At 68.5% G+C, this 55,437-nt stretch carries 57 protein-coding genes (2 of these 57 running past the window's edge); 28 read left to right on the forward strand and 29 right to left on the reverse strand.

Annotated features, from left to right (window positions below):
• On the reverse strand, positions 1-228 hold the 5' portion of the coding sequence (locus tag GGR43_RS13525) for a PepSY domain-containing protein (protein WP_223177449.1). The gene continues 156 nt to the left of window position 1, outside the view; the window shows 228 of its 384 coding nt (coding positions 1-228); it begins with the start codon at positions 226-228; its stop codon lies off the left edge, out of view.
• Positions 229-354: 126 nt separating this feature from the next.
• Between GGR43_RS13525 and GGR43_RS13530 the strand changes: the two genes are divergently transcribed.
• Positions 355-702 carry a hypothetical protein gene (locus tag GGR43_RS13530; protein ID WP_188072509.1) on the forward strand — a complete coding sequence of 116 codons (348 nt, stop codon included), beginning with the start codon at positions 355-357 and terminating at the stop codon, positions 700-702.
• A gap of 337 nt (positions 703-1,039) precedes the next feature.
• On the opposite strand, the gene GGR43_RS23890 is transcribed toward GGR43_RS13530, so the two are convergent.
• Positions 1,040-2,254, reverse strand: coding sequence for an EAL domain-containing protein (locus GGR43_RS23890; protein ID WP_188072510.1), 1,215 nt, complete (start codon positions 2,252-2,254; stop codon positions 1,040-1,042).
• 393 nt (positions 2,255-2,647) lie between these two features.
• Here GGR43_RS23890 and GGR43_RS13540 point away from each other — a divergent pair, with 393 nt between their 5' ends.
• The 9 genes from GGR43_RS13540 to GGR43_RS13580 all read left to right on the forward strand — a co-directional run bounded on the left by GGR43_RS13540 (position 2,648) and on the right by GGR43_RS13580 (position 12,213).
• The gene (locus tag GGR43_RS13540; protein WP_188072511.1) at positions 2,648-4,324 is read left to right on the forward strand and encodes a ShlB/FhaC/HecB family hemolysin secretion/activation protein; all 1,677 of its coding nucleotides are present in this window, start codon (positions 2,648-2,650) and stop codon (positions 4,322-4,324) included.
• A 65-nt stretch (positions 4,325-4,389) separates the two neighbouring features.
• On the forward strand, positions 4,390-4,950 hold the full coding sequence (locus tag GGR43_RS13545) for a 2OG-Fe(II) oxygenase (RefSeq protein WP_188072512.1): 561 nt from the start codon (positions 4,390-4,392) through the stop codon (positions 4,948-4,950).
• 41 nt (positions 4,951-4,991) lie between these two features.
• Positions 4,992-5,495: an A24 family peptidase gene (locus GGR43_RS13550; protein ID WP_188072513.1), complete on the forward strand. Its 504-nt coding sequence runs from the start codon at positions 4,992-4,994 to the stop codon at positions 5,493-5,495.
• Positions 5,496-6,467: 972 nt separating this feature from the next.
• Positions 6,468-7,721 carry a hypothetical protein gene (locus GGR43_RS13555; protein WP_343054491.1) on the forward strand — a complete coding sequence of 418 codons (1,254 nt, stop codon included), beginning with the start codon at positions 6,468-6,470 and terminating at the stop codon, positions 7,719-7,721.
• A gap of 106 nt (positions 7,722-7,827) precedes the next feature.
• The gene (locus GGR43_RS13560; protein WP_188072514.1) at positions 7,828-9,138 is read left to right on the forward strand and encodes an EAL domain-containing protein; all 1,311 of its coding nucleotides are present in this window, start codon (positions 7,828-7,830) and stop codon (positions 9,136-9,138) included.
• Between the two features lie 129 nt (positions 9,139-9,267).
• Positions 9,268-10,491, forward strand: a complete 1,224-nt coding sequence (locus tag GGR43_RS13565; protein ID WP_188072515.1) for an autotransporter outer membrane beta-barrel domain-containing protein — start codon at positions 9,268-9,270, stop codon at positions 10,489-10,491.
• 168 nt (positions 10,492-10,659) lie between these two features.
• The gene (locus tag GGR43_RS13570) at positions 10,660-10,905 is read left to right on the forward strand and encodes a hypothetical protein (protein ID WP_188072516.1); all 246 of its coding nucleotides are present in this window, start codon (positions 10,660-10,662) and stop codon (positions 10,903-10,905) included.
• Between the two features lie 25 nt (positions 10,906-10,930).
• Positions 10,931-11,566, forward strand: a complete 636-nt coding sequence (locus tag GGR43_RS13575; protein WP_188072517.1) for a hypothetical protein — start codon at positions 10,931-10,933, stop codon at positions 11,564-11,566.
• Positions 11,563-12,213, forward strand: a complete 651-nt coding sequence (locus GGR43_RS13580; RefSeq protein ID WP_188072518.1) for a fused MFS/spermidine synthase — start codon at positions 11,563-11,565, stop codon at positions 12,211-12,213. Before GGR43_RS13575 ends, GGR43_RS13580 begins: the two co-directional genes overlap by 4 nt.
• On the opposite strand, the gene GGR43_RS13585 is transcribed toward GGR43_RS13580, so the two are convergent.
• On the reverse strand, positions 12,210-12,347 hold the full coding sequence (locus GGR43_RS13585) for a hypothetical protein (RefSeq protein WP_188072519.1): 138 nt from the start codon (positions 12,345-12,347) through the stop codon (positions 12,210-12,212). The two genes, GGR43_RS13580 and GGR43_RS13585, sit on opposite strands and share 4 nt — an antisense overlap.
• On the opposite strand from GGR43_RS13585, the gene GGR43_RS13590 reads away from it, so the two are divergent.
• On the forward strand, positions 12,346-13,326 hold the full coding sequence (locus GGR43_RS13590) for a ParB/RepB/Spo0J family partition protein (protein WP_246343738.1): 981 nt from the start codon (positions 12,346-12,348) through the stop codon (positions 13,324-13,326). The genes GGR43_RS13585 and GGR43_RS13590 overlap by 2 nt on opposite strands.
• 179 nt (positions 13,327-13,505) lie before the next feature.
• On the opposite strand, the gene GGR43_RS13595 is transcribed toward GGR43_RS13590, so the two are convergent.
• The 13 genes from GGR43_RS13595 to cpaB form a co-directional block, all read right to left on the reverse strand.
• On the reverse strand, positions 13,506-14,360 hold the full coding sequence (locus GGR43_RS13595) for a response regulator (protein ID WP_188072521.1): 855 nt from the start codon (positions 14,358-14,360) through the stop codon (positions 13,506-13,508).
• Positions 14,361-14,486: 126 nt separating this feature from the next.
• Positions 14,487-14,957: a hypothetical protein gene (locus tag GGR43_RS13600; protein WP_188072522.1), complete on the reverse strand. Its 471-nt coding sequence runs from the start codon at positions 14,955-14,957 to the stop codon at positions 14,487-14,489.
• On the reverse strand, positions 14,957-15,397 hold the full coding sequence (locus tag GGR43_RS13605; RefSeq protein WP_188072523.1) for a TadE/TadG family type IV pilus assembly protein: 441 nt from the start codon (positions 15,395-15,397) through the stop codon (positions 14,957-14,959). Before GGR43_RS13605 ends, GGR43_RS13600 begins: the two co-directional genes overlap by 1 nt.
• 10 nt (positions 15,398-15,407) lie before the next feature.
• Positions 15,408-15,596: a Flp family type IVb pilin gene (locus tag GGR43_RS13610; protein ID WP_246343739.1), complete on the reverse strand. Its 189-nt coding sequence runs from the start codon at positions 15,594-15,596 to the stop codon at positions 15,408-15,410.
• Positions 15,597-15,670: 74 nt separating this feature from the next.
• Entirely contained in the window at positions 15,671-17,446 is a 1,776-nt protein-coding gene (locus GGR43_RS13615) for a TadG family pilus assembly protein (protein WP_188072524.1), read from the reverse strand.
• Positions 17,443-17,670: a hypothetical protein gene (locus GGR43_RS13620; RefSeq protein WP_188072525.1), complete on the reverse strand. Its 228-nt coding sequence runs from the start codon at positions 17,668-17,670 to the stop codon at positions 17,443-17,445. The genes GGR43_RS13615 and GGR43_RS13620 overlap by 4 nt, the downstream gene beginning before the upstream one ends.
• Positions 17,667-18,368 carry a tetratricopeptide repeat protein gene (locus tag GGR43_RS13625; protein ID WP_188072526.1) on the reverse strand — a complete coding sequence of 234 codons (702 nt, stop codon included), beginning with the start codon at positions 18,366-18,368 and terminating at the stop codon, positions 17,667-17,669. Before GGR43_RS13625 ends, GGR43_RS13620 begins: the two co-directional genes overlap by 4 nt.
• Positions 18,365-19,264: a type II secretion system F family protein gene (locus tag GGR43_RS13630; RefSeq protein ID WP_188072527.1), complete on the reverse strand. Its 900-nt coding sequence runs from the start codon at positions 19,262-19,264 to the stop codon at positions 18,365-18,367. The genes GGR43_RS13625 and GGR43_RS13630 overlap by 4 nt, the downstream gene beginning before the upstream one ends.
• Positions 19,264-20,172: a type II secretion system F family protein gene (locus GGR43_RS13635; RefSeq protein WP_246343740.1), complete on the reverse strand. Its 909-nt coding sequence runs from the start codon at positions 20,170-20,172 to the stop codon at positions 19,264-19,266. The genes GGR43_RS13630 and GGR43_RS13635 overlap by 1 nt, the downstream gene beginning before the upstream one ends.
• A complete protein-coding gene (locus GGR43_RS13640) occupies positions 20,169-21,524 on the reverse strand; it encodes a TadA family conjugal transfer-associated ATPase (RefSeq protein WP_188072528.1) in 1,356 nt (451 codons plus the stop codon). The genes GGR43_RS13635 and GGR43_RS13640 overlap by 4 nt, the downstream gene beginning before the upstream one ends.
• Positions 21,521-22,696: a CpaE/TadZ family protein gene (locus tag GGR43_RS13645; RefSeq protein ID WP_188072529.1), complete on the reverse strand. Its 1,176-nt coding sequence runs from the start codon at positions 22,694-22,696 to the stop codon at positions 21,521-21,523. The genes GGR43_RS13640 and GGR43_RS13645 overlap by 4 nt, the downstream gene beginning before the upstream one ends.
• 1 nt (position 22,697) lies before the next feature.
• The gene (locus GGR43_RS13650; protein ID WP_425502222.1) at positions 22,698-24,059 is read right to left on the reverse strand and encodes a type II and III secretion system protein family protein; all 1,362 of its coding nucleotides are present in this window, start codon (positions 24,057-24,059) and stop codon (positions 22,698-22,700) included.
• A complete protein-coding gene (cpaB, locus tag GGR43_RS13655) occupies positions 24,056-24,973 on the reverse strand; it encodes a Flp pilus assembly protein CpaB (RefSeq protein WP_188072530.1) in 918 nt (305 codons plus the stop codon). The genes GGR43_RS13650 and cpaB overlap by 4 nt, the downstream gene beginning before the upstream one ends.
• A gap of 455 nt (positions 24,974-25,428) precedes the next feature.
• On the opposite strand from cpaB, the gene GGR43_RS13660 reads away from it, so the two are divergent.
• Positions 25,429-26,466 carry an EAL domain-containing response regulator gene (locus GGR43_RS13660; RefSeq protein ID WP_188072531.1) on the forward strand — a complete coding sequence of 346 codons (1,038 nt, stop codon included), beginning with the start codon at positions 25,429-25,431 and terminating at the stop codon, positions 26,464-26,466.
• Positions 26,463-27,683, forward strand: a complete 1,221-nt coding sequence (locus GGR43_RS13665) for a sensor histidine kinase (RefSeq protein WP_188072532.1) — start codon at positions 26,463-26,465, stop codon at positions 27,681-27,683. The genes GGR43_RS13660 and GGR43_RS13665 overlap by 4 nt, the downstream gene beginning before the upstream one ends.
• A gap of 23 nt (positions 27,684-27,706) precedes the next feature.
• Here the strand turns inward: GGR43_RS13665 and GGR43_RS13670 are convergent, their stop codons facing one another.
• Together GGR43_RS13670 and GGR43_RS13675 are read right to left on the reverse strand one after the other, a co-directional pair.
• The gene (locus GGR43_RS13670; protein WP_188072533.1) at positions 27,707-28,882 is read right to left on the reverse strand and encodes a sensor histidine kinase; all 1,176 of its coding nucleotides are present in this window, start codon (positions 28,880-28,882) and stop codon (positions 27,707-27,709) included.
• Positions 28,883-29,081: 199 nt separating this feature from the next.
• On the reverse strand, positions 29,082-29,483 hold the full coding sequence (locus GGR43_RS13675; RefSeq protein WP_284278972.1) for a response regulator: 402 nt from the start codon (positions 29,481-29,483) through the stop codon (positions 29,082-29,084).
• 270 nt (positions 29,484-29,753) lie between these two features.
• Here GGR43_RS13675 and GGR43_RS13680 point away from each other — a divergent pair, with 270 nt between their 5' ends.
• Positions 29,754-32,060 carry a heavy metal translocating P-type ATPase gene (locus tag GGR43_RS13680; protein ID WP_281392498.1) on the forward strand — a complete coding sequence of 769 codons (2,307 nt, stop codon included), beginning with the start codon at positions 29,754-29,756 and terminating at the stop codon, positions 32,058-32,060.
• Between the two features lie 162 nt (positions 32,061-32,222).
• Here GGR43_RS13680 and GGR43_RS13685 read toward each other — a convergent pair whose 3' ends face one another.
• Positions 32,223-33,128 (reverse strand): LysR family transcriptional regulator, encoded by a 906-nt coding sequence (locus tag GGR43_RS13685; RefSeq protein ID WP_188072535.1) that lies wholly within the window; start codon positions 33,126-33,128, stop codon positions 32,223-32,225.
• A 102-nt stretch (positions 33,129-33,230) separates the two neighbouring features.
• Here GGR43_RS13685 and GGR43_RS13690 point away from each other — a divergent pair, with 102 nt between their 5' ends.
• From GGR43_RS13690 to GGR43_RS13715, 6 genes are all read left to right on the forward strand, one after another.
• A complete protein-coding gene (locus GGR43_RS13690) occupies positions 33,231-34,727 on the forward strand; it encodes a CoA-acylating methylmalonate-semialdehyde dehydrogenase (RefSeq protein ID WP_188072536.1) in 1,497 nt (498 codons plus the stop codon).
• A gap of 34 nt (positions 34,728-34,761) precedes the next feature.
• Positions 34,762-35,904, forward strand: a complete 1,143-nt coding sequence (locus GGR43_RS13695) for an acyl-CoA dehydrogenase family protein (protein ID WP_188072537.1) — start codon at positions 34,762-34,764, stop codon at positions 35,902-35,904.
• A complete protein-coding gene (locus tag GGR43_RS13700; protein ID WP_188072538.1) occupies positions 35,901-36,989 on the forward strand; it encodes an enoyl-CoA hydratase/isomerase family protein in 1,089 nt (362 codons plus the stop codon). The genes GGR43_RS13695 and GGR43_RS13700 overlap by 4 nt, the downstream gene beginning before the upstream one ends.
• Positions 36,986-37,765 (forward strand): enoyl-CoA hydratase-related protein, encoded by a 780-nt coding sequence (locus tag GGR43_RS13705; protein ID WP_188072539.1) that lies wholly within the window; start codon positions 36,986-36,988, stop codon positions 37,763-37,765. Before GGR43_RS13700 ends, GGR43_RS13705 begins: the two co-directional genes overlap by 4 nt.
• Before the next feature lie 38 nt (positions 37,766-37,803).
• On the forward strand, positions 37,804-38,685 hold the full coding sequence (gene mmsB / locus GGR43_RS13710) for a 3-hydroxyisobutyrate dehydrogenase (protein ID WP_484592891.1): 882 nt from the start codon (positions 37,804-37,806) through the stop codon (positions 38,683-38,685).
• Between the two features lie 69 nt (positions 38,686-38,754).
• Positions 38,755-38,991 (forward strand): hypothetical protein, encoded by a 237-nt coding sequence (locus GGR43_RS13715; RefSeq protein ID WP_188072541.1) that lies wholly within the window; start codon positions 38,755-38,757, stop codon positions 38,989-38,991.
• Between the two features lie 122 nt (positions 38,992-39,113).
• Here GGR43_RS13715 and GGR43_RS13720 read toward each other — a convergent pair whose 3' ends face one another.
• Both GGR43_RS13720 and GGR43_RS13725 read right to left on the reverse strand, forming a co-directional pair.
• A complete protein-coding gene (locus tag GGR43_RS13720) occupies positions 39,114-39,794 on the reverse strand; it encodes a hypothetical protein (RefSeq protein WP_246343741.1) in 681 nt (226 codons plus the stop codon).
• A 37-nt stretch (positions 39,795-39,831) separates the two neighbouring features.
• Positions 39,832-41,043: a toxic anion resistance protein gene (locus GGR43_RS13725; protein ID WP_188072542.1), complete on the reverse strand. Its 1,212-nt coding sequence runs from the start codon at positions 41,041-41,043 to the stop codon at positions 39,832-39,834.
• A 264-nt stretch (positions 41,044-41,307) separates the two neighbouring features.
• Here GGR43_RS13725 and GGR43_RS13730 point away from each other — a divergent pair, with 264 nt between their 5' ends.
• Complete coding sequence (locus GGR43_RS13730; protein WP_188072543.1) at positions 41,308-42,042, forward strand: SDR family NAD(P)-dependent oxidoreductase; 735 nt, start codon at positions 41,308-41,310, stop codon at positions 42,040-42,042.
• A gap of 51 nt (positions 42,043-42,093) precedes the next feature.
• Positions 42,094-43,269: a cytochrome P450 gene (locus GGR43_RS13735; protein WP_188072544.1), complete on the forward strand. Its 1,176-nt coding sequence runs from the start codon at positions 42,094-42,096 to the stop codon at positions 43,267-43,269.
• Between the two features lie 46 nt (positions 43,270-43,315).
• Here GGR43_RS13735 and GGR43_RS13740 read toward each other — a convergent pair whose 3' ends face one another.
• A complete protein-coding gene (locus GGR43_RS13740) occupies positions 43,316-43,825 on the reverse strand; it encodes a flavin reductase family protein (RefSeq protein WP_188072545.1) in 510 nt (169 codons plus the stop codon).
• Positions 43,826-43,846: 21 nt separating this feature from the next.
• Positions 43,847-44,824, reverse strand: coding sequence for a PDR/VanB family oxidoreductase (locus GGR43_RS13745; RefSeq protein ID WP_188072546.1), 978 nt, complete (start codon positions 44,822-44,824; stop codon positions 43,847-43,849).
• A 443-nt stretch (positions 44,825-45,267) separates the two neighbouring features.
• On the opposite strand from GGR43_RS13745, the gene GGR43_RS13755 reads away from it, so the two are divergent.
• The 5 genes from GGR43_RS13755 to GGR43_RS13775 are packed head-to-tail and all read left to right on the forward strand — an operon-like array spanning position 45,268 to position 50,256.
• Positions 45,268-46,455, forward strand: coding sequence for an acyl-CoA dehydrogenase family protein (locus GGR43_RS13755; RefSeq protein ID WP_188072548.1), 1,188 nt, complete (start codon positions 45,268-45,270; stop codon positions 46,453-46,455).
• 40 nt (positions 46,456-46,495) lie between these two features.
• Complete coding sequence (locus tag GGR43_RS13760; protein WP_188072549.1) at positions 46,496-47,605, forward strand: WD40/YVTN/BNR-like repeat-containing protein; 1,110 nt, start codon at positions 46,496-46,498, stop codon at positions 47,603-47,605.
• A 55-nt stretch (positions 47,606-47,660) separates the two neighbouring features.
• Positions 47,661-49,223 carry a 4-hydroxyphenylacetate 3-hydroxylase N-terminal domain-containing protein gene (locus GGR43_RS13765; protein WP_188072550.1) on the forward strand — a complete coding sequence of 521 codons (1,563 nt, stop codon included), beginning with the start codon at positions 47,661-47,663 and terminating at the stop codon, positions 49,221-49,223.
• Between the two features lie 59 nt (positions 49,224-49,282).
• Positions 49,283-49,786 carry a hypothetical protein gene (locus GGR43_RS13770; protein ID WP_223177451.1) on the forward strand — a complete coding sequence of 168 codons (504 nt, stop codon included), beginning with the start codon at positions 49,283-49,285 and terminating at the stop codon, positions 49,784-49,786.
• A gap of 23 nt (positions 49,787-49,809) precedes the next feature.
• Positions 49,810-50,256, forward strand: a complete 447-nt coding sequence (locus GGR43_RS13775; protein ID WP_188072552.1) for a hypothetical protein — start codon at positions 49,810-49,812, stop codon at positions 50,254-50,256.
• Positions 50,257-50,463: 207 nt separating this feature from the next.
• On the opposite strand, the gene GGR43_RS13780 is transcribed toward GGR43_RS13775, so the two are convergent.
• From GGR43_RS13780 to GGR43_RS13805, 6 genes are all read right to left on the reverse strand, one after another.
• Positions 50,464-51,537, reverse strand: coding sequence for a lactonase family protein (locus tag GGR43_RS13780; RefSeq protein ID WP_188072553.1), 1,074 nt, complete (start codon positions 51,535-51,537; stop codon positions 50,464-50,466).
• Positions 51,538-51,580: 43 nt separating this feature from the next.
• Positions 51,581-52,465 (reverse strand): VOC family protein, encoded by an 885-nt coding sequence (locus GGR43_RS13785; RefSeq protein WP_188072554.1) that lies wholly within the window; start codon positions 52,463-52,465, stop codon positions 51,581-51,583.
• Between the two features lie 197 nt (positions 52,466-52,662).
• Complete coding sequence (locus GGR43_RS13790) at positions 52,663-52,821, reverse strand: hypothetical protein (protein WP_188072555.1); 159 nt, start codon at positions 52,819-52,821, stop codon at positions 52,663-52,665.
• Positions 52,818-53,333, reverse strand: a complete 516-nt coding sequence (locus GGR43_RS13795) for a hypothetical protein (protein ID WP_188072556.1) — start codon at positions 53,331-53,333, stop codon at positions 52,818-52,820. Before GGR43_RS13795 ends, GGR43_RS13790 begins: the two co-directional genes overlap by 4 nt.
• On the reverse strand, positions 53,333-53,851 hold the full coding sequence (locus GGR43_RS13800) for a nuclear transport factor 2 family protein (protein ID WP_188072557.1): 519 nt from the start codon (positions 53,849-53,851) through the stop codon (positions 53,333-53,335). Before GGR43_RS13800 ends, GGR43_RS13795 begins: the two co-directional genes overlap by 1 nt.
• The gene (locus tag GGR43_RS13805; RefSeq protein WP_188072558.1) at positions 53,848-54,324 is read right to left on the reverse strand and encodes a hypothetical protein; all 477 of its coding nucleotides are present in this window, start codon (positions 54,322-54,324) and stop codon (positions 53,848-53,850) included. Before GGR43_RS13805 ends, GGR43_RS13800 begins: the two co-directional genes overlap by 4 nt.
• Before the next feature lie 650 nt (positions 54,325-54,974).
• Here GGR43_RS13805 and GGR43_RS13815 point away from each other — a divergent pair.
• Positions 54,975-55,437, forward strand: partial view of a TonB-dependent receptor gene (locus GGR43_RS13815; protein WP_188072560.1) — the 5' portion only. 1,946 nt of this gene lie beyond the right edge of the window; the window shows 463 of its 2,409 coding nt (coding positions 1-463); it begins with the start codon at positions 54,975-54,977; its stop codon lies beyond the right edge, outside the window.

The following is a 55,437-nucleotide window of genomic DNA, read 5'->3' on the forward strand; positions in this document are numbered from 1 at the left end:
GACCAATTCCAGAATGCGCGCGAGCGGCAGGCGCGCCGGGCCTGCCGTCGGCAGCGGCTGCGCCTCGCCGCCCGGCCCGGCAATCTCGATATCCGGCTGATCGCCCGCCACCTTGTCCGGCGGCAGCGTCAGGGAGGAGGCGCGCGGATCGTCCCGCGCGGCGTCGCGATCGCAGGCGCCCAGCGCCGCCAAGGCCATCACGGCTGCTATCCGAAGCTGAAAACCCATGCCCATCCGCTTATGCGCCACCGAAGCTGACATCCCGCTGACAGCCCTCGTCGCCGCCCCGTCAGCAGGCATGGGCAATGGTGTCGGCGTCATCCCGAAGATGATTTCGCAAAAAGGAGCATCGATATGAAGAAGATTCTGTCCGCCATCGCCATCGCCGTCGTGGGCGCGACCGCCGCCGCGTCGAGCGCGTTGGCGGGACCGGCCCCGGCCGCCGCCAAGGACCAGCCGTTCTTCGCCAATGTCCATTGGGACGACGATTTCGACGACCGCCGCCGCTACGGCCCGATGCCCGTCCCCAATGCGGATGCCATCAAGCGCGCGGGCATCGTCCATCTGGTCGAGGTGGAGCGCGACGATGGCCGTATCGAGGTCGAGGGGTTCGACGCCCAGGGGCATGAGATCAAGCTGGTCATGGACCGGAAGGGGCAGCGCGTCCTCTCCGCCCGCCGCGACCACTATCCGGACGATTGACGGGGGCAAGCCGGGCTGGCGCAACCGCACGCGCCGGCCCGGCCAGCGCCGGAATCTTCTGGTCCGATTGGGTAGCTGGGCCGATGTTGTCGGGGGGAGCCGAACCATAGGTATACAAGGCCTTACCAAGCGCCGGCCCGCTTTTTCGAATGTGTTGCCGCGCTTCGGGATGCCGACCAGCGATCCGGTTGCGCTGTTCGGCGAGGTTGACGCGATGAAGCCGCGATCTTCGCTGAAACGCCATGATTTCGATACTCGTGGGATGACGAATGCCCGCGCGCGTGCTGGCACGGCTGCGAAGTTAGGTGGGCATTCTGGGGGACGTCTTTTCCGCGCGTCAGCCCGGCGAGCGGGGGGCGATCGGGGGCGCTGGCCATGGTCGCCGGGTCGAGGGCCTGCCCAGCCAATAGCCCTGTTGCCAGCAGGCGCCGGAGCGCGGGGCGAGGTTCGACTGGATCTGCCGCGCCAGATCGCTCTCGGCCCCGGTTTCGATGCCCTCGACGATGACATCGGCGGCGATGCTGGCCGCGATGCCGGTCAGGTGCCGCAACACCTCGCGATTCCGGTCCGAGGCGCCCGCATTGCGGATGAAGCAGGCGTCGATCTTCACGATGTCGGCCTCGATCATCATCGCGTTGCGGATCGACGCATGGCCGACGCCGAAATCGTCGAGCGCGATGCGGCACCCCCGCTCGCGCAGCCGCGCGACGAAGCGGACGCTGTCCTCCGCCATCCGCGCGGTCTCGGTGATCTCCACCACCAGCCGCCGGGCGAGCGCGGGCGCGCTTTCGAGCCGGTCGAGCAGCGGCAGCCACCATCCATCGCAGGAGGCGCTCGCGCCCGACAGATTGACCCCGATCACGGCGTCGGGATGGCGCTCCAGCTCGCGCCCTATCAGCGCCATCACATGATGGTCGAACAGCCGCGTCATGCCGAGCCGCTCCAGCGCGGGGAACAATTCGCCGGGCGCGACCGCCGCTTCCGGCGCGAAGCGGGTCAGCGCCTCATGATAGAGCAGCCTGCCCGGATCGTCCGCCGCCAGCACCGGCTGCCAGGCGAGCGCGAGTTCCCCTGCCGCCATCGCCGCGAAGGCTTGCGCGGCGATGGCCATGTCGGCGCGATAGCGCCGTGCCCATGCCTCGCCCGGCTCCGGCGGCGCGGCGGCGGGCGGCGGCGGGCCAGCGTCCGGCCCGGCATCGTCGGGTACGGCCACCCAGTTGAGCGCGGGATGCAGCGCCGCCCCGTTCCACCGCACCGGCGTCAGCGACAGGCGGACGAACAGCGCCTCCAGCAGCGCCGCCGCTTCGGCCGGGGCAAGGCCGGGAAGGGTCAGCAGCCACTGGTCGCGGGCCGCGCGCCCGGTCATCTCCACCTCGGCCACCTCTATCCCGGCCGCCCGCCCGATCTCCCGCTCCACAAGCGCGCGCAGCGCGGCCAGCGCCTCGTCCCCGAAAGCGAGGCGGACGGCGCGCGCATTGTCCACGCCGAGCAGGAAGCGCGGCGTCCGGCGGCGCTCGCCGGCGGAGGGGGAAGAGGCAAGGGGAAAGGTCACATCTGGCTGCCTGAACTGGGGTCGCAACGGGCGCATTCTGCACCGGACGTGTAGCCGAACGGTAAACGGGCCCGCCGCCGCCTTCGCCCCCTGATGCCGGATCGGACCGGATATCGCATAGAGGAGCATGGCCGCGCCTGTCGCGCCGAAATACAACCGATGCGGCCGCGATTGCCGCCTGCCCGCGACGGGGCCGTTTCGGCGGAAAACAAGGCCCTGCGCTGGCGCGGGCGGCGGCGGATGGAACCGGTGCGGTTCCAGTTCCGGGTGAAAATCCGGGATCGGCGCCTAAGCCCGTTCGCATGGGCGGGCGCGATCCGCCCCCGAACTGCCCGGAACCACGTTGAGTATAGTTGTTTGAGCGAAGCCGCGACCGGTGTGAGGACGAAATGGATGGCGCGCATGGCCCGCGCGGCCTGCGCGGCGCTTGCCGCCCTGTGCCTCGCCCTGCCCGCGCTCGGCCCCGCCCGCGCCGTTGCGCAGGAGGCGCTGCCCGACGCGCCCGGCAGCGCCCCGGTGATCGATCGCGACCGCAGCGACCGGCTGCTGCCGCAAATCCCGCGTCCCGCGCCGCTGCCCGCCGCGCCTGCCTCGCCCGCGCCTGCGCCCGTTATCCAGCCGGCCGGCGATATCCTGCTGACCCGTATATTCTATGACGGGGCGAGCCTGCCCGCCGCCGCGCTGGACAAGGCGGTCGCCGATTTCATCGGCCAGCCGCTGACGCAGGACAGGGTGCAGGCGATCGCCAACCGGATCGTCGCCGTCTATGCGCGGAGCGACATCGCCTTCTACTCCGTCTCCATCCCCGCGCAGATGCCGTATGGCGGGATATTGGTGGTGAAGGTGGTCGAGGGGCGGCTCGTCGATTACAGCCTGCAACGCGAAACGCGCAGCGTGCCGCGGCGGCTGGTCGATGCGCAGATGCGCCGCCTGATGCGCGAGGCCCCGCTGACCAAGAGCGGCCTGCAACGCTCGCTCGCGCTGCTGCGCGACATTCCGGGCCAGACGGTCGATGTCGGTGTGCGGCAGCTCGGCCCCGCGGGCGACCTCGCGCTCGATGTCACGGTGCGGCGCAAGCAGTTGCAGATCGGCCTGACCATCGACAATAGCGGCATCAGCAATGTGGTGCGCGGCGTGCAGGCGCAGGTCGCCGTCGCCTATAACGGCCTGCTGCGCGAGGGCGACCGGCTGCGCGTGTCGGGCTATCTGCCGCTCTATCCCGACCGCTATCAATATTATTCCGCCGGATACAGCACGCCGATCGGCAGCAACGGCCTGACCCTGGGCGCCAGCTATGCGCGGATGAAGACGAGATCGGAAGCGCAGGTCGAAGGGGAGGCCGGGCTGGCGGGCGTCACGCTCAGCTATCCGGTGATCCGGTCCTACAAGCGCAATCTGAAGCTCAGCCTTTCGGCCGACGGCGTCAACAGCTCCAACTATTTCCTCGACACCAGCTTCGGCCGCTATCATTCGCGCGCGGTGCGGCTGGGGGCCGAATATTCCAGCATCGGCGAGCGCGACGGCTTCGCCGTGTCGCTGGTCGGCAGCCAGGGACTGGACGTGCTGGACGCGCAAGCCTTCACCGGCTTTTCGGAAAAGGGCTTCACGAAGGTCAACATGCAGGCGGCGGGCGTCGTCCCGCTGACCCGCCACCTGTCGGTCAGCACCACGCTGCGCGCGCAATATTCGAAGGACAAGCTGCCGGTGACGGAGCGGTTCGCGCTGGGCGGGCGCGGCGGCGGCCTCGCCTTCCGCGTCGGCACCGCGACGGCGGAGAAGGCGGTGGCGGCCAGCGTCGAGATCGGCTGGCAGCTGCCCGCGAAATCGCCGCTGCTCAAAAACTGTTCCCTGTTTGTTTACGCCGACGGGTCGAGCGGGCGTTCGGTGGCGCGGCCTGCCTATGCGCTGCCCGCCAGCACGGTGTCGATGGCATCGGTGGGCGGCGGCGCGCGTCTCGCCCTGTCCCGCAGCCTGCGCGCGAGCGCCGAGGTGGCGATGCCGGTCAGCCGCCCCGATGCCTCCTATGGCGGCAAGGCGCGCTTCCTGTTCGGGATCAGCCGGGCGATCTGACGCCGTTTTGCGTGCACGCAAAAGCGGGCCCCAAGCAGGCAAGGTTTCAGCAAGGATGTAGAATCGTGAAAAATGTCTGGGAGGTCTGGTCGGCCGCGCTGTCGCCGGCCGAGTGCGATTTCATTGCCGAGCGCGCCGCGCTTTATGCGCCGCAGTCCGCGACGGTCGGCTTCGACGAAAGCAGGCGCGACGATATCGCCTACCGGTCCTCGACGATCCGCTGGCTCGATGTCGGGGCGGAGCGGGCGATCGTCGAGCGGATGATGGCGTTCGTCGTCGCGTCGAACCGCAATAATTTCGGCGTCGATATCGTCGCGCCCTTCGATCTTCAGTTCACCGAATATCATGGCGCGCGGAACGGCAAATATGACTGGCATCAGGATGTGTGGCTGGAATCGACCCGGCCCTATGACCGCAAGCTGTCGGTGGTGATCCAGCTGTCCGATCCGGCCGACTATAGCGGCGGCGCGTTCGAGTTTTTCGGGCTGCAATCGCCGGGCGAGAGCTTCGCGCCGCGCGGCAGCATCCTGATCTTTCCGTCCTTCCTGCAACATCGGGTGCTGCCGGTGGTGTCCGGCACAAGGCGCAGCCTCGTTTCCTGGATCGAAGGGCCGCGCTGGCGCTGACCGGACGGCGCGCGGGCTTCCCGAAACATGGTTAACGGCGCATGGAGCCGCTGATCCCGCCGCCCGCATCCGCCGAACTGGCGATCGTCACCCTGTCGCTGGCCGCGCTCGCGCTCGTCGCCGCGGGCTATAGCGATCTGCGCTGGCGGCGCATTCCCAATGGCCTGTGCCTGTTCGTCGCGTTGCTGGCGCTGCCCTACTGGATCGGGCGCGCCGGCTGGCGGCCGGAGGCGCTGCTGCAGCCGCTGCTGTTCCTGCTGGCGAGCGTGGTTGTGCTGGTGCCGCTGTGGCTGGCGCGGCTGATCGGCGGGGGCGACGTGAAGCTGCTCGCCGGCCTGATGCTGTGGCAGGACGGCCATCGGCTCGACGTGATGCTGGCGGGAACGGTGCTGGCGGGTGGGGCGATCGGCGTTGCGCTGTGGGCGCTTGACGGGCTGCGCGCGGACGGTCGCCGCTCCTCCGTGCCCTATGGCGTGGCGATCATGGCGGGCGCCTTCCTCGCCTTCTTCCCGCTGTTCCGTTCGCTGCTGCTTTCGCTCGATTGAGGCGCGCCCCCTTTTTGGGGCTGCCCGATTCGCCGCCGGGCAGGGATCCGAAACGGGATGTCGGCCGGATGCGGGCGGCGGGCGCGCGGGAAAAGAACCGGAACGGCTTTCTCGGCCCTTTGGCGGCGCAACCGGCCCTTGCGTGCCTGCGGTCCGGTTTTTCCGGATTTTTCGGCCCGACCGGCGGGAATCGCCGCTTTCGGCGCGCGAAAAGCGGGCTTTGCGTGTTTCCGGCGCGCTTTTCCGGCGCGCTTTCCGGGCGGCCGGAGCGGTTCGGCGCGATGCGGCCGGAGCGGTTCTTTCTGAGCGCGACGGTGCGGCTTTGGCGGGGGTAAGCGGCGGACAAGCGGGCGCCGTGCCGTCGCGCGTTCGTCTAACTTGTGGGAGCGTAACACGATAATGTTTGTACCGAACCTCAGCCGCCTGATCGGTAAGCGCCAGCTGCTGTGCGCCACGTCGATTCCCCTCCTGTTCCTTGGCGCCTGCGCGGATGGTGTCGGCTTCGACGTGAACGCCGCCGGTGGCCAGCCGACCGTGCCCAGCGGTCCGTCCGGGCCGAGCGGCCCGACGGGCCCGTCCGGCCCGACCGGTCCCGGCGGCCCCACCGGTCCGAGTGGGCCGAGCGGTCCCACCGGCCCCGATGGTTCCGGCGGCCCGACCGGACCGAGCGGTCCGACAGGGCCGGGCGGCCCCACTGGCCCCGGCGGACCTACCGGCCCTGGTGGCCCCACCGGCCCGACGGGTCCCGGTGGTCCTTCCGGCCCCACGGGTCCTTCCGGTCCGGGTGGTCCCACGGGTCCGACGGGTCCGGGTGGCCCGACGGGTCCTTCCGGCCCGACTGGACCGACCGGTCCCACGGGTCCCACCGGCCCCGGCGGCCCAAGCGGCCCAAGCGGCCCAAGCGGCCCAAGCGGTCCGACCGGTCCCTCGCTCACCGGCCCGCTGATCTCGCCTTCGGTGGGCGGCAATCCCGTGCTCGGTCCCAGCGGCTCCGGCACGCTGGTCGGCGTCAATGTGCTGCCCGGCGCGAACCAGTCGACCGGCGTCCTTGCGACCGTCGATGTGCTGAGCGACAGCAATACCGTGCTCGACGTGACCCTGCCGACCACCACGGCGCAGGTCGACGCGGCGCTGGCCCCGGTCAATTCGCTGGTCGGCACGGTGCTGGGCGGCAATGTGGGCGACACCGTTTCCCAGCTGACCGGATCGCTGTCGCCGACCGTCGCCACGGTGACCTCCACCGTGGATTCGCTGACAGGCCCGCTGCTCGACACGGTGAACGGCACGCTGTCGCCGCTGACCGGCAGCCTCGTCGGGCAGAATGGCGTGCTTGCCCCGGTCACAGGGGCCGTCAACGGCCTGGTCGGCGGCCTGACCGGCCAGATCGGCGGCGGCGCGGGCGGCGCGACCAGCTATGAAGGGCCGCTGCTCGGCGCCAATCTCGGCGGCAACGCCCTCGCCACGCCGAGCACGGCCGATACGCTGGTGGGCGTCAATCTGCTGAACCCGGCCGGCGGCACCCCGGCGACCGGCCAGCTCGCCACCGTCAGCGTCCTGTCGCAGGGCACGCTGGTCGATGTCGCGGTGCCGACCACCGCGGCAGGGGTCCAGTCCGGCCTCCAGCCGGTCGTCGACCTGACCGGCGCGGCGCTCGGCCCGCAGCTTGGCGCGGTGGTCGGGCAGGTGACGACCGCGGCCTCGCCCGCCGTCGCGGCGGTGACATCCGTGGTGGATGCGGTCGCGACGCCGGTGCTCGACGTGGTGAACTCGCTCGGCGGCGGCCTTGCCGGTTCGGCGGACGGCGGCCTGCTCGCCCCGGTGACGGGCCTGCTGGGCGGCGGTTCGGGCGGCGCCGCCGATGGCCTGCTGGCTCCCGTGACCGGCCTGTTGGGCGGCGATGCGGCCGCTGGCGGCCTGCTGGCGCCGGTGACGGGCCTGCTCGGCGGTGACGGCTCCGCCGCCGGAGGGGTGCTTGCCCCTGTCACCGGCCTGCTGAACGGCGGTTCCTCGACCGGCGGGCTGCTCGCCCCCGTGACGGATCTGGTCGGCTCGGTGCTGGCGCCCGCCACCGGCCCGGCCGAAGGATCGCCCGCCACGGGCGGCGGCCTGCTGGCGCCGGTCACCGGCATCGTCAATTCCGTGCTCAGCCCGGCTTCCGGCTCTTCCTCCGGCCTGGGCGGTCTGCTGTCCCCCGTCACCAATCTCCTGGGGGCGGGCGGCAACTGACCTCCTGGGGCAGAGTCCGGCCCGGTACCCCCCACATGCCGGGCCGGAATTCACGCATCATCCGTGGGGCGATCCTCCCGCTCCGCCGGGAAAAAGGGCGAAGGTCATGACGAAAGACGGAAATGGCGAGACGACCTGCCTGTTCATCGTCCGCCTGAACAATCTCCGCCAGATCCGGGCGGCCTTCGGCGAGGAGGCGGGCCAGCAGGCGATGGACGGGCTCGCCCGCCGCCTCGGCCCGCATTTCCGCACCGTGGACGGCCTGCGCATCGGCCATGACGATATCGAGATCATGGTCCGCGAGGCGTGCGCCGCGCCGCTGCCGCCGATGGGGACGATGGTCGATGCGCTCTGCTCGCTGCTGGGGGCCGAACCGATGCTCCATGGCGACGGCGCGCTGCTGCTGTCGCTGTCGGCGGGCGGCGCGATCGTGGAGCAGGGCGGCGACGCGGCCCTCGCGGTCGAGACGGCGCGGGCCGCCGCGCGGCGTCAGCTCGCCGGATCCTCGGTCCGCCCCGATCATTCGGCCGAGCGTGGCGAGGGCTGGGCGAAGCTGTTCCGGCAGGACATGGCGGTCGGCGCGGCGCTGCTCGACCAGTTCGGCCATGGCGCGACCTTCTTCGGCTGGCGCGCGGTGCGCAAGGCCGACGACATTTCCTTCGCCTTCCATCACGAAACCTGCCTCTGCCGCATGGGCGAGGGCGGCCAGCGCACCGATTGCGCCGAGGGCTATCAGGCGCTGATGCGGCTGGGGCTGACCTATCCGATCGAGCAGCAGATCGTGTCCCGCGTGCTCGACGAGCTGGAGCGGGACCCGTTCGCCTGCCTCTCCGTGCCGGTATCGGCGCAGAGCCTGTCGTTCCACCTGCACGGGCAGGACAGCAGCTGGACCGAGCTGCGCCGCCGCCTGGCGCGGGATCGGGCGCTGGCGGGCAGGCTCATCATAGAGATTGACGAAAGCTCCGCGCTCGCCTCGCTGGACGACGCGCAGGAATTCGTAACGGCCGTCCGCGCTCTGGGCGCGCGCATCGCGCTGGGCAAGTTCGGGTCGGGCTTCGCCTCGATCGGCCAGCTGCTGACGCTGACCGCCGACATCGTGAAGCTCGACAGCGCCTTCCTGCGCACCGCCTTCCAGTCGGAACGGCACCGCGCGCGGCTCGCGCATCTGCTGGGCCTTGCCCGCACGATCGGGCCGATGGTGATCGTCGACGGCGTCGATTCCGCCCTGTTCCTGCAACTGGCGCTGGAGGAAGGGGCCGAATGGGTGGCGGGCAGCCATGTCGGCGGCCTCAGCCTGACCCGCCGCTGGGAGCAGGAGCTTCAGGACGAGACCGTCATTTCCTTCAGCAATTTCAGGGCCAGCCGGACGCCGCAGGCCGCAGAGTTGCCCCAGAGGGCCGCAAGGGGCGGCCACTGAGCCGCCCCGACCCCTGCCGTGCCCGCCCGGTGCGCGGCAGGGGAACGAATGCAAACCGGTGAAGGGCGCGGGCTTCGTTGCGGAGCCCGCGCCGGAGAACAGAAAAAAGGGAAGTCTATCGTGTCGGTAATGCAAGTGATGATCCGAAATCTGCGCCATATCCTGGTCGGCGGCGCCGTCGCCTTCAGCGTCGCAGCCCATGCGCAGGTCGCCGGGCCCTATGAAGGCTATGGCCAGACGCCCGGCGAAAGGGCGGTGGGCGTGGTTCTGGACGGCATCGCTCCGGCGGCGGGCAGCGACCGGATGGCGATGATGCAGTCCCTCTCGCAATTGCCCTCGGCCGGCCAGCGGGCGGATGCGCTGGGCCAGCTTTCCGCGCGCAGCTACACGCTCCTGCCCCGGCTGGCCGCCGGGTCGATGGATGCCCATGACCGGCAGCTTCGCGATTATCTGGTCGAGCGCCGCGCTATCGCCATGGACGCCCCGGCCGACATGCCGGCGAGCGGGCCGGGCACCATCACGATGATGTTGACCGGCGACCTGACGCAGGGGCGTTACGAGGGGCGGACCGACCGGCCGTCCGCGAACATGGACAGCCGCGCCCTGCGCTTCGCGATCGACATGCGCCCGCTGCCCGACCTGCTGATCGGCGCGACCATCGGCATAGAGGGGATCGACGCCGGCCTCGACCGCGCGAAAAGGCCGCGCATCACCGATTTCAACACCTATATCGGCCCCTATGCCAGCTACAGCAACGGCAAGGTCTATGTCGATGTGACGGGCGGCTATAATTTCGCCGAATATCGCCTGCGCCGTCAGGTCAGCTGGGACGGCTTCGACAACAGGCTGGCAAGCACCGGCGTGGTGGAAGGCGACGGCTGGGCCGCGACCGCCGAGGCGGGCGTGCTGCTGCGGTCTGGCAAGGTCCGCGTCCAGCCCTTCGCCGGGCTGCTCTATCGCTATGCCGATGTCGAATCCTTCACCGAGCGGGGTGGCACGGCGGCGCTGGATGTCGCCGCCTACAACCTCAAGTCGCTGCGCGGCAGCCTGGGCGGCCGCGTATCCGCGACGATCGACAAGGGCGACTGGGCGATCCGCCCGGCGCTGCGCGCCGAATGGCAGCATGAGCTGCGCGGGCAGCCGGAAAGCCGGATAGAGGCCCGCTTCGCCAGCCGCGACGCCGCGATCTTCAGCCTCCAGCCCACTTCGCTGGCGCGCGACGCCGGGCTGGTCGGCGCCAGCGTCACCGCCACCCATGCCAGCCGCACCTCGGTCCGGCTCGGCTATAATGGAGAGTTCGGTTCCGACCGCCGCATCCACAATTTCACCTTGTCGGTCAGCCGACGCTTCTGATGCGGAGCAGGGCCGTGGAACGGGAACGCCCCCATTTTCCCGCTGTGGGGAGGGGCTTTCCGTTCCACGGGCGGGGCCGGGCCGGCGGGCGATCCGCCCTTGCATGAGGCGGCCTGCATGATGGGGCCTGACAATGGGGCCTGCACGACGGGGAAAGACCGGGAGGACATGATGAGACAGCAGGAAGGGCAATCGCTTTTCCATCCCGGCGCGGGCCGGGCGGGTCCCGATCCCGGCAGGCGGCGCCTGCGCCGCGAAAGGGACGGGGTCGTCGTGACCGTGCGCGGCAACCGCATCCATGTGCCGGACATGAAGTCGCTGCCGGGGGAAAGGCTGCGGCTGGGCGTCGCGGTGGCGCTGCTGTGCGGCGCCCTGTTCTGGGGAGGGCTGCTATGCTGGTTGTGGCTGGCGTGAGGGCCGCCGGGCGGAGGCGCGGGCGATGACGCGCCCCATATCCTCCTTCCGCCGCCCTGCGGGCATCGACTGGCGGGAAAGCCATGCGCGCCTGCGGATGCGCGACCGGGGGGCCACCGCCTCGCAGGCCGAGGAACTGATCCGCATCGGCTCGGATGCGCTGGCGCTGGCGGTCCGGGCGTTCCGGCAGGCCGCCACCGGCAGCCGCGCCGCCGGGGACCGGCAGCAGGAGATGCTGAAGGACCTGTCCTCGGTGCTGATCCAGCTGGCGGACGGCGGGGCGCAGGGATGGGAAGGGGAGCGGCCGGCCCCTTCGGCCGCCCTTTCCGCGCCGCCCCCGTCGCGGCAATGCCTCCCCCTTCCGCGCGCGGCGGTGGAGCAGGCGATGATCGACCATGTCGGCAGGACGCTGGAACTGGGCAAGGGGGCGTCGCATCTGCTGCTGTGCCTGTTGAAGGAGCCCGGCGTCTTTCACGAACTGCCCGAACTGTCCCGGCTGCTGTCGCTGCGCTCGGCCAATCACACCGTCCTGCGCGTCTATGCCTGCCGCCTGCGGCGGGCGCTGGAGCGGCACGGCATGACCGGCGCGATCGTGACCGGCGCGTGCAGCTATATGCTGCGGCCGGACTATGTTCCGGCGGTGCGGGCGCTGCTCGAATGAGTGTCGCCGCCTATTACGGCGCCGCGCCCGGTGCGCGCTTTCGCGCGCCCTACATCCTGGCAGGATGGAGCGGCGCCTACGGCATGCTGGTGAGCATGGTCGCCGCGCGGCTGATGATGCCGTGGTTCGGCAACTCGACCTATGTGTGGGGGGCGGTGATCTTCGCCGTCCTGCTCGGCTTTTCGCTCGGCTGCCTGTCGGGCGGGCTGCCGGGGCGGGGCCGGGAGTCGGCGGCGGGACTGACGCTGCCGCTGTGCCTCGCGGCGCTCGCGACGCTGCCGCTGATCCATTATGCCCGCCCGGTCTGCATCGCCCTTGCCGTGGCGGCGCCCGATCTGCGCTACGGCGCGCTGATGGCGGCGCTGCTGCTGCTGTTCGCGCCCGCCTTCCTGCTGGGCGCGGTCTTTCCCCATGCGATCGAGCTGCTGTGCCGCCACCGGGGCAGGGCGCGGCAGATGCCCGCCTCGCTCGCCGCCTGGTCGGCCCTCGCCGCGGCGGCCGGTGCGCTGCTGACGGCCTTCCATCTCGTCCCCCGGTTCGATCCGCCGGTGCTGCTCCAGTGCGCGATGGCCTTCAGCCTCGCCCTCGCGCTCCTTGCCTTCCTCCGCTATTTTCCGCGCCGGGCAAAGAGGGGCTGGAAGTTTTAACCTGCCGACAATAAGGAGTATTTTCCTTTTGATGCCATAAGGATGGAACAGGAAATCCGGGCCGGGCCGCGCCTTTCGCGCGCGGACGGCGGCAGGAGCAGCAAGGTTATGAAACCGCCCATGTCGAGCTTCATGAAAAATATCCTCACGACCCTGACCTATGAGCCGAAGCTGGATGGGCCGGCATCCGGGCAGACGGTCGAACTGAGCCGGCTCGACCAGCGGCTGACCGGCCTGATGCAGAATGAGGGCGGCGCGCAGGCCGCGATCATGGTGCGGCCGGGCGAATGCTCGGTGTGGAACGGCAACCCCCGCCAGCAGCCGGGGCTGACGCCGGAAAGCTGCCGCTCGCTGATCGAATCGATCGCCAGCGAAGGGGGCAACCGCATCCCGGTGCTGGTCCGCCTCAACCCGTCCGACCCGGAAAAGCCCTATGAGCTGCTGGTCGGCAGCCGCAGGCGCTATGCGGTCGACTGGCTCAACCATAATGGCCGCCCGGAACTGCGCCTGAGCGCGCTGGTCGTCGATCTTTCCGACGAGGAGGCGTTCCGCCTCGCCGATATCGAGAATCGCGAGCGCGCCGACATCACCGAGCTGGATCGCGCGCGCAGCTATCAGAGCGCGGTCGACCGCTTCTACGGGGGCGTGCAGTCGCGCATGGCGGAGGCGCTCAATCTTTCCAACAGCCAGCTGAGCCGCCTGCTCGCGCTCGCCCAGCTGCCGGAGGAGGTGGTGGACGCCTTCTCCACCAAGGACGAGCTGCGCGTGCGCCATTCGGAGATATTGACCCCGCTGCTGCGCCGCCCGGAAACGCGCGCGGCGGTGATCGCGCAGGCGCGGCTGATCGGCAGGGAGCAGCAGGATCTCGCCGCGCGGGGCGAGCGCATGATCTCCCCCGGCGTCGTCATCGCCCGGCTGAAGGAGGCCGCGTCGCCGCGCGCCGGGGAAAGCGCCGCGAAAATCCCGATCCTCGCCGGGGAAACGCGGCTGGGCACCGTGAAGCCGGGCAAGGATGGCGAGCTTCAGGTCGACCTCAGCATCGCCGCCGACACGGATGTGGAGGAGGTGCTGGCGCTGCTGCGCGCCGCGATCGCCGCCGCGCGCGCCGGATAATCCTTGTTTTCCGTGATTTGACTTCGTCGCCCTGACGGGTCCGAGTCAGCAGGTGATTCCACCTGCTTCGAAATCAAACTAGACTCTGTCCTGTTCAGATTGAACCGGACAGAGTCTGGCTATTCCTTGTTTGCCGCGTTTTCCGAGCCGTCAGATGTTCCATCTGACTTGAAAACGCTCTAGCGCTGGAGCTGGCCCGCCAGATAATCGAGCATCATCTTCTCGACATTCGCGTTGATGCCCAGGAAGCTGCGCCGCCCGTCGCGCTCGTCCTGGATGCGGTAGAGCACGTCGTCGCTGATCAGCTTCTTGATCAGGCGCAGCGCGGTGCTGGTCGGCGCGCCCGACGCGATGCAGGCGCTGGAGACGGAAACGGCGCGCTTTTCCAGCCGCGCCAGCAGCAGGTCGAGCAGGATGTTCCACGCCGGATCGCCGAACAGCGCGCCGCCGCCCAGCTTGCTGCGCTTGGCCTCGGTGCGCAGCAGGCCGCGGATATAATCGACCATGTTCCTTTCATCGTCCTGCGTGGCGGCGGTGCCGGGGGCCGCGGGCGGCTGCGCGCCCGCCGGGGGCGCGGCGACCGGCCTTTCGTCGATCAGCCGGGTCAGGTGGCTCAACTCCGAACTGAGCGAGGAGATCTTGTCGAGCAGCAGCGACCGGGCGACCGATGCCTCGTGCAGGCCGTTGGCGCGTTGCAGCGCCTTGCGCAGATCCTCGCGGTCGACCGGCTTTTGCAGGAAATCCATCGCCGAGGCGCGCATCGCATCGACGGCCAGCTCCATGCTCGCATGGCCGGTGACCATGATGAAGCGGGTCTGCCGCCCCTCGGCCGCCGCTATGGCGGACAATCTGTGGATAAGGGAAAGGCCGTCGCAATTGGGCATATGATAATCGATGATGGCGATCGCTATGTCCGCAGTCCTCATATGATCGACTGCTTCCATGGCCGAAGTCGCGGTGACGGGCATATAGCCCAGGCACTCGATCATAAACGCACATTCATTGACCCAGTCCGGATCATCGTCAACAACCATAATAGAGGATGACACCGTGGAAAAACCTCTTGGATTGCTTCTCTGGATATAGGCGGTCGGATCGCTGCTATGGGTTTCCATGGACATTTCTATTATTCTGATAATTTTTCCAAGGTCTAGAAAATATCATTTCATTATTGTCATCAGCGATTTTTCCATTTGGACGAACAGGATCGCGAGGACGGCTATATGGGAAAAATTGGGCCGCACCGTCGGCATTTTGCGTGCACGCAAAATCGCAACGGACAGCAGGAAGAGGGTCGCCGCCAGCAGCAGCATCAGCGACGCGCCGGATACGCCGAGCCATGCCGCGCCCGCGCCCAGCAGCTTGATATGAGTGCCGAGCAGCAGCCGCACCTGCCAGCGTTCGCGGATCGCGGTGATCGCCGCCGCGACGAGCAGCAGGCACGCCAGCCCCGTCGCCAGCGCCTTCAGCATGCCCGGCACGCCCTCGGTGACGGCGGCGAAGCCCGCGCCGGAAAGCGCGATCGCCAGATAGAGCGCGTCGGGCGGACGCTTGTCCTCCCACGCGGCCACGGCGACCGGCAGCAGCAGCAGGACCAGCAGCGCGAAGGCGATGAGATGAACCCCGTTCATCAATAACTCCCATTGGTGACGACAGTGGATGCGGTAATCGTGGTCGCGGGCAGCGGGATGAAGGCCGCATAGCGGCGGATCGGGCTGGCGCTCATGTCATAGCTCAGCCGCACGGTGAAACTGTCCGATCCGTTCGCGGTGGTGGCGATGACGGGCTTTTGCCCGCCCGCCGCCAGCAGCGATCCATATCCGTCGATCACTTCCTGCGCCCGCGCGCGGGCGAGGGCGATGCGCTCCGCGCTGCTCAGCCCGGCGACGGCGGCGCGGGCGCCCTCCGCGGCGGCGTGGCGCAGCCCCATCTGCGCCGCGAAGTAGAAGGAATAGATGATGATGGCGAACACCAGCATCAACAGCGCCGGAGCGAGAAAGACGAACTCCAGCGCCGTCATGCCCTTCTCGCACCCCGCGAGGCGGCGGATGACAGGACGAACCCTGCTCATTCGGCCCGGCTCAGCTGCCGCTTATGCTGCTGAACAGGGACGAGAAGGCCGCGGCCAGATTGGTGCGGAAGTCGGTGCCGATCGCCACGATCGCGGCGACGACGATGGCGCCCAGCACCGCATATTCGACGGCGGCGAGGCCGCGTTCGTCGTCGATCAGGCGCTTGCCGATCCGGTTGGTCAGTTTCTTGATCATCATCGTTCTTCCTTGTCTCACTCCGTCATGTCGAGAACGGTGGAACGGGAGTGGCGCCCCATCGCCCTTTGCCTGATTCACACCAGCACCGGCACCCCGCAGCGCGCGCCGGTCACCCACAGGGTCGTATGGCCGAGCCGGATGCCGAGCGCGGCCAGCAGATTGTCGAGCAGCGGGTCGGCGGTCGTTCCCACCAGCCCGGCGAGCGGGTTGACGACGGCGCCCAGCAGCTGGCTTCGCACCGCGCCGGCCGTGGCGTCGCAGACCAGCGGCAGGCACAGGCCGAGGATGCGGACCTGCAACCCTTCGCTGGCGCTGATCGAGGAAATGAGCGAGGTCAGCAGCGTGCCGACCTGCGAGCCGTTGCCGACGGTCGCGGCGGTGCCGGGGGCGGACGGGCTGCCCACCGTCGCCTGGCCGCCCGGCCCGAACAGGACGCTGCCGCTCACGCCCATCACCGGCTGGGCGACCGCCCGTGCGTCCACGGTGATGAGCGAGGCGACGTTGACGAGGCGCGCGCTCTTGATGCTGCTCGCGGTGATGACCGGCATCGGGCGCGTCATCGCATTGGCCGGCGCGGTGCCGATATAGGCGTTGACGAGGCCGGACGCGGCATTGACGGTGACGCGCGTATTGCTTGCCTGCTCGGCGGTATTGTCGCACTCGATCCGGGCGATGCTGGCGGTGGCCGCCGCGACGTCGATCAGCACCGGCACCGAATCGACCGACAGGGTGCTGCCGAGCACCGAAATATTGCCCAGCCCGATGAACAGCTGCAACCGCAGCGCGGAGGTGCCGACGCTGGTTTCGCCCTCCGGGCCGAAGGAGAAGCGCGGCCGGTCGACCGGCCCGGTGGCGACCGCGCCGATGCGCACGGTGCTGCCCCCCACCAGCAGGCTGACCGCATCGGACAGGTCGATCGCGCCCGGCCCGGCCTGCACCGCGAAGGTCAGCAGCTGATAGGCGTTGAGCCCCGCCCGCAGCGCGGGCTTGGCGTCCGCCTCGCCGACCGGCATGTTCTGCTGCACGCCCAGGCCGAACAGCCCGGCCAGGGGCACGGTGTAGCCGGAGCCGACGACGCCGGACAGGGTGGAGAGGGTCGCGGCGGTCGCCGGGTCGGCCGCTGCCTCGGCGGCGGCGGCGAGCAGGTCGCGCAGCGGCACGGTGCGGCCGACGAGGTCGCCATAGGTGCCCGTCTCCCCGACACGGCGCGCCAGTTCGTCGAAGAACAGGCCCTCATCGACATTGCCGTTCATCAGCGCCTCGACATCGGCGGTGCTGAGCCGCAGCTTGATGCCGAGCAGCGCGCCGAGCAGGTTGTTGACGCTGGTGACGAGCGAGTTGGTGACCGTCAGAATGCCGGAGGTGATGCCGACCCCGGCCTCGTCGATGCGGGCCGCGGTGGCCGTCGCGCCCAGATCCGGGATCGGGTTGGCGGGCCCCAGCAGGCGGCTGAGGAAGCGGCGGCTCGGCCTTTCGGTGCGGATGCGGACCGCATTGCCGCGCCCGTTGCCGGGGCACAGGCTGAAGCTGGCGTCGAAGCGCTGGCCGGCGGGCAGGCGGACGTCCGGGCAATAGCGCCCGACCTGCACGGATTTGAGGACCGAGGCGTCATAGCCGTTGCGCGCCAGATAGTCGCGCGCCCGCTGCGCGCCCGCCGCCGGGTTCATCGCCGCCGCCAGCGCGGCCGCCTCCGTCGCGTTGCGCAGGTCGCGGCTTTCCGTGTAGTAGAGGCCGACGTCGAGCGCGAGGCCCGCCGCCGCCAGCAGGGACGCGCCCAGCACGGCGACCAGCGGCGCGACCACGGCGCGGTCGTCCTTCATCAGCAGCGGCCAGGCGCGCCGGCGGATCATGGCCGGGTGGGCCTCCGTTCCTCCCGCGCCGGTTCCAGCGTCTCGCCGATCGAGTCCAGATAGCGGCGATGGACGGCGTCCGCCTCTTCGGGCGAAAGGCCGCTTTCCCGCCCCTCGCGCGGCGGGGAGGCGAGCTGCCATTCGATCACGCGGCGCGCCTCGCTTTCGAGCGGCAGCGGAAGGGGCGGCGCGGCCAGGGCGGTGAGAAGCAAGGGCGCAATCATCGGCTGTTCTCCTGTCGCGGCGATCGGGGCGGTTGCGCGGCGATGCGCGCGGCCTCGTCGGCAATCTGGCGGGAAAGGCGGCTGCGCTGGCCGGGATCGGCGATCGCCTGGAGCGCGGCGCGGGCCTCGTCCTGGCGGCCGTCCATCGTCAGCGCGAGCAGCAGATTGTTGCGGATCACCGCGTCGGACGGCGCGAGCGCGGCGGCGCCGCGCAGCGTCTCGATGGCCGCGCCGCCCAGCCCGGCGCGCAGCTGCGCATAGCCCAGCGCATTGCGCAGCAGCGCCTCGGTCGGGCTGGCCCGGACCGCCGCCTGGTAGAAGGGCAGCGCGTCATGCCAGCGCCCCCGCGCGGCGAGCAGATGCCCGTGCACCGCGTTGACCGCCTTGTCCCTGTTATCGCCGCCGCCGGCGGACGGCAGGCCCGCCGCCGCCGCCTCGGCCCCATCGACATCGCCGATGTCGAGCAGGCTGTTGACGCGCAGCACCGCCGCTTCGGGATCGCCGGGGTAGCGCCGCTCGAAATCGTCGAGATAGGCGAGGGCGGCGCGGGCGCGCCCGTCTATCCGCGCCTGCGTGATGAGCTGGAGATAAAAGCCGCGGGTGGAAACGGCATCCTCCCCCACCGTGGCCGCCGTCGCCGGAACCGGCGCCGGCATCAGCAGGGCGGCGCACAGAAGGACGCGCGGGGAAGGGGTCATTGGCGCATTCCCTTCAGCGTGTCGAAAAGGGTGACGACCGGCGGGCCGCCCAGCACGATGAACAGCGCGGGCATGAAGAACAGCAGCATCAGCACCACCATGCGCACCGCGATCTGCCCGGCGGCCTCGCGCGCGCGCGCGATGCGGCGCTGGGTGAACTCGTCGGCGAATTCGCGCAGCGCCGGGGTCAGCTGCACCCCCTGGAACAGCCCCTGCCGGAACAGCACGGCCAGCTCCCTCGCCCCGGCGATGCCGACCCGCGCGGCCCAGCGATCCAGCGCCACCTCGTAGCTCATGCCCCGGTCGAGATCGTCCACCAGCATCGCGATCAGCTTCACATGGCGGGGCGCGGCGGCGCTTTCGTCCTTGATGATCGAGCGGAAGCACTGGTCGAGCGAAACGCCGCTTTCCAGCATCATCAGCATCAGGTCGATCAGGAACGGAAATTCGCTGGTCAATGCGCGCGCGCGATGGTTGGCCATCAGTTGCAGCGCCTGCTTGGCGGCGATGAACATCAGCCCGGCGCCGATCAGGACCGCCAGCGGCCTGGCGAGGAAACCGCCCCAGAACAGGCGGGAGGCTATCATCATCGCGCCCGCGCCCGCCGCCGTCGCGCCGAGCCGCAGCAGCACGAAACGGTCGACGATCTGCGCGCCTTCAAAGCCCGCCAGCCGCAGCTTCGCCTCTATCTCCTCCCGGTCGCGGCCGCGCGCGACGAAGAAGGAGGGCAGGCGCAACAGGGACGGCATGTCCTCCGCCCGCGCCGCCGGGAGCGCCCGGCCCGCCAGCCGCTCGTTCAGCCGCCGCGCCGCCAGCAGCACGCGCAGCCCGCCGCCCGCGAAGGCCAGCCCGCCCAGTGCGAGGGCGAAGCAGAGGAGGGAGAGCAGCCCCGCCATCAGAAGCTCAGCCTCATCATCCGGTTCATCGCGACGATGCCGAGGCCCTGGAAGCCGACCGCGATCACCGCCAGCCTGCGCCCCCGATGGTCGCCGGTGAAGAAGTCGAGATAGGCCGGGTTCATCAGCACCATCAGCCCCAGCGCGACGACCGGCATGGCGATCAGCACGCGGGCGCTGACCCGCGCCTGGGCGGTCGCGGCGTCCAGCTCCCGCTTCACGCGGATGCGGGCGCGCAGAATGCCGGACAGGTTGGACAGCACCGTGTTGATCGACCCGCCATAGCGCAGGTTGGTGCGGATGGCGGCGGCGAGCATCGAGATTTCGGCGATGCCGAGGCGGTCGGCGAGCATCTGGATCGCCTCGCCCGCCGGGGCGCCCAGCTCCAGCCTGCGGGCGACCGGCGCCATGTAGCTGCGCACGATCGGCGGCGCGTCGGCCAGCGACCGCTCCAGCGCCTGGGCGAGCGAATTGCCGACCATGTTCATCTGGCGCACCGCGTCGATATAATGGGGCAGCGCCTCGATCAGCGCCTCGACGCGGCGGCGCGCGCGGGCGCGGGCATAGAGCAGGCCGAGCAGCGCCGGGAGCAGCAGCACGCCCAGCGCCGCCGCAGGTCCGGCGGCGAGCAGCGCGGCCACCGCGGTCAGCAGGTTGACGCCCGCGACCAGGCCGACCGGTCGCGCCGTCAGCTCGATCTGCGCGCGGGCCAGCAGCGGTGCGAGGAAGGCGGGCATCAGCATCGGCGTCGCGGCGGCGGCCGTCCGCCGCACGGGGGCGCCGCCGGCCGACTGCCGCGCGAGGCGGTCGTCGAGCCGCGTCAGCTCCTGACGGTGCAGCGCGATCATCCACCAGGCGATCGCCGACAGGATCAACAGCGCCAGCAGGATGAAGGCCAGCCCGTTCAAACCAGCTTTTCCCCGATGGAGGTGGCGGTGGAGCCGTAATCCCGCATCCGCGCGGCGAAATGGGGGCGGTGCGACAGGGTGCGGAACTCGCCCAGCCCGGACAGGGGCGGCTGTTCCTCGAACGCGAACACCTCGTTCAGCGAATAGGCGTCGCCCTCCTGCCCGGCGACCTCGGTGATCGAGACGATGCGGCGGCTGCCGTCGACGAGGCGCTGGATGTGGACGACCACATGCACGCTGTTGGCGATGAAGCGGCGCACCGCGCGCACGTCGTTCTGGAGACCGGCGAAACCGATCAGCATTTCCAGCCGGGCGAGCGCGTCGCGCGGCGAATTGCCGTGCAGCGTCGCCATCGACCCGTCGTGCCCGGTCGACATGGCTTGCAGCATCTCGACCGCCTCGACCCCGCGCACCTCGCCCAGGATGATGCGGTCGGGCCGCATCCGCAACGCGTTGCGCAGCAGGTCGCGCGCGCTCACCGCCCGTTCGCCATCGGCATTGGGCGGGCGCGTTTCGAGGCGCACGACATGGGCCTGCCGCAATTGCAGCTCGGCCGCGTCCTCGATGGTCACAAGCCTTTCGCGGCTGCTGATGAAGCCCGACAGCATGTTCAGCAGCGTAGATTTGCCCGCGCCGGTCCCGCCGCAGATCAGGATGTTGAGCCGCGCCCGCACCGCGGCGCTGAGATAGGCGGCCATTTCCGCGCTCATCATCTGCCGCTCGATGCAGGATTCGATGGTGAGGGCCTGCATGCGGAACTTGCGGATCGACAGCACCGGCCCGTCGAGCGCGACCGGCGGGATCACGATGTTGACGCGCGACCCGTCCGGCAGGCGGGCGTCGACATAGGGCGACGCCTCGTCGATCCGCCGCCCGACCGGGCCGACGATCCGCTGGATGATGTTCATCAGATGCGCATCGTCGCGGAAGCGGGTGCGCACCTTTTCCAGCACGCCGCCGCGCTCGACATAGACGGTGTTGGGGCCGTTGACGATGATGTCGTCGATGCCCGCGTCGCGCAGCAGCGGCGCGAGCGGGCCGAGGCCCGCCACCTCGTCCTCCACATCCTCGATCAGCAGCAGCCGCTCCGCGCTGTTGAGCGCGAGCTGGCCGCGCCGGGCGCGGATGGCGATGGTCTGCTCTATCTCCTCGCGCAGCGCCGTGCTGCCCAGCGATTCCGCCGTGCGGCCGAGCGATTCCAGCCGCTCGATCACCTGCTGGCAGGTCTGCGCCTTCACCGCCTGATAGGCGTCGCTCATCCGCTGGGCGGCGGGCTGGCTGATCGGCATGGCCAGCGCCTTGCCGATCGGCACGGCGGCGGCGGCGGTGAAATCGTCGGTCAACAGGCTCATGCGGTGCGCTCCAATGCTCTGAGGATCGCCCGGCGCATCCGGGCGACGCTTTCCCGCGCGCCCTTTTGCGGCAGGACGGGAAGGTCCGCCGCGCGCCGGATCGCGGTCATATAGGGGCCGCCATCCTCCTCCATCGCCAGCGGCCGGCCGGAATTGAGCGCGTTGCGGATGCGCGTGGAATCGACCGGGATGCCGAGATAATGGGCGGGGCTGAGGCCCAGGGTGCGGGTCATGCGCCGCCCGTCGAGCAGCACGCCGGGCTGATGATCCCACATCAGCAGCCTCATGCGGTCGAGCGTCAGCGGATCGGGCGCGATCTTCTCGATCAGCCTGCGTGCGGCCTCCAGCTCGCGGATCGTCTGCACGCAGACCAGGTCTATGCGGTCCGCCATCGTCGCCAGCTCGCGCAGCAGGCCGCTGTGCCGCAGGCTGCCCGCATGGAGGACGATATCGCCGCTGCACGCGCGCAGCAGGCGGACCAGCCCGGCAATGTCGTTGGGGGAAATGCCCACCGGCTCCCCGCCGGTGCCGCCGTCGAAGGTCAGCAGCTGCAACCCGCTGGGCGTGTGGCGGACGAGGGCGTTGGACAGCAGATTGGCGTCCAGCCGCTCGATATCCGCGACGGCGGAGGCCAGACCGTAGCTGACCTTGAGGTCGAGATAGGCCTCGGCCGCGCTGGTCGGCAGCGTGCAGTCGATCAGCAGGCCCGGCGCGCGCGTCCGCGCGATCGCGATGGCGAGGTCGCTCGCCACCAGCGCGGCGGCCTCCTGGTCCGGGCCGATCACCAGCGTCAGCCGGCCGGCGCCCGCCTGCTCGGCCAGCGTGGTGTTGAGCAGGCGCGAGAGCACCTCCGCGACCTCCGCCCCCTCGGCCTCGCGCCGGATGATGTCGCTTGCGCCCGCGCGCACGGCGGCGAGGATCTGCGCCGGGTCCGCCTCGTCCATCGCCAGCACGACGGGCCGTCCCGGCGCGCTTTCCGCGACCGTGCCGATCGCCCCGGCGAGCGAGCGTTCGGGCGGGATCGCCGCCCGGTCGACGATGATGACGGAGGGCCGGTCGAGCATCTGCGGCTCGATCGACTGGACCAGATCGACCGCCATGCGGCCGCCCATCGCCTTGCTGATGCGGTCGGCCAGCATCCGGTCGACGGAAAGGACCAATATCCCCACCATGTCAGCGCCTCACCACGCCGAAGGGGGCCGTCCGCTGGTCCAGCCCGTCGGTGCCCAGCACCATGTCGCCGATCGACGGATCGACGGCGGCGGTGGCGCTGCCGGGCAGGGGCGGCATGGCGCGCGCATCGACCGGTCCTACCAGGCGCGGGGTGGCGACGATGATCAGCTCCTGCCGCTCCTTCTGGCTCTGCTGCCGCTTGAAGAAGGCGCCCAGCACCGGAATGTCGCCCAGCAGCGGCGTCTTGTCCCGGCTGACGGTGCTGTTGCTGTAGGTCAGCCCGGCGATGACGAAGCTCTGCCCGCTGCCCAGCTCCACCGTGGTCTCGGCCGAGCGGCGGCGCAGGCCGGGCACGACATAGCCCTGCAACTGCACGCCGTTGTTATAGTCCAGCTCGCTCACTTCCGGCGCGATCTTGAGGACGATATTGTCCTTCGAGAGGACATAGGGCGTCACCGACAGGCGGACGCCGAATTCCTTGTACTGGATCGACAGCGTGCTGGACCCCGCGCCCGATATCTGCGGCACCGGCACCGGGATTTCGCCGCCCGCGAGGAAGCTCGCCTGCTCGCCCGATCGGACCAGCAGCGTGGGCTGCGCCAGCAGTTGCGACAGGCCGTTGGAGGAAAGCGCGCTCAGCGCCGCGCCGATGCCGCGATTGGGCATGGAGAGGAAGAGCTTGAATGCGTCCTGTATGGGCGCGGTCCCGTCGACGGAGAGGCCGCCGCTGCCGAAGGATGCGTCGCCCCCGCCGCCGGGCGAGACGATGGCGCCCTGCATGTCGCCGCTCAGCTTCGCGAAGTTGAAGCCGAGCGCCTTCAGCGTCGAGGCGGAGACGGCGGCGAACTGCACGTCCACCGCCACCACCTGCTCGCCCGCGACCATGGCGAGATTGGCGACCGGGCCTTCGCCCGCCGCCTCGGCCAGCCGCCCGGCATCGGCGCGGGCGCGCAGGCCCGACGCCTCGCCGGAGAGGGTGACGCCCCGGTCGCCCAGCATCGCCCGCGCGCCGGAAAGGCGCGGGTCGGCGGCCAGATCGCGATTGGCCGAGGACGGGCGCGGCATCACGCGGAAGCGCGTCTCGCCCAGCAGGCGGCCGTCCGCGCCGAACACGCTGACCGTCGCCTCGCCCCGGCCGATGCCGGATATGCTGAGCGATCGGGGACTGGGCGCGCTCACCTGCACCACGCCTTCGCGGTCGACCTCGACCCGGCTGATCGCGCGGGGAAAGGAAAGGCCCGCGCGGCCCTTGAGATAGAGCGGCCGGGCATCGGATTGCGCCCGTGCCGCGCCCCCCGCGAGCATCGGGCAGAGGAGGGGAGCCGCGCAGAGGAGGAGGCCTGCGGCGAGGGTTCTGGTCATCGCTGGGTTTCCCCCGAATAGATGATGTCATGGCGTTTGCCGACCACCAGCTCGATCGAATGGCGCGGCGCGGCGGGGCGCGCGGACGCCGGGGCGGGCGCGGGAGCGGCGACCCTCGGCGCGGCGGCCGTGGCGGTGGAGGCGGGCGGCGGATCGGAGGCTGCCGGATTGACGGCGACGGCCGCGCTGTCCGCCGGATTGCGCAGCGAGAGGGAGAGCGAGCCGGTCGCCCTGGCGAGCGACAGCACCGGCACCTGATCGGGGTGCAGCGCCAGCGTGACGGTGCGGGCGGGCGGCGGCGGGGCCGAGAATTTGCCGTCGTCGCTCGCCGCCGCCGCCGCGGCGCTGCCCACCACGGCTTCCCCGACCGCGAGCACCGGCACCATCTGGAGCAGCGTGCGGGTGCGGCTGCTGCCTTCGCCGCGCGCGCCGCTGATCGCGTCCGCGCCGGGATAGACGACCTGCACATCGACCCGGTCGCCGGGACGGACGAGGCCCGCGACCGCGATCTCGGCGGTGGTGTCGATGCTCATCGCGCGCATGCCGACCGGCACGCGGATCGCGAGCTTCGCCGCCGTGTCGACGGCGGTGCGCTCGATCATCGCCCCGGCGGGCACCGGCCGGGTGGCGACCTTGCCGATCACTTCGGCGGGGGTGGCGGCGGCGGGGAAGCGGGCCGGATCGCCCGATGCGTTGCGGATCATGTCGGCGGTGATCGTCTGCCCCGTCTCGATCGGCCGCGCGGCCACCGCGAGCACGGCGACCGGCGCGACCGCGCGCGCCGGGGCGGCCGGGGCCTGCGCGTCCGCCTCCCCGGCGCCGCGGCGCAGCTCCCTGATCCCCAGCACGAGGAAAAGCAGCGCGACCAGCAATCCTGCGATGATCGTGACTTTCGCCTTCAGGCCCAGACTCAAATTCCCGCCCCCTTGCGTTCACGCAAAAATTTTTACGCAAAATGGACCGGGCCCCCGCCCGATCCCCTTGATTAGGTAGCAATTTCACGCAAGGCAGGGCACAACAGATGGAACCGGACTGATCCCACCTTTTTTAACCTTGGCGGCGGCGGGGCGGTTATGGCGACTGCCGGATTTTCCTTGCTTTCCCGTGCGGCCGGAGGGGGCGTTTTCACATATGGTAAACAAATAGGCCCAAAGTTGACGGGAAATAGGTTCGGATCGGTTCCGAACCCGGTTTAGTCGCAGGCCACCCGCGCGCAGATACGCGGGACACAGGTCCAGAAAAGGGAATCCCGCTGAAGGCGTCTCTCACCATCCTGCTGATCGACGACAACAGTTCGACCGCCGTCGAACTGCGCGATTTCCTGCATCTGGTCGGGCATCTGGCGATCTGGAGCGAGGATGGCCGCGCCGTGCCCCCGGCGATCGGCTTCGACGTGGTGATCGTCAACGTTCCGGCCGCGCCGGACGATTGCGTGGAGACGATCCGGCAGGTGGCGGCGACCCGGCCGGGCGCGACGGTGATCCTGCTGTGCGACGACGACCTGCTGCTGACGCGCGCGGCCTCGACCTGCGCGGTGGAATGCGCGCTGCATCTGGCGGGGCTGCTCACCAAGCCGCTGAAGCTCGACCGGCTGGAAAGCCTGCTGGGCGAGCAGCGGGAGCAGCGGTCGCGCGCCGACCGGCCCGGCAGGCTGGACCGGCTGGCGCGCGACGGCGCCAGCCCGGCCGATTATGTGTTCCAGTCGAAGCATGATCTGCGCGGCGGGCATATCGTCGGCTATGAAACCTTCCTCCGCGTCGAGGGGGTCGAGATGATAAACGACTGGTTCACCGGGCTGGATCACGACGCCGCGCTGGCGATGACCGTTTCGGCCGCGCGCGCGGTGGTCGACCTGCATGGGCGGATCGGCGGCGGCAGTGGCAGTGGCGGGGGCGGGGGTGGTCGCGGTGGCGTCGGGCGCGGCGCGCGGGGCGTGACCGTCGGCTTCAACTGTCCCTGCGAGATTTTCGCCGATGCCCGCTTTCTGGCGGAGCTGACGGCGCTGTCCGGGGCGGCGGGGCTGCCCGGCAACCGCATCGCGGTGGAGCTGATCGACTGCCGGGGGGCGATGCCGCTGGGCGATCTCCATGCGATCGCCACCCGCTATGTGGCGGCGGGGTTCGAGGTGCATCTCGACGATTTCGGCATGAACGCGGCCAGCCTCGACCGGATCGTCCATCTGCCGCTGAAGGAGGTGAAGTTCGACCGGGGCTTTTTCGATCTGGTTCAGAACGACCCCCACTTGCTTGATGAAATCATCTCGCTTTGCCATTTGCGTGGGATGACATCGACCGTTACGAGAATCGAGGAGGCTGCGGAACTGGCGACGGCGCGGCGGGTGGGCGCCGATTACGGGCAGGGCTATTATTGGAGCCGCCCGGCCCCTGTCATTCGACCTCTCCCATGAAAAGACGGAAGGACGGCAACGCGCGGGCGGAAGGGCGGCGCATCTATCCCTGCACGCTCGCGCTGTGCTTTTCGGCGCTGATGATCGTCGCGCCGGCCTCGCCGCCGGTCGCGGTGATGGGGGCGGTGCTGGCGGGCGCGCTGTTCGTGTTCCGCAGCCCGCTGGTCGCCGCGCTGGCGGCGGCGGCGGCGCCCGTCGCGCTGTGGCTGCCGCTGCTTCCGCCGCTGCCGTCCCTGCCGCCCCTGTCGCCCCTGCCGCCATCGCCGGGATTCTGGTCGGCGACGGCGCTGATGGCCTGCGCCGCGCTGATCCCGCACCGGGCGATCTATTTCCTGATGCACCTGTCGCAGCGCATCACCATCCTGTGCCTCGCGCTCAGCACCGCCTGCCTGTGCGTGGCGCTGCTGCTGCCGATGGAGCGGGCGGCGGCGCTGCTGATCGTCCCGGCCAATCTGTTCGCGGCGCTGCTGGGCGCGATCCTGACGCGCTATCTCGCCTTCGCCAATGCGCGGATATTGGGCTGGGACGCGCAGGGCCTCGAAGCGATCGTCCGCAACCTGCTGCTGGGGCGCATCACCAGCGGCATGCTGCACGACCTCGCCCAGCCGCTCAACGTCATCTCGATGGCGAACGGCAATCTCAGCTACATCATCGAGCATATCGGCATCGACCCGGACAAGCGGGCGCAGATCGACGAGCGCATCCGGCGCATTTCTGCCAATACCGAAAATGCGGCGGCGATCCTCAGCCTGTTCCGCTGGTTCGGGCGCGGGGGCAATGCCGATTACAGCCTGCTCAACGTCCGCAGCGCGCTGGAACGGGCGATCGCGGCCACCCGGTCCAACGTCCGCCATGCCGACATCTCGGTCGAGCTGGCCGGGGACGGGCTGGATCATCCGCTGTCCCGCCGCCACGGCACGGTGGAGATCATGGGGGTCGCCGCGCTGCTGTGCGCCTTTGGCGGTTTCCTCCGCGAGGACGGCAGCCGGATCAAGGGGCAGGTGCTGCTGCGGGCGGACCGGTCGCCCGCGCATATCCTCGTCACGCTGCATTGCATGGACGAAGAGGGGATGGCGACGATCGATTGCCATATGGACCCGGCGACGCTGTGGCTGATCCAGCAGATCGCGCTGGAATGCGACAGCGAATTCCACCATCGCCGCCGCCGGGGGCAGACGACGCGCTTCACGATGCGGATCGCGCGGGACGATATATAGGCGGGGCGGCCCCGGACCCTGCCCTACGCCGCCGGGGCGGCGACGGGCAGCTCGATCTCCAGCACCGCGCCCTGTCCGTCCCCGGCGGGGCGCAGCGCGATCGTGCCGCCCGCGCGGGTGACGATGCCGCGGCTGATATAGAGGCCGAGGCCGGTGCCCGTGTCGGACTTGGTGGTGAAGAAGGCGTTGAACGCGGAAATGCCGACGCTGGGGGCGAGGCCGACGCCGTTGTCCGCCACGCGGCAGCGGACCGCCGGGCCGTCCCGCTCCACCGTTATGTCGATCCGCCCCGCGCCGTCCCAACCCTGGCCGCGCCGCATGTCGATCGCGTCGATGGCGTTCTGGATGGCGTTGACGAACAGCTGCTCCAGCTCGATGCGGGAGGTCCGCACCTCATGCCGCCCCTCGGCCAGCGTCATCGTCACGTCGATCTTCCGGTCGTCGATCATCGGCGTGAGGAAGCCGTGCGCGGCGCGGACGGCCTCGACGATATCGGCGTCGCGCGCCATGTCGCTGTCCGTCCGGCCGTAGCGGGAGACGTTCTCGATGATCCCCTGCGTGCGCGACACCTGCTGGGCGATGCGGTCGATGCGGTCGAGCATCTGCGCGGCGTCGTCGCGGTCCTGCGCCTTGGCCGCCAATATGCGCAGGCTTTCGGCGGCCACGGCGATGGTGAAGAGCGGCTGCCTGATCTCATGCCCGATCGCGGCGGCGGCCCGGCCCAGATCGACCAGTCGCGCCTGCTTGGCGAGCAGGTCGACGACGCGCCGGGGCTGCTTCAACGTGACCATGAGGCCGGTGCGCCAGCATGCGCCATCCCGGTTGCCGCGCAGGATCAGCAAATGGCTCTCGAAATCCTGCCTGTCGGCGGGGAGGAATTCGACAATGGCCTCCTCCTGCCCGGCGGCCGCCGCGAATTCGGCGCAATCGGCCGGATGGACGGGAATTTCGGCGGGCGCGCGATCGGGCAGGGCGAGATAATGGACGATGCCCCGTTCCGGGTCGAACACGGGATTTTCCATGCGCCGGAAGCCGATATAGCGGCGCAGGTCCTTCGCCGCCATGGCCAGCGCGAGGCATTCGGCATCCATCGCGCCGCCGCCGCTGTCCGCCGCCCCGGCCCTGATCCTGAGGCCGCGGAACAGGAGCAGGCCGAGGACGATCGCCAGCCCGCCGCCGATCAGCATCCACACCGTCATGGCGCGCGCATCGACTTATCCCGGCCCGTGCCCGGCATGGCCCCGCGCCATTCGGATCGTTCGATGCAAGGCAGTGGGCTGGATATCGTCGCATCCCCGGATTTTCAGTGGCGACCGGGAAATAGGGCATTCCCTCGCGATTGCAAATAGATAAGAGGGCGGGTCCGATCCTTCCAAATGCCCCCGCCGGGGCGCCTCGTCAGGCCTCGTCCTCGCGCCCCAGCATGGCCTTGAGCAGGCGGACCAGCTCGCGCGGCTGCACCGGCTTGGCCAGCACCGGATGCGCCCTGATCGCGTCGGATTGCATCGAATCCCCAGTCATGAAGATATAGCGCAGGTCGCGCCCGGCCAGCCCGCTGTCGGCATGGACCAGATCGATGATCTCCAGCCCCGATTCCCGTTTCAGCCGCACGTCGCAGGCGATGACCCGGATGGTCGGGTTGCCGTGCAATATCCGCATCGCCTGATCGAGCGAATGCGCGCCTGCCGCCGGTATGTCCAGCAGGTCGAGCAGCCCCAGCAGTTCCTCGACGATCTCTTCCACATCGTCGATCACCAGCACCTCGGCGGCGTTGCCGCCCTGCGTAGCCAAATTCACCACATCGTCCTGCCTGAGCTGCCCTCGCGATCCTTCCTGCCACAGCCTTACATGCGGAACGTGTAAAAAATTCTGAAGGCCGGTGGATCGTTGGGAAGGGAAGGCGAGGCGAGGGGTCTGCGGCGAATGCCGCCCCGCCCGCCGGCGCGTGCGAAGGCGCGAAAGTCCTTGACCTTGGCGGCGGGGCAGGCCCCTATCGGGGCAGCAACGGAGATCGTCGGGATGGACCATCGGCATCGGCTTGAGCAGGAACAGGGCGCCCCGGCCCCGGACATGGCCCCGGCCACGGACCCGGTGTGCGGCATGCGGGTGGACCCGGACGGGACGCCGCACCATGCGGAGCATCACGGGCGGACATGGCATTTTTGCAGCGCCGGATGCCGCGCGAAATTCCTCGCCGACCCGGACCGCTATCTGCACCGCCCGCCGGAAGCACCGTCGCCGCCCGCCGCGCCCGGCACGGTCTGGACCTGCCCGATGCATCCCGAAATCCGGCGGGAGGAGCCCGGCCCCTGCCCGATCTGCGGCATGGCGCTGGAGCCTGTCCTGCCGCGCGCGGAGGACGGCCCCAATCCCGAACTGGTCGATTTCACCCGCCGCTTCCGGGTCAGCGCGGTGCTGGCGGTGCCGTTGCTGCTGGTGTCGATGGGGGCCGAGATGCTGGGCCTGCATCTGGTGCCGCCCGCCTGGTCCGCCTGGGTGCAGCTGGCGCTCACCGCGCCGATCGTGCTGTGGGCGGGGCTGCCCTTCTTCGCGCGCGGCTGGGCCTCGGTGAAGCGGCGGCGCTATACCATGTTCACGCTGATCTCGCTCGGCGTGGGGGCGGCCTTCCTCTACAGCCTGGTGGCGACGGTCGCGCCGGGCCTGTTTCCGGCGACCTTTCGCGGCCATGGCGGCATGGTGCCGGTCTATTATGAGGCGGCGGGCGTCGTCGTCGCGCTGGTGCTGCTGGGGCAGGTGCTGGAATTGCGCGCCCGCGCCGCGACAGGCCGCGCGATCCGCGCGCTGCTCGACCTCGCGCCCAAAACCGCGCGGCGGGTCGGCGCGGACGGCGGCGAGCGGGAGGTGCCGGTCGCCGCCATCGCCGTGGGCGACCGGCTGCGCATCCGCCCCGGCGAGGCGGTGCCGGTCGACGGCGTGGTGCTGGAAGGGCGCTCGGCGGTCGACGAGGCGATGCTGACCGGCGAGCCCGCGCCGGTGGCCAAGGCGCCGGGCGCGGCGGTGACCGGCGGCACGATCAACGGCACCGGCAGCCTGCTGGTGGAGGCGCGGGCGGTCGGCGCCGACACGATGCTGGCGCGCATCGTCGCGATGGTGGCCGAGGCGCAGCGCAGCCGCGCGCCGATACAGGCGGTGGCGGACCGCATCTCCGGCTGGTTCGTGCCGCTGGTGGTGCTGGTGGCGCTCGCCACCTTCATCGTCTGGAACCTCGCCGGGCCGGAGCCGCGCTTCGGCCATGCGCTGCTCAACGCGATCGCGGTGCTGATCATCGCCTGCCCCTGCGCGCTGGGCCTCGCCACGCCGATGTCGATCATGGTCGGCACCGGGCGCGGCGCGCGGGCGGGCGTGCTGGTGAAGAATGCCGAGGCGTTGCAGGCGCTCGACCGGGTCGACACGCTGGTGATCGACAAGACCGGCACGCTGACCGAGGGCAAGCCCCGGCTGATCGCGGTCGAACCGGCGGAGGGCTTTGCCGCCGACGCCGTGCTGGCGCTGGCCGCCGCCGTCGAGGCGCTGTCCGAGCATCCGCTCGCGCTCGCCATCGTCGGCGCGGCGCGGGAGCGGGGGCTGGCGCCAGAACAGGGGAACGCGCAGGCGAGCGGGTTCCGTTCCAGCACCGGCCTCGGCATCGACGGCGTGGTGGATGGGCGCGCGGTGGCGGTCGGCAACGCCGCGCTGATGCGCCGCTTCGGCGCCGACCCCTCCGCCTTCGAGGAACTGGCCGAACGGCATCGCGCGGACGGGGCGGGGGTGATGATGGTCGCGATCGACGGCCGCTTCGCCGGGCTGCTGGTCGTCGCCGATCCGGTCAAGGCATCGGCCGGTCCCGCCATCGCCGCGCTGCGGGCCGAAGGGCTGCGCATCGTGATGCTGACCGGCGACAGCCGGGGCACGGCGGAGGCGGTGGCCCGGATGATCGGCGGCATAGACGAGGTGCGCGCCGACCTTCGCCCGCAGGACAAGGCACGGATCGTCGCGGAGCTGAAGGCGCAGGGCGCGCGCGTCGCGATGGCGGGCGACGGCATCAACGACGCGCCCGCGCTCGCCGCCGCCGATGTCGGCGTGGCGATGGGCACCGGCACCGATGTCGCGATCGAGAGCGCGGGCCTGACGCTGACCAGGGGCGACCTTGCCGCGATGGTGCGCGCGCGCAGGCTCGCCCGCGCGACGATGGCGAACATTCGGCAGAACCTGTTCTTCTCCTTCCTGTTCAACGGCATCGGCGTGCCGGTGGCGGCGGGCGTGCTCTATCCGGTGGCGGGCATCCTGCTGTCCCCGATGATCGCGGGCGCGGCGATGGCGGCGTCCTCGCTCACCGTGGTCGGCAACGCGCTGCGCCTCAACCGGGTGCGGCTGTGACGGCGCCGCCTGATTCGGGGCGATAGCGCAAGGCTTCGGCCAGCAGGCGGAAGGCGGGGGAGGAGAAGCGGCTAGAGCATTGGCCGATTAGATTGAATCTATTATTCATTTGTTTTCCGCATTCTGCGAGCCGTCGGCTGTTCCAGCCGACTTCAGAATGCTCTAGCGCGCGCCCCGCTTCGCGCCGCCGGGCGTCAGCACCGCCTCGACCCGCCTGCGCAGCAGGTCGGACACCGCCTTGATGCGCGCCAGCTTGACGAGGCTGTGGTGCGTGACCAGCCAGAAGCTGCGGGTGATCTCCACCTCCTGTTCCAGCACCCGGACGAGCCCGCTTTCCGGCGGCACAATGAAGTCGGGCAGGATGCCGATCCCCGCCCCGCCGAGGATGAGCTGGCGCTGGATCGCGATGCTGGTCGAGCGCAGGCCCGCCTCCAGCCCCGCCTCGACCTCGTCCAGATAATCCAGTTCCGGCGAGAAGAGGAATTCCGGCACATAGCCGACCAGCGCATGATCGTGCAGCGCCGCCGGGCCGCGCGGCCTGCCGTGGCCCGCCAGATAGTCCGCCGAGGCGTAGAGATGCAGGCGGTAATCAGCGAGTCGCTGGACGGACAGATGCCCGCGCTGCGGCCGGGCGAGCATCACCGCCATGTCTGCCTCGCGCTTCGAGGGGTTGAGGAAGCCCGACGCGGTGATGATGTCGAGCCGGATGCCGGGATGCTGCTCCTGAAAGGCGGGCAGGCCGGGGGCGAGGATCCAGGTGCCGAACCCTTCCGCCACCGAGAGCCGGACATGGCCCTTCAGGCTGTAGCGTTCGCCCTTCACCTCGACGGCGGCGGCGAGGGCGGCTTCCTCCACGCTTTCGGCATGGCGCAGCAACGCCATGCCCCGCTCGGTCAGGATGCGCTCCGCCCCCGCCTGCTCGAACAGCTGGGCGTCGAGCGCCTCGGCCAGCCGGTTGAGGCGGCGGGCGATGGTGGTCGCATCGATATCGAGGCTGCGCGCGGCGAGCGCGATACGTTTCGTTCGCGCGACGGTCAGAAAGATGCGAAGATCGTCCCAGTGAAACATGGCATGTCCTGCAAAAATGCAGCTTCATACTGCAAAAAAGAGATATTGAATGCGTCCTTGCATTCCATCATTGAGGGAAGAAATCCAGTGAGAGGTGCCCCCATGCGCGATATTTCCCACAAGCTGGCCTTTGCCCATGACGGCGCGGCGGCCCGGTACAGCGATGTTTTCGATCCCAACAACGGCACGGTGCAGGCGCGCGTGGCGCTGGGCGACCGGGCGTTGCTCGACCGGGCGGTCGAGGTCGCGAAGGCCGCGCAGCCCGCCTGGGCGGCGGTCAACCCGCAGCGGCGGGCCCGCGTCATGTTCGCCTTCAAGGCGCTGGTCGAAAAGAATATGGACGAGCTGGCGCATCTGCTCAGCTCCGAACATGGCAAGGTGATCGCCGATGCGAAGGGCGATATCCAGCGCGGGCTGGAGGTGATCGAGTTCTGTTGCGGCATCCCGCATGTGCTGAAGGGCGAATATACGCAGGGAGCGGGGCCGGGCATCGACGTCTATTCGATGCGCCAGCCCATCGGCATCGGCGCGGGCATCACGCCGTTCAACTTCCCGGCAATGATCCCGCTGTGGATGTCGGGCGTCGCCATCGCCACCGGCAACGCCTTCCTCCTGAAGCCCTCGGAACGCGACCCCTCGGTGCCGGTGCGGCTCGCCGAGCTGTTCCTGGAGGCCGGGCTGCCCGAAGGCATTTTGCAGGTGGTGCAGGGCGACAAGGAAATGGTCGATGCGATCCTCGACCATCCGGATATCGGCGCGGTCAGCTTCGTCGGCTCGTCCGACATCGCCCATTATGTCTACAGCCGCGGCGTCGCGGCGGGCAAGCGGGTGCAGGCGATGGGCGGCGCGAAGAATCACGGCATCGTCATGCCCGACGCCGATCTCGATCAGGTGGTCAATGACCTCTCCGGCGCGGCCTTCGGTTCGGCGGGCGAGCGGTGCATGGCGCTGCCGGTCGTGGTGCCGGTGGGCGAAAAGACCGCGCTGGCGCTGCGCGAAAAGCTGATCCCCGCGATCGAAGCGCTGCGCGTCGGCGTCTCCACCGATGCGGAGGCGCATTACGGCCCGGTCGTCACCGCCGCGCACAAGCAGAAGATCGAGAACTGGATCCAGACCGGCGTCGACGAGGGCGCGGAGCTGGTGATCGACGGGCGCGGCTTCACGCTGCAAGGGCATGAGAACGGCTTCTTCGTCGGCCCGACCCTGTTCGATCATGTGACGACCGACATGCAGGCCTATAAGGAAGAGATTTTCGGCCCCGTGCTCCAGATGGTGCGCGCCGACAGCTTCGAGGAAGCGCTGGCGCTGCCGAGCAGGCATCAATATGGCAACGGCGTCGCCCTTTTCACCCGCAACGGCCATGCGGCGCGCGAATTCGCGGCGCGGGTCAATGTCGGCATGGTCGGCATCAACGTGCCGATCCCGGTGCCGGTCGCCTATCACACCTTCGGCGGCTGGAAGCGCTCGGCCTTCGGCGACACCAACCAGCACGGCATGGAGGGCGTCAAGTTCTGGACCAAGGTCAAGACCGTCACCCAGCGCTGGCCCGACGGCGGCGCGAGTGGAGACAGCGCGTTCGTCATCCCGACGATGGGGTGATCCGCCGCAGCCGGTTGCCAAGGATGATGACAGCATGACCCAGTTCGACCTCACCGACGACCAGCGCGAAATACAGGAGCTTGCCCGCCGGTTCACCGCTGACGCGATCACGCCCCATGCGGCCGAATGGGACGAGAAGCACATCTTCCCGCTCGACACGATCCGCGCGGCGGCGGCGCTGGGCTTCGGCGGCATCTATGTGTCGGAAGGCTCCGGCGGCATCGGTCTGGGGCGGCTGGAGGCGGCGCTGATCATGGAGGCGATGGCCTATGGCTGCCCCTCGACCAGCGCGTTCATCTCGATCCACAATATGGGCGCGTGGATGATCGACGCGTTCGGCGGTCAGGCGCTGAAGGACAAATATCTGCCCGATCTGGTGCCGATGGCCCGCATCGCCAGCTATTGCCTGACCGAGGCGGGCGCGGGGTCGGACGCCGCCAGCCTGAGGACGCGGGCGGTGCGCGAGGGCGACCATTATGTCGTCACCGGGTCGAAGCAGTTCATCTCCGGCGGCGGCGAGAACGACATCTACCTCGTCATGGTCCGCACCGGCGGGGAGGGGGCGAAGGGGATAAGCTGCCTCGTCATCGAAAAGGACATGCCCGGCGTCAGCTTCGGCGCGCAGGAACGCAAGCTGGGCTGGCATTCGCAGCCCACCGCGCAGGTCAATTTCGACGGGGTGCGCGTTCCGTCCGAAAATCTGGTCGGCGCGGAAGGGGAGGGCTTTCGCATCGCGATGACCGGGCTGGACGGCGGCCGCCTCAACATCGGCGCCTGCTCGCTGGGCGGCGCGCAACGCTGCCTCGACGAGGCGGTGCGCTACACGCGGGAACGCCGGCAATTCGGCCAGGCGATCGCCGATTTCCAGAATACGCAGTTCACGCTCGCGGACATGGAGACGGAGCTTCAGGCCGCGCGCCTGCTGCTCTATGCCGCCGCCGTCAAGGTGACGGAGAACGCGCCGGACAAGACGCGCTTTGCCGCGATGGCCAAGCGGCTCGCCACCGATACCGGATCGTCCGTCGCCGACCGGGCGCTTCAACTTCATGGCGGTTACGGCTATCTGATGGATTATCCGGTCGAGCGCTTCTGGCGCGACCTTCGGGTGCATTCGATCCTGGAGGGGACCAATCAGGTGATGCGGATGATCGTGGGAAGGGACATGGTGCGCGAATGAGCGACGAGGTGCTGATATCGGTCGAGGGCGGCGTCGGCCGCATCCGGCTCAACCGGCCGAAGGCGATCCACGCGCTGACCTCCGGCATGTGCGAGGCGGTCATCGCCGCGCTGCTCGACTGGCGCGCCGACGATGGCGTCGTCGCGGTGATGATCGACCATGCCCCCGCGCCGGACGGCGACCCCAGATTGTCGCGGGGGTTCTGCGCGGGCGGCGATATCGCGATGATCGCGACCAGCGCGAAGGGCGATTGCAAGGAAGCCGAGCATTTCTTCTTCACCGAATATCGGATGAACCATCTGCTGTTCGCCTATGAAAAGCCGATCGCCGCCTTCATCGACGGCATCACCATGGGCGGCGGCGTCGGCATTTCCCTTCCCGCGCGCTATCGCGTCGCGACCGAGCGGACGGTGTTCGCCATGCCGGAAACCGGGATCGGCCTGTTCCCCGATGTCGGCGGCGGCTGGTTCCTGCCGCGCCTGCCGGGCCGGGTCGGCGTGTGGCTGGCGACGACCGGCGCGCGGATCGACGGCGCGGATGCGCGCGCCATCGGCCTTGCCACCCATTATATCGCGTCGGACGGGCTGGACGCGGTGAAGGCGGCGATCCTCGCCGATCCCGCCGCGATCGCCTCCATCCTCGACGCGGCGGAGGACGCGCCGCCGCCCTCGAAGCTCGCCGCGCAGCGCGCCGATATCGACCGGCTGTTCGCGGCGGACCGCTATGAGGATATCGTCGCCGCGCTGAAGGCGGACGGGTCGGAGTGGGCGCAGCGGCAGCTTGCCGTGCTCGCGGCCAAATCGCCGCAGACGATCAAGGTCGCGCTGCGCCAGCTGCGCGAGGGGGCGGCCTTCACCGATTTCGCCGACAATATGCGCAGCGAATATCGCATCGCCTGCCATGTGATCCGCCGCCCCGATTTCGTCGAGGGCGTGCGCGCGGTGATCTTCGACAAGGACAATGATCCGAAATGGAACCCGGCGCGGGCCGAGGATGTGACGGACGACATGATCGACGCGCTGTTCGCGCCGCTGCCACCGGACCGGGAATGGACGCCCCTGCCGCAACTGGAGACGACCGCATGAGCTATGAAACCATCCTTGTCGAACGGCGCGACGCGGTGACGCTGATCACGCTCAACCGCCCGCAGGCGCTGAACGCGCTCAACACGCAGGTGCTGGCGGAACTGGGCAAGGCGTTCGCCGATTATGACGCCGACCCGGCGCAGCGCTGCGCGGTGCTGACCGGCAGCGGCGAAAAGGCGTTCGCGGCCGGCGCCGACATCAAGGAAATGGCGGACAAGCCCGCCGCCGACTTCTTTCTGGAGGATTTCTTCTCCGGCTGGCAGTCGAACGTCGTCGCCACCCGCAAGCCGTGGATCGCGGCGGTCGCCGGTTTCGCGCTGGGCGGCGGATGCGAGCTGGCGATGATGGCGGATTTCATCATCGCCGCCGACACCGCCAAATTCGGCCAGCCGGAAATCAAGCTGGGCGTCGCGCCCGGCATGGGCGGGTCGCAGCGCCTCACCCGCGCGGTGGGCAAGGCCAAGGCGATGGAAATGTGCCTGACCGGCCGGATGATGGATGCGCAGGAGGCGGAGCGTTCCGGGCTGGTGGCGCGGATCGTCCCGGCCGCCGAGCTGCTCGACGAGGCGCTCAAGTCCGCCGCCCTCATCGCCTCGATGCCGCCCATGGCGGCGATGGTGAACAAGGAAATGGTCAACATGGCGTTCGAGACCGGCCTCGCCCAGGGCATATTGACCGAGCGCCGCCTGTTCCAGATCCTGACCGCGACCGAGGACAAGCGCGAGGGCATGGCCGCCTTCGTCGAGAAGCGCCCCGGCGTCTGGAAGGGGCGCTAAGGCCCCGTTAAGCCCGATTTCAAGCAAGAAAGCGACATATTATGACGACCAGCATCGCCTTTATCGGCCTCGGCAATATGGGCGGCGGCATGGCCGCCAATCTGGTGAAGCACGGCCATGCCGTGCGCGCCTTCGACCTGTCGGAAGAGGCGCTGGCGCGGGCCGAGGCGGCGGGCGCGACGTGCGCGGCCAGCGCGGCCGAGGCGGTGGCGGGCGCCGATGCGGTCGTCACCATGCTGCCCGCGGGCAAGCATGTCGAGGCGGTCTATACCGGCGAGGTGTTCGGCGCGGCGAAGCCGGGCGCGCTGTTCCTCGATTGCTCGACCATCGACATCGCCACCGCCCGCCGGGTGATCGCGGCGGCGGCCGACAGGGGCTTCGAGATGGTCGACGCGCCGGTTTCGGGCGGCATCGCGGCGGCCAATGGCGGCACGCTCACCTTCATGGTCGGCGGCGGGCAGGCCGCCTTCGCGCGGGCCGAGCCGATCCTGTCGGCGATGGGCAAGGCGGTGATCCATGCGGGCGGCGCGGGCAACGGGCAGGCCGCCAAGATCTGCAACAACATGCTGCTCGGCGCGACGATGGTGGCGACGTGCGAGGCCTTCGCCATGGCGCGCAAGATCGGCCTCGACCCGCAGACCTTCTACGACATTTCCAGCGTCTCCTCCGGCCAGAGCTGGTCGATGACCAGCTATTGCCCGCTGCCCGGCGTGGGGCCGCAATCGCCCGCCGACAATGACTATCAGGGCGGCTTCGCGGCGGCGCTGATGCTGAAGGACCTGAAGCTGGCGCTGGAGGCGGCGGCCTCGGTCGATGCCAGCGTGCCGATGGGCGCGGCCGCCGAGAGCCTCTACCAGATGCTGGTGAACAGCGGCGAGGGAGGCAGGGACTTTTCCGCACTCATCCGCCTGCTGGGATGAAGTGCGCGGGGTTGTAAAAGAAGGCGGTCAGGCAGATGATGTCGGCTCGACTCGAAAGAGGAGCGCGGCATGCAAGTTGAAAGTCAAACCGACCATATCGCGATGCTGACCCTGATGATGGTTGGCGTGCTTATCAAGCGGCTGGACGATGTCGGCCAGCTCGATGACGGGACGAAGCATCAGCTCCATAAGCTCGCCGCCGCCGTGCGCATCCATGCCGAGAATGCAGGCCATGACGACCTGCATATCCTCTTCGCCAATATCGATCGGGCGCTGGGCAACAGGCCGAAAGCCGCCGCCGGCTAGAGCGTTTTCGAGTCAGGGGGACCACCTGACGACTCGGAAACGAAGTTCGGCGTAGCTAAAATGCGGAAAACAAAAGACAATCAGAGCTGATCCGCTTCAGTTGAAGTGGATCATGCTCCAGGTCAGTCGGCGGTTCGGCGCTCGCCGGCGTCGGCCGGGTCGACATAGCGCATTTCGAGATAGCGCCCCCGCGTCGCCAGCGCATCCAGCTCGCCGCGCGCGATTTCGCCGGTCATCGTCTCGATCTCCCGCGCGATGACGGCAAGGCCGTCGACCAGCTGCGCCTCCGGCGTGGAGCCGGCATGGGGGCGGGCGCGCAGCGGCGGCGGAATGCGGGTATAGCTTTCGACCAGCGCGGGCAGATGCTCGTCGATCAGCTTGCGCACCTCGTGCGCGGCCGGGTGCCGCTCGTCCAGCCGGGCGAGATGGGGCGAGAGCTGGTCGAGGTCCGCGCCGATCCGCCCCGCGAGCGTGCGCGCGGGCGCGGGCAGCATCGGCCGCTTCGCCTCCAGCCACAGCACGCTCTGCCCCGCCAGCTGGCGCAGCGGCGTCTTGCGCAGCTCGGCGACGCCGGGCACCTTCGTGCGCGGGAAGATGGAAAGCGTCACGAAGCTGACCAGCATCAGCAGGAAGGTGACGACCAGCCAGCGGTCGCCGATCCCGCCGGTGAACAGGCTGACGACCAGCGCGCCCACCAGGATCGCGAAGGACACGACGCTCGCCCGCACCAGCCGCCGGACGGCGTTGCGCAGGCGCAGCAGCGCTATCTTCACGCCCGGAAGGGGGGAGCCGGTCCCGATCACGGGCGTCCGCCTTTCCGTCGCATCCTCCTGCCCGTCCTCAATCCAGCGCCTCCAGCCTGATGCCGCCCTGCGGGTCGGTGGCGGCCTGCGCCTGCCCTTCGGCGCGGGCGATATAGGCGCGCGACTTTTCCACCTCGTCCTCCAGCGCGGCGACGGTCTGCTTCATGCTGTCCAGCGCCTTCAGCTTGAAGCTGTCGATGCTGTCCATCGTGTCGTAGATATTCTGGAACGCGCGGCCCAGCGTTTCGAGCGGGATGGTCGATGCCGCCGCCTGCTCATGGATGCGCGCGCTGTTGTCCTTCATCATCCTGCCGGTCGCGTCGATGATGTTGGCGGTGGTGGTGTTGAGCGCGCCGATCTGGTCCAGCACCAGCTTCTGGTTGGTGAGCGCCTGCGCGACGGTGACGGCGGTGCGCAGCGCGCCGACCGTGGTGGTGGAGGCGCGGTCCACGCCCTTGACCAGCTCGATATTGTTCTTCTTGACGATGTCGAGCGCGAGATAGCCCTGCACGCTGACCGCCATCTGCGTCAGCAGGTCCTGCGTGCGCTGCCGCACGTAGAAGAGCGCACTTTCGCGGATCGCGCGCGCCTTGGCCGGGTCGCTGATGTCGAGGTCCGCCGCGCGCGCCTCCAGCCGCTCGTCGAGCAGCTTCGACATATAGACCATCTGCTCCAGCTTGCCGAGCGACGCCCACAGCTTCTGCCGCTCCACGTCGATCGCCGCATTGTCCATCAACAGCTCGTCCCGGCCGCCCTGCAACCGGGCGAGGATGGTGCCGATATGGCTCTGCGCGCTCTTGTAGCCGTCGAAATAGTCGCGCAGCCGGTTGCCGAACGGGATGAGGCCGAACAGCTTGCGCGGCGCGAGCAGATTGCCGCGCTTCGACGGGTCCAGATCCTCGACCGTGCGGCGCAGTTCGGCGAGGTCGGCGCCGACGCCGGAGGTTTCGTCCATCGCCCGCACCGGCCGGTCGAGGAAGCGGTTGGACTGCCCCGCCGCCTCGGCGATCTCGCGCCGGCCCATATTGGTGATCTGGTCCACCCGGCGGCCGAATTCCGGCGAGTTCACGTCCTGCGCAACCAGTTCCTCGATGAAATCGTCCACGCGGGCCGCCAGCTTCGCCTTGTGCTCCTCATCCACCGGAACGAGGCCCGCCGCCCTTTCCGGGGGGACGGCCGGAACGGGATCGGGCGGATCGAGCTTCAATCCTCCATTGGGTGCCGGGTCCTGATCCGTTTCGAGCGCCATGCTGGTTTTCCTCCGTCGCTGACCCTCTGGAGTCTAGGAACTCGTCGGGGGGAGTACAAGGAGGAGAGGAGCAATAGCGCAGCGGGGGTAGCAGGGCGATTGAGAGGATCGTGCAAAATTATGCGTCGATCCGGCATGGGTTTGCGCGGAGGTCCATCCTACTATCATCATTGGAAGGAACGGGCGGCGGGCCGGAAGCCGAAAGGCGGTCGGTCGCCGATATCCGTTCCGCCCGTAGAACCATGAACAGCCGGAGAGTCCCTCATGAACGCTTCATCCGCCCGCACCGTCCTCATCACCGGCGCCAACAAGGGCATTGGCTATGAAATAGCGCGCCAGCTCGGTGCGGCGGGCCTGCGGATATGGCTCGGCGCGCGCAATGCGGAAGCGGGCGAGGCCGCCGCCGCGACGCTGCGCGAAGGCGGCGCGGACGTGCGGGCCGTTCATATCGACCTGCTCGACCCGGCGACGATCGCCGCCGCCGCCGCCCGCATCGACGCGGAGGACGGCAGGCTGGACGTGCTGATCAACAATGCGGGCATCAACGACCCGCGCGACGGCCGCCCCGGCAGCGTCGATATGGAGGCGGTGCGCCGCATCTTCGAAACCAATTTCTTCGGCACGCTGGCCGTCACCCAGGCGATGCTGCCGCTGCTGCGCAAGTCGCCCGGCGCGCGCATCGTCAACCAGTCGAGCGACCTCGGCTCGTTGCAGCAGCAGGGCAATGCCGACTGGAAGTTCGCCTTCGTCAAGTCGCTCGGCTATTCGGCGTCCAAGGCCGCGCTCAACATGCTGACCGTGCATCTCGCGGCGGAGCTGAGGGAAGCGGGCATCGCGGTCAATTCCGCCAATCCCGGCGCCACCGCCACCGACCTCAACGGCCATCGCGGCCATCAGACCGTCGATCAGGGCGCGTCGCCCGCCGTCCGCCTCGCGCTGATGGAGGGCGACCCGATCACCGGCGGCTTCTTCGGCGTAAGCCAGGTCGACCCCTGGTAAGCACCGGAGAGCAGGACCGCCGCGCCGCCGCCCGTAAAGGAAGCCTTCATCATGCCCCCATCGATCGACGATTTCATCCTTAGCGACCCCGCCGTGCAGGCGGATCCCTATGCCTTCTATCCGCTGCTGCGCGAGCAGAAGCCGGTGCTGAAGACGGATTTCCGCGGCCAGCCCTGCTGGGTGCTCAGCCGCCGCAAGGATATTTCGGCGGTGCTGATGGACCCCAGGACCTATTCCAGCAAGACCTCGCCGACGAAAAGCCTGCTGTTCGCCGACCCGCCGGAGCATTCGCGGCTGCGCGGGATGGTCGCCGAGCGCTTCACCCGCACCGCCGTCGCGCCGATGAGCGAGCGGGTGGAACCGGCGGCGATCCGCCAGTTCGAGCCGTGCCTGACGGCGGGCCGGTGCGACGGCATCCGCGATTTCGCCAGCCCGCTCACCATCACCATGATGGGGCAGCTGCTCGGCATCGCGGTGGAGAAGGTGCAGGATATTCGCGGCCTCACCCATTTGCTGGCCGAGCATGCGCTGGCGATCCGCCTCGGCGCCACGCCCAGGCCGGAGGCGCAGGGGGCGAGCGACGATATCCGCAACCTCTTCATGGGGCTGGTCGAGACGGGCGATTATGCGCCGGGCGGCATCTTCGCGCTGCTGGCCGAGCGCCATGGGGCGGGCGACCTCTCCGCCGACGAGCTGGTGCAGTTCGCGACGCTGCTGTTCGGCGCCGGGCATACGACGACGACGAACCTGATCGGCAACTGCCTCTACATGCTGACGCAGCGCCCGGACGATCTGGCGCGCATGCGCGAGGACGAGGCGTTTATCGAGCCGTTCATCGAGGAGGTGCTGCGCACCCGCCCGTCCTTCCACCGCATCCTGCGCATCACCACGCGGGAAGTGGAGCTGCACGGCGAGACGATTCCGGCCGGGTCCATCGTCCGCCTGCTGCTGGCCTCGGCCAATCGCGACCCGGAATATTTCCCCGACGGCGAGGAATTCGACCCGGACCGCAAGGCGCGCATGCATTCCTCCTTCGGCCAGGGTATCCACAGCTGCCTCGGCAGCTGGCTCGCCCGGCTGGAGGCCCGCACCGCGCTGCGCATCATCAGCCGGCGCGCGGCGCGGATCGAGCTGGACCCGGACACCGCGCCGACGCCGCTGACCGGCGGCACCTTCAACGAATTCGGCTTCGAGCATCTGCCGATCCTCATCGCGCCGCTGGATTGAGGGGGCGGGGCGCGCCAGGGCAGGGCGGAGACGGCGGCGGCCGCGCCTATCCGCCCAGCACCCGATAGCCCCCGTCGGCATAGACCAGCGGATCGATGGCGCGGGGCAGGTGCACGGCGCGGACCCTGCCGATGACGATGGCATGCGTGCCGTACCGCATCTGCCCGTCCTGCGCGCAGAGGATGGCCGCCTGCGCATCGGCGAGATAGGGGATGCGCCGGTCGTCCTCGCGCCAGCCGCCACAGGCGAAGCGGTCCTCGCCCTTCGCGCCGCTGGCGCACAGCGTGGCGAGCGGCGCCTGATCGGCCGCGAGGATGTTGATGGCGAAATCCGCCCCCTCGCTCAGCGCCGCGAAAAAGGATGTCGCCCGGTTCACGCATACCAGCATCGCGGGCGGCTCCATGGTCAGTGCGGTGGTCGAGGTGGCGGTCATCGCGTTGCGGCGGCCCTGCGCGTCGACGGTCGACAGGATGGTGACCGAACTGGCGAGACCGCGCATCGCCAGCTTCAGCTGGCGGGAGAGGTTTTCGTCCGGGGATATGCCTGTTTCCTGCATGATGATGCCTTTCTGGGAGGGTTAAAGATCGAGCACCAGCCGGGGCGTTTTAGACCGCGAGCAGCAGGTCGTCAGCCGGTCGCCCCGCGCATGCTCCTCGTCGGAGAGGAGATAGTCGCGATGGTCCGGCACGCCTTCGAGCACATGCACAACGCAGGTGCCGCAAATCCCCTCCGAACAGGAGGTCGGGATGAACACGCCCTGCTCGCCCAATATGTCCACGATCGTCCGGCCGGCGGGAATCTCCACGCTCAGCCCGGTGCTGGCGAGCGTGACCGTGAAGCTTTCGTCGGCGCCCTCCGGCGCGGGCCGGTCGGTCGGCGCCGCGAAAAATTCCCGATGCAGCTGCTCCTCGGCCCAGCCCTGCGCGCGGGCGCATTCCAGCACGGCATTGATGAAACCGGCGGGGCCGCAGACATAGACATGGGCTCCGGCGGCCGGATCGGCGAGGATGCGCGCGAGGTCGATCTGCTGCCCGGCCGGGCCGTCATCCAGATGCAGGACGCTGCGGGCCGCGATCGGACTGGCCGCGATGGCGTCGCGATAGGCCATCTTCGCCGCCGACCGGGCGCAATAATGCATCTCGTAGCTTGCGCCCGCGCCGTGCAGGCGCTCGGCCATGCACAATATCGGCGTGATGCCGATGCCGCCCGCGAACAGCAGCGAGTGCGTCGCCGCATGATCCAGCGGGAAATGGTTGCGCGGCGCGCTGATTCGGACGGTCTGGCCCACCTGGAGCCTGTCGTGGATGGCGGCCGATCCCCCGCGCGAGGCCGGTTCGCGCAGCACCGCGATTTCGTAGGTCCGGTCGTCGTCGGGCCTGTTGCACAGCGAATATTGGCGGATCAGGTCCGGCGCGATTTCGAGGTCGATGTGCGCGCCCGCCTCGAACAGGGGCAGGCGGGCGCCATCCACGGCGCGCAGCAGCAGGCTGACGATATCGTCGGCCTCAAGGCGTTTCTGGACGATCTGCACGTCCATCCAGGCGTTGGTCGCCATAGGGCTTTCCCCTTTCAATGCTTGAAGACAGGCCGGGCCGCGCGGGCCGCCCGGTCAGGATGAAATGCCCGCGTTGGCGCGGCCGCTGGCGGCGACGGATGGGCCTGATGGCTGGACATGAAAAACTCCTCGTCCTTCTGGAATCGTTGATGCTGTGTATTTTGTCCTACGATTTTTGCACCATTTCGTAAAGCTCTGTCCGACGCCCTGATTTCGAAATGCCGGAAAATACCGAAAACAACTCCTATAAAATCATTATAAATCAACATGATGATATAATAGCTCGACCGCCGGTCCAGAGCGGGCTTGACATCCCCGCATCGCGCTGGATAGATTGTCCTACAACATAAGCAGATATTTGTCAGTCACTCCATAGGGATGAGGAACGCGCCTTGGCATCCGTCACAGATCTTTCTCCGACAAGCAGTGGAACCGCCGGGAGCGTGCGTGGCTATCCCGTGCTCGCCGACAGGGACGCGGCGGTGGAGGCCGTCCGGGCCCTGCTTCCCGGCATCGCCGCCCGCGCGGCGCAGGCCGATGCGGCGCGCTGCGTTCCGCCCGAAACGATCCGCGAGCTGGAGGAGGCGGGCCTGTTCGGCCTGCTCACCCCGCGCGCCTATGGCGGCTCGGCCCTGGGGTGGGAGGCGCTGGTTTCCGTCGTCATGGAACTGGGCACGGTCTGCGGCTCCACCGGCTGGGTGTTCGGCGTCCTGTCGGGCCACAACCACATGCTCTCCCGCTTTCCCGAAGCCGTGCAGCAGGACATATTGTCCGATCCGCGCAACCATATGGCGGTGGTGTTCCGCCTGCGCGACGCCTGGACGGCGACGCCGGTCGAGGGCGGCTACCGGCTGACGGGCGGGCGCGGCCGCTTTTGCAGCGGGGTCGACCATTCGCGCTGGGTGGGGGTCAACGCGATCGTCGAGAGCGGGCCGGACGCGGGCCAGATGGCCTTCTGCCTGATCGAGCAGGAGCGGCTGGAAAAGCTGGACGACTGGGACGTCATGGGCATGCGCGGCACGCAGAGCCGGTCGATCGTGATCGACGGCCTCTTCGTGGAGGAAAGCAGGCTGATCAGGGCGGTGGATCTGGCCGGTCCCGCGGTCGGCCCCGCCGCCGCCGAGGCGGCCTTCTACGACTGGCCCTATTTCGCGCTGGCGCCCTATGCCATCGTCGGGTCGCCGCTCGGCGTCGCGCGCGGCCTGCTGGATCAGGCGGTTACGGGGGTGAAGGGCCGGATCGCGGGCTTCGACGACGAGCTGACGGCGGGGCAGGCGACCACCTTCGCGCGCCTGTCGCACGCGGCGCAGGATATAGAGATGGCGGCCGAACTGATCCTCGCCGATGCGCGCCGGATCGACGAGGGGCGCTTCGCCGATGCGGCGCCGCTCGACCATGCGCGGTTCCGCCGCAACCTCGCCAGCGCGCCGCAACTGGCGCGCGCGGCGGCCAACCGCCTGTTCGAAGGCGCGGGCGGCAGCGGCATCTATCGCAGCAATTCCATCGAACGGATGGTGCGGGACGTGAACGCCGGAGCGGCGCACTATGCCTTCACCGACGATATCGCGGCGCCCAATTACGGACGGGCGTTGCTGGGGCTGCCGCCCGCGCGCAGCAACAGCTTCGTCTGATCCCGGCCGCCGCCGACCCCATAGGAAAGGAAGCCCGACCGTGTCGACCGTCTGCCTGTCTACCAACGGAACCAATCATTTCACGCTGTCCGGCCCCGTCCGGACCGCCTTCGTGGCCACCACCGACGGCGTCCTCAAGATCGTGCGGCAAGCCGATGGCGGCTGGTCGGTGGAGCGGGCGATGCTGGAAGGCAGCCATATCTCGGCGCTGACCCGCGACCCGGCAACAGGCGGCCTCTATGCCGCGCAGATGCCCGGAACGCTGATGTTCAGCCCGGACGAGGGCGCGACATGGGAAGCGCGCGCCGCCGGCATCGCGGAAGGCGGCATCTATTCGCTGCGCTGTTACCGGCAGGGCGATGCCAGCGTGCTCTATCTCGGCACGCAGCCGGTCGGCCTCTATCGCAGCACCGACGAGGGCCGCAGCTGGCAGGATCTCGCCAGCGTCCGCACCGCCCCGCTGCACGACACCTGGCGCTTCCCCGCGCCGGGGCATGAACCGCATCTCAAGACGCTGGCGGTCGATCCGCGCAACCCGGACATCCTCTATGCCGGTGTCGAGCAAGGCGCGCTGCTGAAGTCGGTGGACGGCGGCAGGAACTGGAGCGACCTCGACGAATTCGTCGATTATGAGCATTTCGTCTACAAGGACATTCATCAGGTGCTGCTGCGGCCGACCAATGCCGATGAACTATTCATCACCACCGGCCTCGGCATCTTCCACAGCGCCAATGGCGGCGTGAACTGGGAACAGCTGACCGGCAGCGATTTCCGCATCGGCTATCCCGACCAGCTGCTGTTCGCGCCGGATGACGACAGCAGGATGCTGGTGTCCGGCGGCTTTGCGACGCCCAATTTCTGGGTCGAGGAGAAATCGGCCAAGGGCACGGTGATGCTCAGCGAAAATGGCGGGCGGGACTGGCGCGCGCCCAGGGGCGGCTTCCCCGAAGGGCGGGCGAATGTCGAGGCGATGACCCTCTGCGCCCATCCCGGCGGATATGATATCCTCGCCGGGACCAGCGGCGGCGAGATTTTCCTCAGTTCCGACGGCGGCGAGAACTGGACGCGCATCCTGTCGGGCATCGCGCCGGTCAGCAAGCCGACGCACGACACGCTGATCGAGGGGGTCGGCTACGGCATCGAGCCGTGAGGCCCGCCGCGCGACTTTGATAGTGAATGACGAATAGAGAGAGGGTGAGGATCGGATGACACAGCTTGACGTTCCCGGCGACGCTTCCAGTGCAAGCGTCGTGAAGCGGCCGCCCAACGGCAAGGAATATCTGCAAAGCCTTCAGGACGGGCGCGAGATATGGATCTACGGCAAGCGCGTCGATGATGTCACCACGCATCCGGCCTTTCGCAACGCCGCGCAGTCCATCGCCCGCCTCTACGACGCGCTGCACGATCCGGCGATGCAGCCGGTGCTGACCAGCCCGACCGATACCGGCAGCGGCGGCTATACCCATAATTTCTTCAAGGCCCCGCGCACGCAGCAGGACCTGCTCGCCTCGCGCGAGGCGATCGCCGCATGGCAGCGGCTGGTCTATGGCTGGATGGGCCGGACGCCGGATTACAAGGCGTCCTTCACCGGCATCTTCGGCGCCAATCCCGACCATTTCCGCCCGCATCAGGACGTTGCGCGGCACTGGTACAAGGAAACGCAGGAAAAGGTCCTCTTCCTCAACCATGCGATCGTCAACCCGCCGGTCGACCGCAATCGCGCGGTCGATGACGTGGACGACGTGTTCGTCCATGCGGTGAAGGAAACCGACGCGGGCATCTATGTGCGCGGCGCGAAGGTGGTCGCGACCGGATCGGCGCTGACGCAGGCGAATTTCTGCGCCCATAATCGCGGCATGCTGAAGAAGCGCGAATATGCGCTGGCCTTTTTCGCGCCGATGGACACGCCGGGCGTCAAGCTGATCTGCCGCCATTCCTATGAGCTGGCGGCGGGCGCGACCGGCAGCCCGTTCGATTATCCGCTGTCGAGCCGCCTCGACGAAAACGACGCGATCCTGGTGTTCGACAATGCGTTCATCCCGTGGGAGAATGTGTTCTTCTACGGCGATGTCGATCGCGCCGACGGGCTGATCGGCGACGCCAACACCACGGGCCGCGTCTGCATCCAGAGCTTCACCCGCCTGACCGTGAAGTTGGAATTCATCATCGGCCTGGTGCTGAAGGCGTCGAAGATCGCGGGCACGGCGGACCAGCGGACGGTGAAGGCGCTGATCGGCGAACTGATCATGTGGCGCAACACCTGCTGGGGCCTGACCGACGCGATGATCGCCAACCCCGATCCGCTGCCCAACGGCTTCATCACCTTCAACGAAACCTACGGCACGACGCTGCGCGGACTGGGGCCGCATATCTACACGCGCATGCGCGACATCGTGCAGAAGGTGTGCAGCTCCAGCCTCATCTACCTCAATTCCAATGCGGTCGATTTCCGGAATGAGGACCTGCGGCCCTATCTGGAGGTCTATCTGCGCGGGTCGGACGGCATCGACGCGGTGGAGCGGTCCAAGACCATGAAGCTGCTGTGGGATTCGGTCAGCAGCGAATTCGGCGCGCGGCACGAGCTCTATGAGCGCAACTATCTGGGCGGCCATGAGGACGTGCTGATGGGGCCGCTGTTCCAGGCGATGCGGACGGGGCAGGCGCAGGACTATACGCGCTTCGTCGACCAGTGCATGGACGAATATGATCTGGACGGCTGGAAGCTGCCCGGCTTCAACAATGGCGACGACATCAGCATCATCCGCTGAAGAAGGCCGTCCGCCGCGCCGGGCAGGCGCGGGGAAAAAGAGAGAGGGGAGGGGCGAAAATGCCGTCAACTTCGGAAATGCCGGCGGGAGCGGCGGCGGGAAAACCGGCCGGGGCGAGAGCCAGGGGCTGGGCCGCGCTCTTCTATGCGGCGCAATTTTTCTTCGGCGGGTGGTTCCTGTTCCACGGCCTCAACCACTGGCTGCAATTCTTCGTGCAGCCGTCCGGCAGCGGGCAGGGGATGCGCGACCTCATCTCCGTGCTGATCGACAGCGGCATGTTCGATGTCGTCAAGGCGATCGAGGTGGCGGCGGGCGTGCTGCTGCTCGTCAACCGGTTCGTGCCGCTGGCGATCGCGGTGTCCTTCCCGATCACCATCGTGATTTCGTTCATGAATTTCACGATGGGCGACAATTTCGGCATCGTCACCGGCATCATCAGCATCCTGCTGAACATCACCATGGCCGTCGGCTATCTCGACCGCTATCTGCCGATGCTCGTCTATGATGCGGAAGATCCGGGGATCGAGGGCCTGCAACGCCTTTTCCGCGAGGGCCTGAAGTGAAGTATACGGGAACAACGGAGACTATGATGTCGGATAAGGTGATGCGGGGATGGGTGCATGTCGCCGCGATCGTCCTTGGTGTCGGCGTGCCCGCGGGGCTGACCATGGGCACGCTGCGCACGGGCGCCGATTATGAGGTGGTCGCGACCCCCAAGCAGGTGGTGGAAGGGCTGGAAAAGGCGCTGGCGGAAAAGGGCCAGGGCGCTGTACTGGATGGCTTTGTCGCGCCCGACGTGGTGACCCATCGCAGCGTGATGCGGGAAGGCGCGGCGTCCTTTGCCGAAGCCGCGCGGGCGGATGCGGAACGCACGCAGGATCTGCCCGCGCGCAGCCTCTCCGCCAATGCCAGCCTGGTGATGGTCCAGTCCGCGATGGCCGGGGCGGAAGCGGCGGGCGCGCCCGTCGTCCAGATCTATCGCGTCCGGGGCGGCAGGATCGTCGAATATTGGTCGGCCCAGCCGGCGCAGTGAGCTTTCGGATTGCCGAAACAGGGGCGAGGGTAATCCCTCGCCCTTTTTGCGGAGTTGCGGCCGGAAGCTGACCTCAAGAACCGCTCGCCCTGAGCTTGTCGAAGGGCTGTACTTTCCGTTTAGGAAGGACAGGGCTTCGACAGGCTCAGCCCGAACGGAAGTTGGGAGAAAATCGCCTCTCAACCAAAGCGATCCTCGCTTCAATCATCACCAGACAAGGCAACAGGAAGGGCTGGGCACGGAAATCCGGCAATCGGTTGCCGTCAGCCGCCCCGATGCCGCGTCGATCACGAACACGGCCACCTCGCCGCTCAGCTGGTTGGCGACGAAGGCATGGGCGCCGTCCGGGGACAGCGCGATGTGCCGGGGGGTATCGCCGAGCGTCGGCTCATGGCCGATGAGGCGGACGCGGCCGTCCTCCGCATCGATGGCGAAGACCGCCACGCTCTCATGCCCGCGATTGGTGACGTAGAGGCAATGCCCCGCCGGATGAACGGCGATCTCGGCGGGCTGGCTGGTGTCGACGGCCTCGCCGGGGACGGTCGGGACGGTTTGTCTGACGATCAGGCTGCCCGTCTCCGCGTCATAGGCAAAGACCGAAAGGCTGCAATCCAGCTCATTGACCACGTAGACGAAGCGGCCGTCCGGATGGAAAGCGAGATGGCGGCACCCCGCGCCGGAGCTGACCTGCGCGAAGGGCTGGCGTGACGGCTCCAGCCGCCCGTCCTCCCGCCCGATATCGTAGAGCATCACCCGGTCGAGGCTCAGATCGCAGGCGAGCAGCCGGGCGCCCTCGGCATCCGCGAAGCTGCTGTGCGGCCATGGGGCCGACTGGCGCTCCCGCGCGCCGCGGCCATGATGGGTGACGATGCTGCTGGGCCGGCGCGCCACGCCGTCCTCGTCCAGCAGGAAGGAAGCGACGGTGGGGCCGAGCGGGTTGGCGGTCGTCACGACCCGCCCGTCGCGCGTGATGGCGACATGCGCGGTGAAGGCGCCGCCCGAAGGACAGCGGCCGAGCTGTTCGAGACGGCCGGTCGCCGGGTCCATCCGCCAGGTCGTCAGCCCGCCCTCATCGGCCCGGTCCGCCGAGAACTGGCGCTCGACCGAATAGAGCAGCGGCCTTGACGGGTGGCGGCACAGGAAAGACGGGCTGACGAGGCCACCGACCGTCTGCACGGGGCGACAGTCGCCGCGCCGGGGATCGACCTCGAACACATAAAGCCCTTCGGACGGCGCGCCGCCCATGAAGCCGCCGGTGAAGGTGCCGATCACGACGAACATGTCATGCCTTTCCGCTGCCGCCAGCTTCGGCCCCGGCCTTCCGTCATTCCGGGTGCACCAGCTCATGGCCCCAGGAACTGGGCGCATCATATTCGACGACCTGCCAGTCGGCGGGGTCGCCGATGGTCTTGCCGCCATAGCCGAATTCGACGCGGAAGCCGGTCGGCGCCATCATGTAGAAGGAATAGACCTCGTCATTGGTGTGCTGGCCCAGGGTCTGCGACACCTTGAAGCCGAGCCCGGCCAGCTTCTCATAGGCGCTGTCGACCTGCGCCTTCGACCGCGCCTCGATCATGAAATGGTCGATCATGCCCGCCTTCAGGCCGAAGGCCTCGTTCGACAGGGCGATGCTGTGATGCCGCCGGTTGCAATGCAGGAAGAAGAGATCGGCGGCGTCCCACTTGATGCGGTCGCTGAGATCGAAGCCGAGCACATCGATGTAGAAGCGCTGCGACTGCGCGCGGTCGCGGCAGATCTGGACGATATGGCCCAGCCCGAACGCGCCGTCGCTTTCCTCGCCGCAGACGAATTTCCCGGCGGTTTCCGTATCCCGCGCGAAGGGGCGGTCGACGAACAACTCCAGCGGGAAGCCGTCGGGATCCTGAAAGCGGATGGCGCTGCGGACGGCGCGGTCCTCGCACAGATTCGGGTCGAGGGCGTCGCAGGCGATCCCTTCGGCGGCGAGCCGCGCGGCCAGCGCGTCCAGCTCCGCCGGACTTCCCACTTCCCAGCCTATCGCCGCCAATTTGTTTTCCGCGCCGTTGCGCAGCATGATGCGAAAATCGCGCCCGTCCAGCCGCACCAGCGCGGCGCCGTCGGGCCGGTCGGCCAGCGGCGCTTCGAACAATTGGCCGAAGATGGTCCTCATGCCGTCGCGCGTATCGGGGGCAAGGTCGAAGATCAGGTAGCCGAGTTGTTTGACGCCCATCGGGATATCCTTTTCCTGTCTGTCCGCTTCGCGAGGCGGCCTTTTTCAGCCCGCCCTCCGCCGGACTTTGAAATAATGTAGGACATTTTATAAGCAGAGGCAAGCGCAAGAAAATCAGATAAAACAGGGAATGACCTGTGCGATCCCTATGGTATTGCCTGCCATATATATATGATTGTTCTACATTGATCGGCGGCCTATCGATCCTGCTTCAGTGCCGTTCCGGCGGGCAGGAATATCTTGAACGTGGACCAGGGCAGCAGCCATTCCCGCGTGACCGCGAGCATCCACCCCGTCGACGTGACGCCGAGGAACAGGGCAAGCACGGCGAGCGCCGTCATCAGCCTGCTCTTCATGGCCTGCTCCAGTCCATCGGCGCGGCGCGGGCGATGAGCATCGGCCGGTAGCGGTCGAAATGGCTCAGCATCAGAAAGACCTGCATCGCGAGGCAGGCGCCGCCGAAATAGAGCATGTCCAGAACCTTCGCGGCGAGGTGCTGGAACGGCGCGTCGCCGTGCCAATAGCCGCCCAGCGCGGGCAGGAAATTGGCGTCGAGCATGAAGGTGAGGAAGATGACCGGGAAGGACACCACCAGCATCAGCGGCACATATCGGTTGAACAGCAGCGAGAGGCCCAGCGCCACTTCCACCGCCTTGGCCGCCGTGAACATCCAGCCCGAATCCAGCATCGCGCGGACGACTTCCGCCTTCACCGGCAGGCCGGGCGGGTCGAACATATTGGGGAAGGGCAGGATCTTGTACCACCAGTTGATGCCCGACAGCAGGCACTGGATGCCCAGCAGCCAGCGCACGGCAAGCTCCGACCGGGCGAGGAAGCCGCCCCCTCCACCCTGATGCGCGGCCCCCATCAGAAGGGACCGGCCCGATTGGGGCTGTTTGCCGCGATCGGTTGCAGCACGTCCCAATGTTCGACGATCCGGCCGTCCTTCACGCGGAACATGTCCACCGCGGCGATGCCGGGCGTTCCGGGCTGGCGCACCAGATGATGGTGAACGACGACCAAGTCGCCTTCGGCCACGACATGCCTGATCGTCCGGCGGGGACTGGTCCCGGACCAGTCTTTCCTCTCCAGCATTTCGATCATCGACTGCCGGTCGCCCCTGATATCCTGATGATGATCGACCGCTTCGGCCGCGACATAGCGCAGCACGGCCTCGCGGGGCTTGCGCTCCCCGAACGCCAGCGTGTCGAACGCCATCACCACGTCGCGCGCGCTCATCGACCTTTCGGCCGACTGCTGCTCCACCGCCGCATAATGGGCGCGGCTGCGCACGCCGAAATCGCTGGTCGACCAGAGGGTTATCGCCACCGGCGCGGCTATGCCCGCCGCTATGCTGAAGATATGCAGCCATCCGCGCATGATCATTGGCGCACCTCCCCCTTGCCGAACATGTCGCGCAGCCCCCGGCTCGACGGGTCGCCATTGGCGACGACCAGCATGGAGGCGTATTTGTCCAGATGGCCGAGCGCGACCAGGCTGTGCAGCGCGATGATGATGACGCCGGTGGCGAGGCTGAACGGATCGCCGTTGACCGCGATATTGAGATGGGCGATCGACAGCGTCACCGGAAAGCCGATGACGGTCGCCAGCGGCACTGCCCGGTTGGCGAGCAGCATCATGCCCGCCACCACCTCGATCAGCTTCACCACGTCGAACAGCCCGGACCGGATGAGGGCGCCGATCAGCTGGCCCGACACGGAGGAGGAGCCGGGCGGCTGGGGAAAGAACTGGAGCCAGTGATTGGCGCCGTGGAACAGGAACCACCCGCCCAGAAAGAACTGGGCGCCATAGACGGCGATGACGAATCTTCGTTCCGAACCCGATAGTTTTTGATTCAATTTCCCCTCCTCCTGTCGCGGAAGACCCGTTTCGCCATTTCGCGGACCCGCCGGCCGGGTGGAATTCCGGGCGGCCTGCCGCCTTCGGCGCTTTTCTGGTTGAGATTCCGGTTCCGGGCAGCGTGGAGCCGCCAGATTGTGAAAATATCGTAGGACAAAAGATTATGAAATGCAAGCCGGACGATATCGGACCAAAATATTGAAATTCATGGTTTTTATGAAAAATGTGGGATTCTTACCCAATCTGATTGAGCATGAAATTCGGTTTCGTCCGACATATTTTCCCTACCAAAGCGGCGCTAGTGCGCGATGCCTGCGCGGGCGGACCATGAATGGAATGCCCCCATGGGGAGGCGTTAAATGCTTTGTCGTCCTACAAAAAATCCGAATATCGTCGATGATTCAGGCGTCGGGATATCGCGATATTCAAAAATATCCTTATAAAACAACATATAAGATAGAACGAAAAATTGCATTGACTTCGACTGTTTGTAGGACGATCATTTTGTCCATGCCCTGAATCGATTGTCCGACGATAACGGAACCGCAAGGGTACGGATCGATGATTCGATGCGGGCAGCATGAGTAAAGCAGGCGGCCGCCGCAGAAGCGGGCGGTGAATTTCATGACCTGATGGGGAGGAGTTTTGCATGAACAGGTTGGTTTCAAACCGTGCGCGCTGCGGCGCCGTGGGGATTTCGGTGCTGGCGCTGATGGCGGCCGGCGGCGCGGCGGCCCAGACCGCCGCCGATGCGGGGGGCGCCGAAACAAGGGGCGCCGAAACAAGGGTCGAAGGTCTGGCCGACATCGTCGTCACCGCCCAGAAATATGACCAGCGCCTTCAGGAAACGCCGATCTCGATCGTCGCGGTCGACGGCAACCAGCTCGCCACCATGGGCGTGGACAGCCTTCAGGGCTTCGACACCTTCGTCCCGAACCTCAGCGTCGGCGGCACCGGCGGGCAGGGCAATGCGGTGGCGAATTTCTCGATCCGCGGCATCGGCGGCGCGGGCTCTGGTTTCGTGACGCAGGAAAGCGCGGTCGGCGTCTATATCGACGATATATTGTTCGCCCGCCCCAACGGCGCGCTGCTCGACCTGCTCGACGTGGACC

It is taken from the genome of Sphingobium jiangsuense, from assembly GCF_014196495.1.
Lineage (GTDB): Bacteria > Pseudomonadota > Alphaproteobacteria > Sphingomonadales > Sphingomonadaceae > Sphingobium > Sphingobium jiangsuense.

What these genes read in the sequence shown, in the direction of transcription:
- GGR43_RS13530 (WP_188072509.1), top strand. Translation starts at nt 355, where the DNA reads ATGAAGAAGATTCTGTCCGCCATCGCCATCGCCGTCGTGGGCGCGACC.
- GGR43_RS13540 (WP_188072511.1), top strand. Translation starts at nt 2,648, where the DNA reads ATGGCGCGCATGGCCCGCGCGGCCTGCGCGGCGCTTGCCGCCCTGTGC.
- GGR43_RS13550 (WP_188072513.1), top strand. Translation starts at nt 4,992, where the DNA reads ATGGAGCCGCTGATCCCGCCGCCCGCATCCGCCGAACTGGCGATCGTC.
- GGR43_RS13560 (WP_188072514.1), top strand. Translation starts at nt 7,828, where the DNA reads ATGACGAAAGACGGAAATGGCGAGACGACCTGCCTGTTCATCGTCCGC.
- GGR43_RS13565 (WP_188072515.1), top strand. Translation starts at nt 9,268, where the DNA reads ATGCAAGTGATGATCCGAAATCTGCGCCATATCCTGGTCGGCGGCGCC.
- GGR43_RS13570 (WP_188072516.1), top strand. Translation starts at nt 10,660, where the DNA reads ATGATGAGACAGCAGGAAGGGCAATCGCTTTTCCATCCCGGCGCGGGC.
- GGR43_RS13575 (WP_188072517.1), top strand. Translation starts at nt 10,931, where the DNA reads ATGACGCGCCCCATATCCTCCTTCCGCCGCCCTGCGGGCATCGACTGG.
- GGR43_RS13580 (WP_188072518.1), top strand. Translation starts at nt 11,563, where the DNA reads ATGAGTGTCGCCGCCTATTACGGCGCCGCGCCCGGTGCGCGCTTTCGC.
- GGR43_RS13590 (WP_246343738.1), top strand. Translation starts at nt 12,346, where the DNA reads ATGAAAAATATCCTCACGACCCTGACCTATGAGCCGAAGCTGGATGGG.
- GGR43_RS13585 (WP_188072519.1), bottom strand. Translation starts at nt 12,347, where the DNA reads ATGAAGCTCGACATGGGCGGTTTCATAACCTTGCTGCTCCTGCCGCCG.
- GGR43_RS13595 (WP_188072521.1), bottom strand. Translation starts at nt 14,360, where the DNA reads ATGGTTGTTGACGATGATCCGGACTGGGTCAATGAATGTGCGTTTATG.
- GGR43_RS13600 (WP_188072522.1), bottom strand. Translation starts at nt 14,957, where the DNA reads ATGAACGGGGTTCATCTCATCGCCTTCGCGCTGCTGGTCCTGCTGCTG.
- GGR43_RS13605 (WP_188072523.1), bottom strand. Translation starts at nt 15,397, where the DNA reads ATGAGCAGGGTTCGTCCTGTCATCCGCCGCCTCGCGGGGTGCGAGAAG.
- GGR43_RS13610 (WP_246343739.1), bottom strand. Translation starts at nt 15,596, where the DNA reads ATGATGATCAAGAAACTGACCAACCGGATCGGCAAGCGCCTGATCGAC.
- GGR43_RS13615 (WP_188072524.1), bottom strand. Translation starts at nt 17,446, where the DNA reads ATGATCCGCCGGCGCGCCTGGCCGCTGCTGATGAAGGACGACCGCGCC.
- GGR43_RS13620 (WP_188072525.1), bottom strand. Translation starts at nt 17,670, where the DNA reads ATGATTGCGCCCTTGCTTCTCACCGCCCTGGCCGCGCCGCCCCTTCCG.
- GGR43_RS13625 (WP_188072526.1), bottom strand. Translation starts at nt 18,368, where the DNA reads ATGACCCCTTCCCCGCGCGTCCTTCTGTGCGCCGCCCTGCTGATGCCG.
- GGR43_RS13630 (WP_188072527.1), bottom strand. Translation starts at nt 19,264, where the DNA reads ATGGCGGGGCTGCTCTCCCTCCTCTGCTTCGCCCTCGCACTGGGCGGG.
- GGR43_RS13640 (WP_188072528.1), bottom strand. Translation starts at nt 21,524, where the DNA reads ATGAGCCTGTTGACCGACGATTTCACCGCCGCCGCCGCCGTGCCGATC.
- GGR43_RS13645 (WP_188072529.1), bottom strand. Translation starts at nt 22,696, where the DNA reads ATGGTGGGGATATTGGTCCTTTCCGTCGACCGGATGCTGGCCGACCGC.
- GGR43_RS13650 (WP_425502222.1), bottom strand. Translation starts at nt 24,059, where the DNA reads ATGACCAGAACCCTCGCCGCAGGCCTCCTCCTCTGCGCGGCTCCCCTC.
- GGR43_RS13665 (WP_188072532.1), top strand. Translation starts at nt 26,463, where the DNA reads ATGAAAAGACGGAAGGACGGCAACGCGCGGGCGGAAGGGCGGCGCATC.
- GGR43_RS13670 (WP_188072533.1), bottom strand. Translation starts at nt 28,882, where the DNA reads ATGACGGTGTGGATGCTGATCGGCGGCGGGCTGGCGATCGTCCTCGGC.
- GGR43_RS13680 (WP_281392498.1), top strand. Translation starts at nt 29,754, where the DNA reads ATGGCCCCGGCCACGGACCCGGTGTGCGGCATGCGGGTGGACCCGGAC.
- GGR43_RS13685 (WP_188072535.1), bottom strand. Translation starts at nt 33,128, where the DNA reads ATGTTTCACTGGGACGATCTTCGCATCTTTCTGACCGTCGCGCGAACG.
- GGR43_RS13690 (WP_188072536.1), top strand. Translation starts at nt 33,231, where the DNA reads ATGCGCGATATTTCCCACAAGCTGGCCTTTGCCCATGACGGCGCGGCG.
- GGR43_RS13695 (WP_188072537.1), top strand. Translation starts at nt 34,762, where the DNA reads ATGACCCAGTTCGACCTCACCGACGACCAGCGCGAAATACAGGAGCTT.
- GGR43_RS13700 (WP_188072538.1), top strand. Translation starts at nt 35,901, where the DNA reads ATGAGCGACGAGGTGCTGATATCGGTCGAGGGCGGCGTCGGCCGCATC.
- GGR43_RS13705 (WP_188072539.1), top strand. Translation starts at nt 36,986, where the DNA reads ATGAGCTATGAAACCATCCTTGTCGAACGGCGCGACGCGGTGACGCTG.
- GGR43_RS13715 (WP_188072541.1), top strand. Translation starts at nt 38,755, where the DNA reads ATGCAAGTTGAAAGTCAAACCGACCATATCGCGATGCTGACCCTGATG.
- GGR43_RS13725 (WP_188072542.1), bottom strand. Translation starts at nt 41,043, where the DNA reads ATGGCGCTCGAAACGGATCAGGACCCGGCACCCAATGGAGGATTGAAG.
- GGR43_RS13730 (WP_188072543.1), top strand. Translation starts at nt 41,308, where the DNA reads ATGAACGCTTCATCCGCCCGCACCGTCCTCATCACCGGCGCCAACAAG.
- GGR43_RS13735 (WP_188072544.1), top strand. Translation starts at nt 42,094, where the DNA reads ATGCCCCCATCGATCGACGATTTCATCCTTAGCGACCCCGCCGTGCAG.
- GGR43_RS13740 (WP_188072545.1), bottom strand. Translation starts at nt 43,825, where the DNA reads ATGCAGGAAACAGGCATATCCCCGGACGAAAACCTCTCCCGCCAGCTG.
- GGR43_RS13745 (WP_188072546.1), bottom strand. Translation starts at nt 44,824, where the DNA reads ATGGCGACCAACGCCTGGATGGACGTGCAGATCGTCCAGAAACGCCTT.
- GGR43_RS13765 (WP_188072550.1), top strand. Translation starts at nt 47,661, where the DNA reads ATGACACAGCTTGACGTTCCCGGCGACGCTTCCAGTGCAAGCGTCGTG.
- GGR43_RS13770 (WP_223177451.1), top strand. Translation starts at nt 49,283, where the DNA reads ATGCCGTCAACTTCGGAAATGCCGGCGGGAGCGGCGGCGGGAAAACCG.
- GGR43_RS13775 (WP_188072552.1), top strand. Translation starts at nt 49,810, where the DNA reads ATGATGTCGGATAAGGTGATGCGGGGATGGGTGCATGTCGCCGCGATC.
- GGR43_RS13780 (WP_188072553.1), bottom strand. Translation starts at nt 51,537, where the DNA reads ATGTTCGTCGTGATCGGCACCTTCACCGGCGGCTTCATGGGCGGCGCG.
- GGR43_RS13785 (WP_188072554.1), bottom strand. Translation starts at nt 52,465, where the DNA reads ATGGGCGTCAAACAACTCGGCTACCTGATCTTCGACCTTGCCCCCGAT.
- GGR43_RS13790 (WP_188072555.1), bottom strand. Translation starts at nt 52,821, where the DNA reads ATGAAGAGCAGGCTGATGACGGCGCTCGCCGTGCTTGCCCTGTTCCTC.
- GGR43_RS13795 (WP_188072556.1), bottom strand. Translation starts at nt 53,333, where the DNA reads ATGGGGGCCGCGCATCAGGGTGGAGGGGGCGGCTTCCTCGCCCGGTCG.
- GGR43_RS13800 (WP_188072557.1), bottom strand. Translation starts at nt 53,851, where the DNA reads ATGATCATGCGCGGATGGCTGCATATCTTCAGCATAGCGGCGGGCATA.